At 61.8% G+C, this 43,125-nt stretch carries 37 protein-coding genes and 1 riboswitch; of the genes, 22 read left to right on the top strand and 15 right to left on the bottom strand.

All coding sequences use genetic code 11. The annotated features are described in order from the left end of the window. From NFR87_RS07540 to NFR87_RS07530, 3 genes are all read left to right on the top strand, one after another. Nucleotides 1-639: TRAP transporter small permease (locus NFR87_RS07540; RefSeq protein ID WP_251448594.1), on the top strand; the 639-nt coding region annotated here is incomplete at its 5' end. Nucleotides 640-641: 2 nt separating this feature from the next. Then, nucleotides 642-1,922 carry a TRAP transporter large permease gene (locus NFR87_RS07535; protein WP_251448591.1) on the top strand — a complete coding sequence of 427 codons (1,281 nt, stop codon included), beginning with the start codon at nucleotides 642-644 and terminating at the stop codon, nucleotides 1,920-1,922. Between the two features lie 25 nt (nucleotides 1,923-1,947). Beyond that, nucleotides 1,948-3,147: a mandelate racemase/muconate lactonizing enzyme family protein gene (locus NFR87_RS07530; protein ID WP_251448589.1), complete on the top strand. Its 1,200-nt coding sequence runs from the start codon at nucleotides 1,948-1,950 to the stop codon at nucleotides 3,145-3,147. Nucleotides 3,148-3,221: 74 nt separating this feature from the next. On the opposite strand, the gene NFR87_RS07525 is transcribed toward NFR87_RS07530, so the two are convergent. The 3 genes from NFR87_RS07525 to NFR87_RS07515 form a co-directional block, all read right to left on the bottom strand. Further along, on the bottom strand, nucleotides 3,222-4,316 hold the full coding sequence (locus NFR87_RS07525) for an alanine racemase (RefSeq protein WP_251448586.1): 1,095 nt from the start codon (nucleotides 4,314-4,316) through the stop codon (nucleotides 3,222-3,224). Nucleotides 4,317-4,319: 3 nt separating this feature from the next. Continuing rightward, complete coding sequence (locus NFR87_RS07520) at nucleotides 4,320-5,687, bottom strand: amidohydrolase family protein (RefSeq protein ID WP_251448583.1); 1,368 nt, start codon at nucleotides 5,685-5,687, stop codon at nucleotides 4,320-4,322. Between the two features lie 100 nt (nucleotides 5,688-5,787). Next, entirely contained in the window at nucleotides 5,788-6,801 is a 1,014-nt protein-coding gene (locus tag NFR87_RS07515) for an acyltransferase (protein ID WP_251448580.1), read from the bottom strand. 285 nt (nucleotides 6,802-7,086) lie between these two features. Here NFR87_RS07515 and nrdD point away from each other — a divergent pair, with 285 nt between their 5' ends. From nrdD to nrdG, 3 genes are all read left to right on the top strand, one after another. Beyond that, nucleotides 7,087-9,288, top strand: a complete 2,202-nt coding sequence (gene nrdD, locus NFR87_RS07510) for an anaerobic ribonucleoside-triphosphate reductase (RefSeq protein WP_251448577.1) — start codon at nucleotides 7,087-7,089, stop codon at nucleotides 9,286-9,288. An 81-nt stretch (nucleotides 9,289-9,369) separates the two neighbouring features. Next, on the top strand, nucleotides 9,370-9,951 hold the full coding sequence (locus NFR87_RS07505; RefSeq protein WP_251448574.1) for a hypothetical protein: 582 nt from the start codon (nucleotides 9,370-9,372) through the stop codon (nucleotides 9,949-9,951). Beyond that, a complete protein-coding gene (nrdG, locus tag NFR87_RS07500; RefSeq protein WP_251448571.1) occupies nucleotides 9,948-10,472 on the top strand; it encodes an anaerobic ribonucleoside-triphosphate reductase activating protein in 525 nt (174 codons plus the stop codon). The genes NFR87_RS07505 and nrdG overlap by 4 nt, the downstream gene beginning before the upstream one ends. 41 nt (nucleotides 10,473-10,513) lie before the next feature. On the opposite strand, the gene NFR87_RS07495 is transcribed toward nrdG, so the two are convergent. Then, entirely contained in the window at nucleotides 10,514-11,494 is a 981-nt protein-coding gene (locus tag NFR87_RS07495; RefSeq protein ID WP_251448568.1) for an MBL fold metallo-hydrolase, read from the bottom strand. 161 nt (nucleotides 11,495-11,655) lie between these two features. Here NFR87_RS07495 and NFR87_RS07490 point away from each other — a divergent pair, with 161 nt between their 5' ends. The 3 genes from NFR87_RS07490 (at nucleotide 11,656) to NFR87_RS07480 (ending at nucleotide 15,424) form a co-directional block, all read left to right on the top strand. Further along, the gene (locus tag NFR87_RS07490; RefSeq protein ID WP_251448566.1) at nucleotides 11,656-12,435 is read left to right on the top strand and encodes a TIGR04255 family protein; all 780 of its coding nucleotides are present in this window, start codon (nucleotides 11,656-11,658) and stop codon (nucleotides 12,433-12,435) included. A gap of 104 nt (nucleotides 12,436-12,539) precedes the next feature. Beyond that, the gene (locus NFR87_RS07485) at nucleotides 12,540-13,871 is read left to right on the top strand and encodes an MATE family efflux transporter (RefSeq protein WP_251448562.1); all 1,332 of its coding nucleotides are present in this window, start codon (nucleotides 12,540-12,542) and stop codon (nucleotides 13,869-13,871) included. Between the two features lie 101 nt (nucleotides 13,872-13,972). Then, nucleotides 13,973-15,424 carry a nicotinate phosphoribosyltransferase gene (locus NFR87_RS07480; protein ID WP_251448560.1) on the top strand — a complete coding sequence of 484 codons (1,452 nt, stop codon included), beginning with the start codon at nucleotides 13,973-13,975 and terminating at the stop codon, nucleotides 15,422-15,424. A 127-nt stretch (nucleotides 15,425-15,551) separates the two neighbouring features. On the opposite strand, the gene NFR87_RS07475 is transcribed toward NFR87_RS07480, so the two are convergent. Beyond that, complete coding sequence (locus NFR87_RS07475; protein ID WP_251448557.1) at nucleotides 15,552-16,322, bottom strand: tRNA lysidine(34) synthetase; 771 nt, start codon at nucleotides 16,320-16,322, stop codon at nucleotides 15,552-15,554. Between the two features lie 223 nt (nucleotides 16,323-16,545). On the opposite strand from NFR87_RS07475, the gene rplM reads away from it, so the two are divergent. Then, nucleotides 16,546-16,977, top strand: coding sequence for a 50S ribosomal protein L13 (gene rplM, locus NFR87_RS07470; protein WP_251448555.1), 432 nt, complete (start codon nucleotides 16,546-16,548; stop codon nucleotides 16,975-16,977). A gap of 14 nt (nucleotides 16,978-16,991) precedes the next feature. After that, on the top strand, nucleotides 16,992-17,396 hold the full coding sequence (gene rpsI, locus NFR87_RS07465) for a 30S ribosomal protein S9 (protein WP_251448553.1): 405 nt from the start codon (nucleotides 16,992-16,994) through the stop codon (nucleotides 17,394-17,396). A gap of 80 nt (nucleotides 17,397-17,476) precedes the next feature. Here the strand turns inward: rpsI and NFR87_RS07460 are convergent, their stop codons facing one another. The 5 genes from NFR87_RS07460 to NFR87_RS07440 all read right to left on the bottom strand — a co-directional run bounded on the left by NFR87_RS07460 (nucleotide 17,477) and on the right by NFR87_RS07440 (nucleotide 23,259). Further along, the gene (locus NFR87_RS07460; RefSeq protein ID WP_251448549.1) at nucleotides 17,477-18,664 is read right to left on the bottom strand and encodes a M20 metallopeptidase family protein; all 1,188 of its coding nucleotides are present in this window, start codon (nucleotides 18,662-18,664) and stop codon (nucleotides 17,477-17,479) included. 69 nt (nucleotides 18,665-18,733) lie between these two features. Further along, nucleotides 18,734-19,549: a MetQ/NlpA family ABC transporter substrate-binding protein gene (locus tag NFR87_RS07455; protein WP_251448545.1), complete on the bottom strand. Its 816-nt coding sequence runs from the start codon at nucleotides 19,547-19,549 to the stop codon at nucleotides 18,734-18,736. A 46-nt stretch (nucleotides 19,550-19,595) separates the two neighbouring features. Next, on the bottom strand, nucleotides 19,596-20,276 hold the full coding sequence (locus tag NFR87_RS07450; RefSeq protein ID WP_251448542.1) for a methionine ABC transporter permease: 681 nt from the start codon (nucleotides 20,274-20,276) through the stop codon (nucleotides 19,596-19,598). Beyond that, entirely contained in the window at nucleotides 20,269-21,297 is a 1,029-nt protein-coding gene (locus tag NFR87_RS07445) for a methionine ABC transporter ATP-binding protein (RefSeq protein WP_251448540.1), read from the bottom strand. The genes NFR87_RS07450 and NFR87_RS07445 overlap by 8 nt, the downstream gene beginning before the upstream one ends. Before the next feature lie 303 nt (nucleotides 21,298-21,600). Continuing rightward, nucleotides 21,601-23,259 (bottom strand): copper amine oxidase N-terminal domain-containing protein, encoded by a 1,659-nt coding sequence (locus NFR87_RS07440; RefSeq protein WP_251448538.1) that lies wholly within the window; start codon nucleotides 23,257-23,259, stop codon nucleotides 21,601-21,603. 237 nt (nucleotides 23,260-23,496) lie between these two features. Here NFR87_RS07440 and NFR87_RS07435 point away from each other — a divergent pair, with 237 nt between their 5' ends. From NFR87_RS07435 to NFR87_RS07410, 6 genes are all read left to right on the top strand, one after another. Further along, entirely contained in the window at nucleotides 23,497-24,321 is an 825-nt protein-coding gene (locus tag NFR87_RS07435; protein ID WP_251448536.1) for a purine-nucleoside phosphorylase, read from the top strand. Between the two features lie 26 nt (nucleotides 24,322-24,347). Then, the gene (locus NFR87_RS07430; RefSeq protein ID WP_251448533.1) at nucleotides 24,348-25,649 is read left to right on the top strand and encodes an amidohydrolase family protein; all 1,302 of its coding nucleotides are present in this window, start codon (nucleotides 24,348-24,350) and stop codon (nucleotides 25,647-25,649) included. 41 nt (nucleotides 25,650-25,690) lie between these two features. After that, a complete protein-coding gene (locus tag NFR87_RS07425) occupies nucleotides 25,691-27,358 on the top strand; it encodes a putative polysaccharide biosynthesis protein (RefSeq protein WP_251448530.1) in 1,668 nt (555 codons plus the stop codon). A gap of 109 nt (nucleotides 27,359-27,467) precedes the next feature. Continuing rightward, nucleotides 27,468-28,256 carry a nucleoside triphosphate pyrophosphohydrolase gene (gene mazG / locus NFR87_RS07420; RefSeq protein WP_251448527.1) on the top strand — a complete coding sequence of 263 codons (789 nt, stop codon included), beginning with the start codon at nucleotides 27,468-27,470 and terminating at the stop codon, nucleotides 28,254-28,256. A 61-nt stretch (nucleotides 28,257-28,317) separates the two neighbouring features. After that, on the top strand, nucleotides 28,318-28,593 hold the full coding sequence (locus NFR87_RS07415; RefSeq protein WP_251448525.1) for an HU family DNA-binding protein: 276 nt from the start codon (nucleotides 28,318-28,320) through the stop codon (nucleotides 28,591-28,593). A gap of 83 nt (nucleotides 28,594-28,676) precedes the next feature. Continuing rightward, on the top strand, nucleotides 28,677-28,919 hold the full coding sequence (locus NFR87_RS07410; RefSeq protein WP_251448522.1) for an RNA-binding S4 domain-containing protein: 243 nt from the start codon (nucleotides 28,677-28,679) through the stop codon (nucleotides 28,917-28,919). A gap of 81 nt (nucleotides 28,920-29,000) precedes the next feature. Here the strand turns inward: NFR87_RS07410 and NFR87_RS07405 are convergent, their stop codons facing one another. From NFR87_RS07405 to NFR87_RS07390, 4 genes are all read right to left on the bottom strand, one after another. Further along, entirely contained in the window at nucleotides 29,001-30,917 is a 1,917-nt protein-coding gene (locus tag NFR87_RS07405; protein ID WP_251448519.1) for a flavocytochrome c, read from the bottom strand. Nucleotides 30,918-31,094: 177 nt separating this feature from the next. After that, entirely contained in the window at nucleotides 31,095-32,960 is a 1,866-nt protein-coding gene (locus tag NFR87_RS07400; protein ID WP_251448517.1) for an FAD-dependent oxidoreductase, read from the bottom strand. A 118-nt stretch (nucleotides 32,961-33,078) separates the two neighbouring features. Further along, the gene (gene htpG / locus NFR87_RS07395; RefSeq protein WP_251448514.1) at nucleotides 33,079-34,995 is read right to left on the bottom strand and encodes a molecular chaperone HtpG; all 1,917 of its coding nucleotides are present in this window, start codon (nucleotides 34,993-34,995) and stop codon (nucleotides 33,079-33,081) included. Nucleotides 34,996-35,138: 143 nt separating this feature from the next. Next, nucleotides 35,139-35,699, bottom strand: coding sequence for a YdeI/OmpD-associated family protein (locus tag NFR87_RS07390; protein ID WP_251448511.1), 561 nt, complete (start codon nucleotides 35,697-35,699; stop codon nucleotides 35,139-35,141). A gap of 174 nt (nucleotides 35,700-35,873) precedes the next feature. Here NFR87_RS07390 and NFR87_RS07385 point away from each other — a divergent pair, with 174 nt between their 5' ends. The 4 genes from NFR87_RS07385 (at nucleotide 35,874) to lepB (ending at nucleotide 40,694) form a co-directional block, all read left to right on the top strand. Then, a complete protein-coding gene (locus tag NFR87_RS07385; protein WP_251448509.1) occupies nucleotides 35,874-36,653 on the top strand; it encodes a TIGR00282 family metallophosphoesterase in 780 nt (259 codons plus the stop codon). Between the two features lie 68 nt (nucleotides 36,654-36,721). Then, the gene (locus NFR87_RS07380) at nucleotides 36,722-37,801 is read left to right on the top strand and encodes a metallophosphoesterase family protein (protein WP_251448506.1); all 1,080 of its coding nucleotides are present in this window, start codon (nucleotides 36,722-36,724) and stop codon (nucleotides 37,799-37,801) included. Continuing rightward, nucleotides 37,798-40,020: an ATP-binding protein gene (locus NFR87_RS07375; RefSeq protein ID WP_251448503.1), complete on the top strand. Its 2,223-nt coding sequence runs from the start codon at nucleotides 37,798-37,800 to the stop codon at nucleotides 40,018-40,020. Before NFR87_RS07380 ends, NFR87_RS07375 begins: the two co-directional genes overlap by 4 nt. An 89-nt stretch (nucleotides 40,021-40,109) precedes the next feature. Then, the gene (gene lepB, locus NFR87_RS07370) at nucleotides 40,110-40,694 is read left to right on the top strand and encodes a signal peptidase I (RefSeq protein ID WP_251448500.1); all 585 of its coding nucleotides are present in this window, start codon (nucleotides 40,110-40,112) and stop codon (nucleotides 40,692-40,694) included. Nucleotides 40,695-40,752: 58 nt separating this feature from the next. On the opposite strand, the gene NFR87_RS07365 is transcribed toward lepB, so the two are convergent. After that, nucleotides 40,753-41,307, bottom strand: a complete 555-nt coding sequence (locus tag NFR87_RS07365; protein ID WP_251448498.1) for a phosphoribosyltransferase family protein — start codon at nucleotides 41,305-41,307, stop codon at nucleotides 40,753-40,755. 109 nt (nucleotides 41,308-41,416) lie between these two features. Further along, nucleotides 41,417-41,514: riboswitch (purine riboswitch) on the top strand. Nucleotides 41,515-41,611: 97 nt separating this feature from the next. On the opposite strand from NFR87_RS07365, the gene NFR87_RS07360 reads away from it, so the two are divergent. Further along, nucleotides 41,612-43,033 carry an NCS2 family permease gene (locus NFR87_RS07360; RefSeq protein ID WP_251448495.1) on the top strand — a complete coding sequence of 474 codons (1,422 nt, stop codon included), beginning with the start codon at nucleotides 41,612-41,614 and terminating at the stop codon, nucleotides 43,031-43,033. The last annotated feature ends 92 nt before the right edge of the window (nucleotides 43,034-43,125 follow it).

Raw genomic sequence — 43,125 nt, 5'->3', positions numbered from 1 at the left:
CGGCCGACCTTGGGTCGGCCGCCCGGCACAGAAAGCGAGGGATTTTCCGTGAAGGAGAAAGGCTCCTTTAACCTGAAAAAATTTCTGAATGAGTTTGAGATCTATTTCGGCGCCATCATCTTTATCGCCATGACCGTCCTGCTGTTTATTCAGGTGGTCACCCGGTATTTGCTCCATCGTTCCTTTACCTGGACGGAGGAGATCGCTACCATCTTCTTTGTGTGGATGGTCTATCTGGGCGTGTGTTCCGCCGTTCTGCGCCGGAAGCATCTGCGCATTGACGCCTTTGTGGAGGCCATGCCCTTCAAGGTAAAAAAGGTGTTGCTTATCATCTCCAACATCATTTTCATCGCCTTTTTGATCTACCTGATCTTCCCCCTGATGAAGATGGTGCAGAACTACGCCTCTCGCGGCGCCGCTACGCCTCTGCTCAAGTTCCCCAACGCTGTGGCTTATGGCATGCTGCCCCTCACCTTTGCCCTGACCTGTATCCGGCTGGTTCAGGAGATCATCCGTCTGGCAAAGGAAAAGGAAGAGGATCTGGGCGTGTCCAAGCCCACCATTGATATGGCCGCTCTGGAAAGTGAAGCCGCTGCGCTCCAGGCCCAGAAGGCTAAGAAAGTGGAAGGAGGGAACTGATCATGCCTTATGCCATCATGTTTGGCTCCATGTTCCTGATGCTGCTCATCGGCGTACCCATCGGCATCGCACTGGCCGGCTCCATGATCCTGCTGCTCTTTGTCGACCCTGTCACCAGCATGACCTTTATCACCCAGGCCATGTACACCGGCGTGGGCAACTTTACCCTGCTGGCCCTGCCCTTCTTCATCATTTCCGGTTCCATCATGGAAAAGGGCGGCATTTCCAAGCGTATCGTCAGCTTTGCCAACTCTCTGCTGGGTAACACCACCGGCGGTCTGGGCATGGTGTCCATCCTTGCCTGTATGTTCTTCGGCGCCATCTCCGGCTCCTCCCCCGCCACCGTGGCGGCCATCGGCGGTATCATGATCCCCCAGATGATCCGGGCCGGCTACGATAAGTACTATGCCACCGCCCTGTGCGCGGTGGCCGGCGGCCTGGGCGTCATTGTGCCTCCCAGCTATCCCCTGGTGGTTTACGGCATCACCAATAACGTCTCCATCAGCGACCTGTTCATGGCCGGCTGGGGCCCCGCCATCCTGGTAGGCGCTCTGCTGATGATCGTCAACTACTTCTACTCCAAAAAGCACGGCTACACCGGCACCGACGTAAAGTTCTCCGTGGGCAATGCCCTTAAGGAGCTGTGGAATGCCAAGTGGGCCATGCTGATGCCCGTCATCATCCTGGGCGGCATCTACTCCGGCGTCTTTACCGCCACCGAGGCCGGCGTGGTAGCCACTGTCTACGGCATTGTCATCGGTAAGTTCGTGTACCGGGAGCTGTCCTTTACCGAGCTTTGGAAGATGTACAAGGACAATGTGCCCTTTATCGGCGGCATGATGTTCGTCTTCGCCCCCGCCGCCAGCCTGGGCGCCGTGTTCTCCATGATGGGCGTGACCGCCGCCATCCAGGAGTTCTTCCTGGGCATGTCCAACAGCCTGATCGTGGTCATGATCCCCATTTTCATCCTGCTGTTTATTGTGGGTATGTTCGTTCAGACCACGCCTGCCATTGTCATTTTCGCCCCCATCCTTCTGCCCATCGTCGAGTCTCTGGGCATGGATCCCATCCAGTTCGGTCTGGTCATGGATCTGTCCCTGGCCATCGCCTTTGTCACCCCGCCTGTGGCGGCCAACCTTTTCGTTGCCACCTCTATGACGGGCTTGGGCATGTTGGATATTGTAAAGAAAGCAGTCCCCTTCATCATCATGCTGTTCCTTGCCATGGTTTTGGTGGCCTATGTCCCCGCTATCTCTATGGGCTTCCTGCATCTGTTTAAGTAACGTTAGCAAAGGAGTCGTTTTCCCAATGAAAGTAACAAGTGTCGATATTTTTGAATGTACTACGGGCAATCCCCTTCTCGATCCCATTTTTGTCCGCGTGAACACCGACGAGGGCATCTCCGGCTTCGGCGAGGTGGGCTTTGCCTATGGCAAGAGCAAGTATGGCGGCATCGGCCAAGTCCGGGATCTGGCCAAGCTGATGATCGGCTGGGATCCCATGGACAACGAAGCCCTCTGGGAGATGTACAAGCGCAACACCTTCTGGGGCCAGGGCCGTGACTGCGGCGGCGTGGTGTTCCAGGGCGCGGTCAGCGCGCTGGACATCGCCACCTGGGACATCAAGGGCAAGGCCCTGGGCGTCCCCTGCTACAAGCTGCTGGGCGGCAAGACCAATCCCAAGATCCGGGCCTATGCCAGCCAGCTCCAGTTTGACTGGGGCAAGGAGCACCGCAACATCTCCGACCCCAAGGATTACGCCAAGGCCACGGAAAATGCCCTGGCTGAGGGTTATAGCTGTATCAAGGTGGATCCCATGTGTGTCAAGCCCAACGGCGTCTACGCCCGCGAGCCCCGTCCCGATCCCACCTGGCGTACCCGGGGCTCCCTCTCCCCCGAGGTGCTGCGGGTGGCCTATGACCGGGTAAAGGCCATGCGGGACGTGGATCCCAACCTGGATATCATCATCGAGCTTCACGCCTTCTCCGACATGAACACCTCCATCCAGCTGGGTCAGCGGTTGGAGGAGCTGGGCATCTTCTATCTGGAGGAGGCCACCGATCCCACCAACGTCCAGTGCATGCGGCAGGTTCGGGACAAGCTGAATATGCCCATTGCCACCGGTGAGCGCATGGCCACCCGGTGGGCCTTCCTGCCCTTCCTGGAGGCCGGCGCCGTCCAGGTGGTGCAGCCCGACCTGTGCGTTACCGGCGGCCTGACTGAGGGCAAGAAGATCTGCGACCTGGCCAACATCTACGACGCCGGCGTCCAGATCCATGCCTGCGGCGGGCCGATCTCTACCGCTGCCGCCCTCCAGCTGGAGGCCGCCATTCCCAACTTCGTCATCCACGAAGTCCACGAGGGAGGCCTGAAGCCGGAGATCCGGGCGCTGTGTAAATACGACCATCAGCCCGTCAACGGCAGCTATGACGTGCCCGAGCTTCCCGGCATCGGCAACGAGCTGACCGAGAAGGCCATGAAGGAAGCCGCGGTTATCACCGTCCAGTAAACCACATACTTAACAAAAAGCACCCCCTGAGCTGACCGGATCAGCTCAGGGGGTGCTTTTTCTGTGTGTCTTCTTTATCCGATATACTCCACCGTCACATCGGCGGCAGCGGTGAGAAAGGCCATCTCGCTGTAGGAGATGTCGAACTCCAAAATATCCCCTGCCTGCAATTGCCGCGGGCACTCCTCCACGTCCAGGATGGTCAAGTCGCTGGCGCCGCCCAGATAGGTGATCCCCTCCTCCCGGGGGATGAGCTGGGCAGAGGAACCCATGTCCAGCTTTCCGATCCCGATGAGGGCCCGGCGGCGAACGCCCCGATCCTCATAGGTGGGCCGGCCGCCGAAGGCGTCCACAAAGATCTCTCCCACCGGATAGCTGGGCTTACTTCGGCACTCCACCACCTCCGTCTGGAGGGTGAAGACATGGGAAGAGAGATACTCGATATCGGTGACGCCCCACTCATACTTGAAGTCATAGCACAGCAGGATGCCCTCTCCGACGCGCAGGTGATTTATTTTTTTCGGCATCTCATGCCGATGCACCAGGAGGTAGGAGGTGGTAGCTCCGCCGGAGACGATCTCCAGCTCCCGGCCCACTGCCGTCTCCACCTTCTCCGCCAGCTCGGCCAGCTCCTCCATTTTCTCCACCGTGGGCTTGATGGCCCCGTAGCAGCCCAGGTTGGTGCCGATGCCCGCCAGGATCACATGGGGAAGCTCTTTTTCCACATGGAGGGCCGCCTGCACCAGCTCCTCTTTGTCCCACCAGCCTTCCCGGAGATCCCCCAGGTCGGCCATAAGGATGACCTTATGGGTCTTCCCCTGGCGCTCACAGGCCGCCTCCACCGCGTCCAGCACGGCCCGGTCGCTTTGGAGGCTGTAATCCGCCAGGCGGACGACCCCCTCCACCTCAGAGCGCATGGGCACCCGGATGAGCATGGTGGGAAGGCCCAGGTCGGCAAAGGCCGCCAGCTGGCTCAGCCGGGAGGAGGCCAGCTGGTCGCAGCCGCCACGGGCAAACCGCTCCACCATGGGCCTTTGGCTGTTGATCCCCTTTACCACACCGGCCACCCGGATGCCCTGATCGTGGCAGCGGCGGGTCACCTCATTTGCGTTCCGCTCCAGCAGACCCAGGTCGCAGAGAAGCCTGGGATAGCTCTTTTTCTCTTCCATCGCTTACTCCTTTCGGCTCAGGAACCGGCCGGGCAGGGCCCCGGTGAGGATGCCCTGCTCCACCACCGTCTCGCCGGCAATGAACACGGCGTCGATCCCCCGGTTTGGCAGGGTGATGTCAGTGAATTCCGCCCCGTCGGCGATGGTATCGGGGTCGAAGATGACCAGATCCGCGTCCATGCCCGCTCGGATCTGGCCCTTGGCGGGAAGGCCCACCCGCCCGGCGGCCCGGCGGGTCATCTTGTCCAGAGCCTCCATCAGGGTGAGGGCCTTCTCCTCTCTCACATACTTGCCCAAAATGCGGGGGAAGGTACCGGCGGCTCTGGGATGTCCGGCGCCGTCGGTGATCACGCCGTCGCTGCCCAGCAGGCCCACGGGGTGGGCGACGGCGGCGCGGATGCTCTCCTCGTCCATGGCGAAGGCCACCACCCGGGCCTCCGGGGTCTCCCGGCGCACCTTCTCGTATAGCTCCCTGGTGCACCGCTGGCCGGCGTAGGGGGCGTGGAGCAGGAGAATGATGTCGTAATCCACCCCCCACTTCTCCCGCCAGTCCATATCGAAGACGGCGGTGCCGATGCCGGTGGAAAAGGCGCAGTAGGGATAGGTGTCATAGCCCAGCAGGGGATTTTCCCTGATCTCTTTCTCCAAATATTCCAGGGCCCGGGGCATATTGTGGGCGGTGCCCGCCAGGCTGCTCAGGTGGGACACCTGCACCCGGCACCCCGTGTCCCGGGAGAGCTGCGCCATCTCCCGCAGAGAGTCCATGCAGGCCTCACAGTCGGCCCGGAAGTGGATGGAGACGAAGGGGTCGTACTCCTTCACCGCCTCCACCGCCCGGGTCATCTCCTGGGTGGAGATGCCGGGGCTGTACTCCAGCCCAAAGGACACCCCCCAGGCCCCGTCGGAGAGCTCTCTGTTCAGCTTCTCTAAAATAACGGCCTGCTTGTCCGGCGTGACCGCGTCATACCAGTCCAGGCCCTCCCTCTCCCGGATGGTGTTGTAGCCCGCCAGAAGGATGTAGTTCACCGGCGCGCCGCCGTTGCGCGCCAGGATCGCCTTGAACTGGGCGGTGGAGTGGTTCTGCTGGCCGCAGTTGCCCGCCACGCAGGTGGTGACCCCCTGCCTGGCCATATATTGGGCGATGTCGTAGCTGTGGGAGCCGTCCTTGAACTCCTCCTCGTGCATATGCAGGTCGATGAAGCCGGGGGAGACCACCTTCCCGGCGGCGTCCACGATCTTCCCGGCCTCCGGCCGAGCCCCGGCGGGGAGGACGGCGGCGATCTTCCCGTCCTTCAGGGCGATCTCGGCGCGCTCCAGCTTCCCGGTCTCAAAGTTGGGATAGCGGCCCCCTGCGATCAACGTGTCATACATGTCAATGACCTACCTTTCTTTCAGCGGCCCTGCAGCCGCGCATTTCAATTGTTCCATAGCGCCAGCTCTCCCGCAAAGGCGCAGGCGGCCAGGGCCGGATTCAGCCTCTTTTCAGGGCGCGTCTCCCCGCCCCGAGCAGGCCGTCGATGGCCCAGGCGCACAGGATCGACAGCGGCAGAAGCGCCAGGAAGGTCAGCAGCATGGCCTTCCTGCCGCCGTTAAAGACCCCCACCTTCCGCAGGCACTCCAGCAGAAGTACATGGCAGAAGAAAATAGTCTGGGAACGCTTGGCCAGAAAGGACACCGCCCGGTCGAGCCGCTCCCTCCCCTTCCATCGGTTCCCCAGGCCCAGGCACAGCAGGACGATCAGGGGCGTATAGAAGAAAAGCTGCCACTTCAAAGAGTCCAGAGAGCCGGTCAGGCGGCTTTCATAGGCGTAGACCGCCGCCGACAGCGCCGACAAAACCGCCAGGAAGGGAAGGCTCCTGCCGCACCAGCGGCACAGCTTGGACAGGTTCCACCGGTGCAGCGCCATGCCCAGAACAAAATACCCCACCCAGGTGGGCAGCAGCTCCCAAAGGGGCAGTCCCCCGGGCAAAAAGCCGGTGCCGGCATAAAAGATGTACTGCTGGCAGACCAGGGACACCGCCACCGCCGCCAGAAGGGTCTGGAGGGGCCAGCGGTCTGTCAGGCGGCGGAGCAGAGGATAAAAGAGATAGAACTGAAGGGTGATGATGATAAAATACAGGTGGGCGGAGCTGGTGCCCCACAGAAGGGCGCCGCCCACCCCCTCCCAGCTTTGGAAGCGGTGGTAAAAGCCCCAGTAGAGCAGGCTCCACACCAGATAGGGGGGCAGCAGCTTTACAAACCGGGTCTTCCAGAACCGCCCGCAGCTCCGGACTTCCCCAAAGCCCAGCGCCAGTCCGGAGAGCACCATAAAGGCGGGCACGGCAAAGCGTACGATCTGGTTGAGGAAAAAGGCCAGATTCATCCCGCCCAGGGTGTGGGCCGAGTCCTGGTAGACAAATGCGCCGGTCACATGGATGGCGACCACCCCCAGCATGGCCAGCGCCCGGACATAGTCCAGCTCCGGCATCCGCTCTTTCTTCTCCACCGCGCACCCCTCCCTCAGATATCCCGCCGTTCTTTTTCCGGCTGTCATTTTGATAGTATAGCACAAAAAAGGAAAAATTTCCTCCAAAAAGCGGATTTCGTTTCCATTTTCCGGCCAAAAGGCTAAAATCCCATATCTATGCGGCCTGTCAAAAAATAAACACCATATCTTGTGTTTTTTCTCTTGCATCCCGTTACAATATAGTGTATACTGAATAACGCCGAGCAACAAAAGGGCAATATGGGGCCCTTTGCTACAATATAGAGAGAGGGGACGACAGCACCAATGAAAATCATCAAGCGCAGCGGTCAGGAAGTGACCTTCGATTCCGAGAAGATCTTCAGCGCTATCGCCAAGGCCAACGCCGCCACCACCGGCGCCCGGGAACTGACGCCCAGTCAGATCCGCGCCATCTCCGACCGTATCGAGGCCGTGGCCGTCCAGATCGGGCGGGCTCTGGCCGTGGAGGAGATCCAGGAGCTGGTGGAGACCGAGATCATGAAGGAGGGGGCCTACGAGACCGCCAAGCGGTACATCCGCTACCGGTATACCCGCTCCCTGGCCCGGGCCGCCAACACCACCGACGAGCAGATCCTGACCCTCATCGAGTCCAATAACGAGGAGGTCAAGCAGGAGAACGCCAACAAGGATCCCAAGGTCAACGCCGTCCAGCGGGACTACATGGCCGGCGAGGTGTCCAAGGATCTGACCAAGCGGGTGCTGCTGCCGCCCGATATCGTGGAGGCCCACGAGTCCGGCATCATCCACTTCCACGACATGGACTACTTTGCCCAGCACATGCACAACTGCGACCTGGTGAACCTGGACGACATGCTGCAAAACGGCACCGTCATCTCCGGCACCATGATCGAGAAGCCCCACTCCTTCTCCACCGCCTGCAACATCGCCACCCAGATCATCGCCCAGGTGGCCTCCAACCAGTACGGCGGCCAGTCCATCAGCCTCACCCACCTGGCCCCCTTCGTGGACATCTCCCGGCAGAAGATCCGCCGGGACGTGATCGACGAGTGCAAGATCCTGAACCACGAGGTCAACGAGGAGCAGCTCTCCGAGATCGTAGAGAACCGCCTGCGGGAGGAGATCCGCCGGGGGGTGCAGACCATCCAGTACCAGGTGGTCACCCTCATGACCACCAACGGACAGGCCCCCTTCATCACCGTGTTCATGTACCTGGGCGAGGCCCGCAACGAGCGGGAGAAGAAGGATCTGGCCATGATTATCGAGGAGACTCTGCTCCAGCGCTACAAGGGCGTGAAGAACGAGGTGGGCATCTTCGTCACCCCCGCCTTCCCCAAGCTCATCTACGTGCTGGAGGAGGACAATGTCCGGGCCGGCAGCGAGTACTGGTACCTCACCGAGCTGGCCGCCAAGTGCACCGCCAAGCGGATGGTGCCCGACTACATCTCTGAGAAGATCATGCTCCGGGACAAGGGCGACGTGTACGTGTGCATGGGCTGCCGGAGCTTCCTCACCCCCGACCGGTTCACCGAGGCCGGCGTGGGCAACATCGCCAACGCCAAGAACTACGAGGAGGGCAAGCACAAATATTACGGCCGGTTCAACCAGGGCGTGTGCACCATCAACCTGGTGGATGTGGCCCTCTCCTCCCAGAAGGACATGGACGAGTTCTGGCGCATCTTTAACGAGCGCCTGGAGCTGTGCCACCGGGCCCTTCTGTGCCGCCACGAGCGGCTCAAGGGCACCCTCTCCGACGCCGCCCCCATCCTCTGGCAGGACGGCGCCCTGGCCCGGCTGAAGAAGGGCGAACCCATCGACAAGCTTCTTTTCAACGGCTACTCCACCATCTCCCTGGGCTATGCGGGGCTCTATGAGTGCGTCAAGTATATGACCGGCGTTTCCCACACCGAGCCGGAGGTGGGCACCCCCTTCGCCCTGAAGGTCATGCAGCACATGAACGACGCCTGCAAGAAGTGGAAGGCGGAGAGCAATATCGACTTCTCCCTCTACGGCACCCCCCTGGAGTCCACCACCTACCGCTTTGCCAAGTGCCTGCAAAAGCGCTTCGGCATTATCGAGGGGGTCACCGACAAGGCTTACATCACCAACTCCTACCACATCCACGTCACCGAGGAGATCGACGCCTTCTCCAAGCTGGCTTTTGAGTCCAAGTTCCAGGCCCTCTCCCCCGGCGGCGCCATCAGCTATGTGGAAGTGCCCAATATGCAGGATAACCTGCCCGCGGTGCTCAGCGTGATGCAGTTCATCTATGAAAACATCATGTACGCCGAGCTGAACACCAAGTCGGATTACTGCCAGGTGTGCGGCTTCGACGGCGAGATCTCCATCGTGGAGGACGACGGCAAGCTGGTTTGGGAGTGCCCCCACTGCCACAACCGGGATCAGGATAAGATGAACGTGGCCCGGAGAACCTGCGGCTACATCGGCACCCAGTTCTGGAACCAGGGAAGAACCCAGGAAATTAAGGAGAGAGTTCTCCATCTGTAATGCGGGACAAGCCCAACAGGGGCGGGCAAAACGCCCGCCTCTGTTTTTTGCAAAATGAACTGGCGTGTGAAGGAGGTTCCCATGAAACAAATATTGACCGTTTTTGTCCTGCTTCTCGCTTCTATGGCGGGCACAGCGGAACAACCGCCCGCCGCCGAACCGGCCCCCGTTCCGCAGGTTCTCACCGAGATCGGCAAGCCCCTGGCCACATTGCGGGAAGAGCACTCTAATGGCGTGGTTTTTGTCCGCCCGGACGGCTATCCCGACGCCGCCGCAATCTGCTTTGGCGAGGCGGACGGAGCGGTCGCCTATGTGTTCTTGGGCACCCAGGGGGTGGATTATCTCCCGGCCATGGAGGCCTGCAGCGAGGAACTGCGGTGCTCCGGAGTGCTGACAACGGCGGGGGTGCTGTTTCCCGCCATGCCGGAGTGCATGACCTTTTCCGAATTCTTCTCCCTGATCGGGGTGTCAGAATATGACTACGTCACCGGGGAGGAGGCCATCACTGCGGCGGGCTGGGTGCTGTTTGACTACGACGGAAAGTGGGCGGCGCTGGATACAAATGCCACCGGTCAGACGGTCTGCAGAGACGCCCATATGATCATCACCGCCCCGGAGATCGAGGAAGCAAATCGGAAACTGGCAGAGGAGTTATCATCATGAACTACTGCAACATCAAACCCCGTGACATCGCCGACGGCCCGGGGGTGCGGGTGACTCTCTTCGTCTCCGGCTGCACCCACCACTGTAAAAACTGCTTTCAGCCCGAGACCTGGGCCTTCGATTACGGAGCGCCTTTCACCCCAGCGGTGGAGGACAAGCTCCTGGAGGAGACCGCCCCCTACTTTGTGCAGGGGTTGACCCTTCTGGGGGGCGAACCCATGGAGCCGGAGAACCAGCGGGGGCTGCTCCCCTTCCTGCGCCGCCTGCGCCGGGAACTGCCGGGCAAGGATATCTGGTGCTACTCCGGCTACACCTGGGAGGAGCTGACGGGCCAGACCCCCTCCCGCTGCCGGTGTGAGGTCACCGACGAGCTGCTCTCCCTGCTGGACGTGCTGGTGGACGGGGAGTTTGTGGAGGAGCTTCACGACATCACTCTCCTGTTCCGGGGCTCGGCCAACCAGCGGCTCATCCATGTGCCCCAGACCCTGGCGGCGGGACAGATCGTCCTCTGGGGCGAATAGGTCAAAAACAGGGGGCCGGACGAATGTCCGGCCCCCTCGCTTTACATCGCCTCGTAGCGCCAAAGGCCCTCCCGCTGTTCCCGGCCCACCTTGCCCCGCTTGCGCAGGTAGTCCAGGTGGGACAGGCACTCCCCCACCGCGAACCACTTTTGGATGATAGGGAACTCCTCCCAGCTGTCCGCCCGGATCTTCCAGGTCATTTTTCCGGCGATCTCGTAGGCGGTAAGTCCGGGATTTGTGCGCACCACCTCCAGCGCCTCCGTCAGCCGTTTTTGATGGTGGGCAAGCAGGTAGTCGATGCGCGCCCGGTACTCTCCCTCCGCCCGGTGGCCCGGCAGAGTGCGCCTCACCGGGTAATCCCTCACCCGCTCCAGGCTGTCCAGATAGTCTCCCAGGGCGTCCTCCACCCCGGGCCATTCGGTGATGTTGGGCGTGATGTCAAAGAGGACATGATCTCCGGAGAACATGATCCCCTCCTTTTCGATCCAGAGCATACTGTTGCCGGGGGTGTGGCCGGGCACTATGATAAGCTCCAGCTCGTACTTCCCCACCCGCAGCTTTTCCCCGTCCCGCAGGGGCATAAACGCGTCGGTGATGGCGGACAGCGCCTCCTGCTTGGCGGGGTTGACACGGTCGATCTCCTCCAGAATACCGCGGGGAAAGCCCTCCCGCTCAAAGCGGTCGTTCTTGGGGTCGGAGAAGCGGACTCTGATCCGCTCCGCCAGATAGTCCAAGTCGGGCTGACTCATATAGATGCGCCGCCCCTCCCCCACAAAGAGGTCGGCCATGCCCGAATGGTCTGAGTGAAGGTGGGTCACCAGCACGTCCCGGCGGCAGGGGTCGCTGCCCAGCTCCTCCAGCCCCGCCTCCAGGGCCTCCCGGCAGGCCGCCCGGCGAAAGCCGGTGTCGATGAGCAGGTCGGAGTCCTCACCCCGGATAAAATAACTGTTGAGCTCCCTGAGTGGATTGCCCGGAAGGGGCACTCCGATCCGATAGATATTCTCCTCCAATTTTTCGACCATGATCCGGCCTCCCCGTCCTTTTTACAGCCAATTATACACGTTTCACCCCTCCCCTGCAAGAGCGGGATCGTCCGGCCCGCATTTTCTCCCTCTTTTCTTTGACATTTTGGGAAAATACGGGTATGATAGAGACAACGATCCTTTGGAAAGGAGTTCTCCCCATGTTATTTGCCGACAATACCCGCTATTCTTACGTCAATTCCCCTCTTATCGAGGTCATCTGCCAGCTGCGCTTCCCCACCATTCTGTCCATCGGCTCCACTGAGCCCGCCCAGTTCCAGGAGGCGGTTCGCTCCGACTTCCCCCGGTACGCAGCCCGGCAGGATCAGCAGAGCGTCAGGGTGGTGGACGGCAAGGTGGAGCAGCCCGCCCCCATCACCAACTACAATTTTATCTCCACCGACGGACTGTGGAAGATCAACCTGACCCAGAACTTTGTGGCCCTGTCCACCCTGCGCTACACCCGGTGGGAGGACTTTGCCCAGCGGCTGGACAAGATCCTGGCCCTGTTCATCCAGATCTACCAGCCCTCTTTCTTCGAGCGCATCGGCCTTCGGTATGTCAACGCCTTCTCCCGGGGCCGCCTGGGTCTCCAGGACGAGCTGTGGGACGACCTGATCGAGGCCCCCTTCATCGGCGTCCTGGCCGAGCCCGACGTGGACGAGAAGCTGACCGGAAAGTGCGCGCTGGACGTGGAGATGAGCTTGGAAAACCAGTGCCGCATGAAGCTCCACGCCGGCCCCGGCATGCTGGGGGACGGCAAAAAGGATCCCGAGCCCAAGTTTATCCTGGACGGGGATTTCTCCGTACTGGAAAAGGAGATCGCCGCCGGCAGCATTGCCGGACACCTGAGTGACCTTCATGAATACGCGGTGCGTCTTTTTAACGCCGCCGTCAGCCAGGAGCTGAAAAACGCCATGGGGCCCACCCCCATCGGATAAGGCTTCGGTTCCATTCCCACGCCTATTCTGGGATACGATCTTTCAGCGGGCGTCCTTTGGGGCGCCCGCCTTTTTCCGCGTCGATACTTAGAAAAGGAGTTTTTATGAAAATCCAGCTTTCCGACCACTTTACCTATCCCCGCCTCTTCCGCTTCACCCTGCCCTCCATCATCATGATGATCGTCACCTCCATCTACTCCACAGTGGACGGCCTGTTCGTGTCCAACGTGGTGGGACAGAACGCCCTGGCGGCGGTGAATATCGTCTATCCCCTCACCATGATCGTGGGGGCCTTCGGCTTCATGCTGGGCACCGGCGGCAGCGCCGAGGTGGCCCGGGCCATGGGCATGGGGGAGGGGGAAAAGGCCAGGCAGTATTTTACCACGCTGATCCTCACCATCATCGCCCTGGGCGCGGCCCTGTCCATACTGTGCGTCATCTTTATGGAGCCCCTCGCCCTCCTCTTCGGCGCGGACGAGGCCCTGCTGGACGACTGTGTGGTCTACGGCGTCATTATGATCGCCGGCGCCCCGGCCTTTATGCTCCAGACCTCCTTCCACTCCTTTTTGGTCTGTGCCGAGCGGCCCAAAATGGGACTGTGGCTGTCAGTGGGCTCCGGCGTGACCAACATGGCCCTGGACTACCTCTTCATCGCCGTGCTGGGCTGGGGCGTGGCGGGGGCTGCCGCCGCCACGGTGGCAGGTTATCTGGTGGGCGGGATCATCCCCCTCATCTATTTCCTCCTGCCCAACAAAAGCCCCCTGCGGCTGGTCAAGACCCGGCTGTGGCCCCGGATGCTGGTCAAAAGCTGTGCCAACGGCTCCTCCGAGCTGATGAGCAACGTGTCCGGGTCGCTGGTCACCGCCCTCTATAACCGTATCCTGATGGCTACCGCCGGCGCTGCGGGCGTGGCGGCCTACACGGTAATGATGTATCTCCAGTTCGTCTTTGCCGCCGTATTTATCGGCTTTTCCATGGGCACCGCCTCCATTTTCAGCTACCATTACGGGGCGGGGAACACCAGAGAGCTGAAAAGCCTGTTTCGCAAATGTATGACGGTGATAGCGCTGTGCTCTCTGAGTATGGTGGCCATGGCCCAGCTCCTGGCCCGCCCCCTGAGCGCCATCTTTGTGGGCTATGATCCCCAGCTGCTGGAGATCACCGTGGCGGGAATGCGCATCTTCTGCCTGTCCTTCCTCACCGGGGGCATCAGCGTATTCTGCTCCGGCTTCTTTACCTCTCTGGGGGACGGGCTGGCCTCCGCCGCCATCTCCTTCTCCCGGACACTGCTGTTCCAGGTCGGGTCTATCCTGCTTCTGCCCCGGCTGCTGGGAGTGGAGGGCATCTGGTGGGCCACTCCGACGGCGGAGGCCCTGGCCCTGGTGGTGGCGGCAGGGTTCCTCTGGAGTCGCCGCAGGAAATACCAGTACATGTAAAAACGGGCGGCCCGGCGGAAACGCCGGGCCGCTCTTGACCTTTTCCGAAAAAAGGAGGTATAATACCCATAACTTTCTTACCCAAGGGGGGCGGTTTCCCAATGAAAAACCATCTCAACTACACCATGCTGTGCGACTTCTACGAGCTGACCATGGGCAACGGCTACTTCCAGACCGGTCTTGGCGACCAGATCTGCTACTTCGACGTCTTTTTCCGCAATGTCCCCGATGCTGGCGGCTTCGCCATCGCCGCCGGCCTGGAGCAGGTCATCGACTACATCGAGAACCTGCACTTTGACGACGAAGACATCGCCTACCTGCGCAGCAAGGGCTGCTTCAGCGAGGAGTTCTTGACCTATCTCCGCAACTTCCGGTTCACCGGCGACCTGTGGGCGGTGCCCGAGGGCACTCCCATCTTCCCCCACGAGCCCATCCTCACCGTCCGGGCCAATGCGATCCAGGCCCAGTTTGTGGAGACCTTTATCCTCCTGACCCTGAACCACCAGTCCCTCATCGCCACCAAGACCAACCGCATCGTCCGCGCCGCCCAGGGGCGGCCGGTCAGCGAGTTCGGCTCCCGCCGGGCCCAGGGCCCCGACGCCGCCCTGCTGGGGGCAAGGGCCTCCTACATTGCCGGCTGCTCCGGTACCGCCTGCACTCTGGCCGATGAGCTCTACGGCTCCCCCGCCGGGGGCACCATGGCTCACTCCTGGGTGCAGATGTTCCCCGACGAGCTCACCGCCTTCCGCACCTACTGCAAGCTCTACCCCCACAACGCCACCCTGCTGGTGGATACCTACAATGTGCTCCAGTCCGGCGTGCCCAATGCCATCAAAGCCTTCCAGGAGATCCTGCTCCCCCAGGGCATCACCTCCTGCGGCATCCGCCTGGACTCCGGCGACCTGGCCTATCTCAGCCGCAAGGCCCGGAAGATGCTGGACGAGGCGGGACTGACCGAGTGCAAGATCTTTGCCTCCAACGCGCTGGACGAATATATCATTCGGGATCTCCTTCTCCAGGGGGCCAAGCTGGACGCCTTCGGCGTGGGCGAGCGGCTCATCACCTCCCGTTCCGAGCCGGTGTTCGGCGGCGTATATAAGCTGGCCGCCGTGGAGGACAAGGAGGGGAACATCATCCCCAAGATCAAGATCTCGGAAAATGCCGCCAAGATCACCACCCCCCACTTCAAAAAGGTCTATCGCCTGTTCGATAAGACCGACGGCAAAGCCTTTGCCGACCTCATCACCCTCCACGACGAGACGGTGGACGAGAGCAAGCCCCTGGAGCTGTTTGACCCGGACGTCACCTGGAAGAAAAAGACCTTCACCAACTTCACCGCGGTGGAGCTTTTGAAGCCCATCTTCCTGGGGGGCAATCTGGTCTATGACAAGCCCTCCATCCAGGACATCCGGGCCTACTGCAAAGCGCAGATCGACCTGCAGTGGGATGAGGTCAAGCGGTTTGAAAATCCCCACAACTACTATGTGGATCTCTCCCAAAAGCTCTGGAACATCAAGCAGCGGCTTTTGGAGGAGCAGGGCCACAGGAAATAACGGAACAGACAGAGCTTCCCTCCGGGAAGCTCTGTCTGTCTGAATAGAGCAATTTCCATAGGTGTTTTCTGCAAATCCTTCCCTTTCCCAAGGCGGACGAGGCGAAATTCCGCCCCGTCCGCCTCTTTTATTCCCCTTTCTCCCCCTGCTCGGCATAGGGCCGCCGGCGATGCTCCACCGGCTCCCACTCCGGCAGGGGAAGCCGCTGCATAGAGCCGAAGACCCGCTCCTTCAATCCCGGATAGCTGCGCTCCAGATCCCGGATAAGCTCCTTCACCTCCTGGCGCTTGGTGGCGCCGTCGGCGGGACAGGGGTTGAAGACCACCGGCAGTCCCAGCCGCTTGGCCGCCCCCCGCACCATCCCCTCTCCGCAGTAGAGCAGCGGCCGGATCTGGGTGATGCCCATCCGGGTCAGCTCGGTCACCGGCTGGAAGCAGGAGATGCGCCCTTCGTAAAACAAGGACAGGAAAAAGGTCTCCACCGCGTCGTCGAAGTGGTGGCCCAGGGCGATCTTTTTGATCCCCCGCTCCGCCAGGGCGTTGTGGAGGGCCCCCCGGCGCATCTTGGCGCACATGGAGCAGGGGTTTTTCTCCTTGCGCAGGTCGAAGATGATATGGGCGATCTCGCTGGGAATGAGCGTGAAGGGCACGCCAATGGAGGCGCAGTAGTCCGCCACCGGGCCGAAATCCATTCCCGCGCCCCCGTCCACCGGCCCCATGTCCAACGTCACCGCCTCCACGGTAAAGGGCTTGGGGTAGAACTGGGACAGCTTTTGAAGGGCGGTCAGGGTCACCAGGGAGTCCTTTCCCCCGGAGACCCCCACCGCCACCCGGTCTCCGGCCTGGATCATATCATAGTCCTCCACGCACCGGCGCATCAAAGAGAGGATCTTTTCCATTGTCTGCCTCCGAAAATTTGAAAATTGAAACGGAGCAATCAAGAGGTTTCAAGAGAAAAACAGCGCAAAAATGAGATTTTAGCTTTTCAAATAAAAAAATCCCAAAAATTCGTTGACAGGCCCCGTCAGCCGTATTATAATACAAAACGCTCCGAACGTCCAGATTCGGAGCACTTTCCTTGTGAAAACGCTCATATTTTGAGCATCAAATGGAGGTTAGACCATGTCCACATTTATGGCAAACAAGGGCAACATCGTCCGCAAGTGGTACATCCTTGACGCGGCGAACAAGCCCCTAGGCAAGACCGCTGTCATCGCCGCCGACCTGCTGCGGGGCAAGCGCAAGCCCGAGTACACTCCCCACGCCGACTGCGGCGACTTCGTCATCATCCTCAACGCCGAGCAGGCCGTGCTCACCGGCAAGAAGCTGGAGCAGAAGTATTACCGGCATCACTCCGGCTGGGTGGGCGGCCTGAAAGAGGTCGACTACAAGACCCTGATGCTGAAGAACCCCGAGCTGGCCATGAAGCTGGCTGTGCGGGGCATGATGCCCCGCAACACCATCACCAAGGACTCCCTGAGCCGGCTGCACATCTGCCGCGGCGCTGAGCACAAGTACGCCGCCCAGAAGCCCGAGCCCTGGACGATGGACTAAGGAGGTAACTGACCATGTATAAGAGCAAGAAGCCTTATCTCTACGGCACCGGCCGCCGGAAGTCCTCCGTGGCCCGGGTGCACCTGTTCCCCAACGGCACCGGCGCCATCACCATCAACGGCCGGGACATCGACGACTACTTCGGTCTGGACACTCTGAAGCTCATCGTCCGTCAGCCCCTGGTCACCACCGACCTGCTGGGCAAGGTGGACATCTCCGCCACCGTCACCGGCGGCGGCGTCACCGGCCAGGCCGGCGCCATCCGCCACGGCATCGCCCGGGCTCTGCTGGAAGTCAACCCCGAGTACCGCCCCGCCCTGAAGGCCGCCGGGTTCCTGACCCGCGATCCTCGTATGAAGGAGCGCAAGAAGTACGGCCTCAAGGCCGCCCGCCGCGCGCCCCAGTTCTCCAAGCGCTGATATCTGGCGCCTCCCATCAAAAGACGCAAAAAAGGCCACCCTTTCGGGTGGCCTTTTTCTTTGCTTTACTTAAAATTATGTCAACCAAATTGGCCGGTGAGATAGTCCATGGTGTACTGGGTATGGAGGGCGGCGGCAATAGTCAGGGCCCGCTCATCCAGGTCAAAGCGGTCATTGTGGAGTGCCCGGCAGGTGTCCGGCCTGGCCGGATCGGAGCTGCCCACAAAGGCGTAGACGCCAGGCACCTGGGCCTGGTAGTCGGCAAAGTCGTCTCCCACACAGGACAGCTCCCGGTCGGTGACCAGGGCTGCCGCTCCGAAAAGGCCGGTCACCACACCCGCCGCTTCCCTGCAGATCTCAGGGGGGTTCACCAGAGGGGCGGCAAAGTCCTCCCACTCCACCTCCGCCGTGCCGCCATAGAGCTGGGCGGTGACCTTGCACAGTCTGTCCAGCTCCCCGGTGATCTGCGCCCGGGTCGCGGCGGAGAAGGCCCGAATGGTGCCCTCCAAAACGGCGGATTCCGCCACGATATTATAGGAGGTACCCGCTGTCAGCTTTCCCACGCCGATGACGAGGGGATCCACAGGAGACGTCCGGCGGCTCACCAGAGCCTGGAGGGCGACCACGATCTGGCTGGCGATGTACAGGGCGTCCACCCCCAGGTGGGGAGTGGAGACGTGGGCGGCCTTGCCCTGGAGGCGCACAGTGAAATGATCCACGCTGGCGTTGTTGGGCCCCGGCGTCACCCCCACCTTGCCGCAGGGGATGTCGGGGGCCATGTGCACCCCGAAGACCCGGCCGGAGCCCTCCAGCAGTCCCGCCTTCACAAACTGCTTGGCTCCGTAACCCACCTCCTCGGCGTGCTGGAAAAACAGGCGCACCTCACCCCCAAAGTCGGCCCGGTGGGCGAACAGCAGCCTGGCCGCGCCCAAAAGTCCGGCGGCATGGCCGTCGTGGCCGCAGGCGTGCATGACTCCCGGCTGCCGGGAACAGTAGGGCAGGCCGTCGTTTCCCTCCTGAATGGGCAGGGCGTCGATATCCGCCCGGAGGGCGATGACCCGCTCCCCCTTCCCCGTTCCCCGGAGGACGACGCAGACTCCGGAGCCGTCCACCCGCTTGTGGTCGGTGATGCCGATACTGTCCAGCTCGGCCTCAATGCGCTCCGCCGTCCAAAACTCCTTGCGGCTCACCTCCGGATGCTGGTGGAACTCCCGGCGCAGGCCGGAGACATAGCCCTCCAGCGCCTGAGCTTCCTTCCAAATCTCCATGGGAAAGACCTCCTTTTTGTCAGATGGGAAAAGAGGCGGGCACACGGCCCGCCTCTTTGGAGTGGTATCTCAGTACTCGAAGGCGGGGATGAACCGGCCGCCAAAGAGGTCGTCGATCGCCTGGGCCACCTCAGCAGTCTGGTAAGCGGCGGCCACCTTCTGGTAGGTCTCGTTCTCCAGGTCGGCGGTGCGGCAGGCAATGATGTTGATGTAGGGGTTATCGCTGCCGGCCTCCACCGTCTCGGTGTACACCGCGTCGGCCACATTCAGGCCGTTATCCTCGGCGTGCTGGCCGTTGACGAAGGCGATGGCCACATCGGGAATGGAACTGGCGGTGTAGGCGGCCTCCATCTCCACAAACTCCAGGTTCAGGGGGTTGGAGGTGATGTCCTTGCGCTCAGGGGTGTAGCCGGCAGCGGGATCCACCTCAAGGACGCCGGCGGACTCCAGGATCTTAAAGCAGCGGCCCTCGTTGGTGGGATCGCTGGGCACCGCCACCTTGTCCCCATCCTTCAGCTCGTTCAGGTCGGTGATCTTATCGGAGTAGATGCTCAGCGGGGCGATGTAGGTATTGCACAGGGTGGTGACCTCATAGCCGTTTTTCTCCACCTCGCCGTTGAGATAGGCCTTGTGCTGGAAGGCATTGAGATCCACCTCCCCGCTGTTCAGCGCCTCGTTGGGCAGGGCGTAGGCGGAGAATTCCACCAGCTCGCACTTGATATTCTCCTTCTCCAGCAGCTCATTGACCTTGTCCCACTGGTTGTTGTTGGAGCCCACCACGCCGACCTTGACCACGGTCACATCGGCGGAGCCGCCGCCGCAGGCGCACAGAGACAGGGCCAGCAGGCCGGCAAGGGACAGAGCGATCACATTCTTCTTTTTCATTTTTTATTTCCTCCTAAAAATCAAATTCAGAATTGGGATGATTTGCTTAATGAGTGGCCTTTCGGGCGATGGAGCTGCCGATGGCCTGGATGAGACTGACCATGATCAAAACGACCAGCACCACCACATAGGCGATGTCCATTTGAAGCCGGTTTCCGCCGTAGGAAATGGCGAAGTTGCCCAGACCGCCGGCACCCACCGCCCCCGCCATGGCGGTAAAGCCGATGAGGGAGACCAGGGTGATGGTGGTGCCCCGGACGATGCCCGGAATAGATTCCCGCAGGCTGACCCGCCAGAGGATCTCCCAGGGGGAGCAGCCCATGGACTGTGCCGCCTCCACAAGGCCGGCGGGCACCTCGGCCATGGCGGTCTCCACCTGCCGGGCGAAGAAGGGCACCGTGCCGAACAGCAGGGGAACGATGGCGCCCTTGACGCCGATGTAAGTCCCCATCACGCTGCGGGTAAAGTCCCGAAGCATGATCATCAGCAGGATGAAGGGGATGGAACGAAAGAGATCTATGATCTTTCCAACGATAAAGTACAGCCAGCGGTTTTCCATCACCCCGCCCGGACGGGTGGCGATAAGGGTCACCCCCAGCGCCAGGCCGATGACAAAGGCGATGCTGCCCGCGATGCTCACCATCTGGAGGGTCTCCACAAGGGACTGCCAGAGCATCTCCGGCTTTTCCATCAGATTGGGCAGAAGTTGATTCAGCAGCTCAGCCACGCTTCAACACCTCCACAACGACATCCTTTTCACTCAAGTAGGCGATGGCCTCACTGACCCGCTCTCCGCTGATGGTAGCCACCAGACCGCCCAGAGACTGGCCGGCGATGATCTCCACGTTACTGAACAGGATGCTCACATCCACATCGAACCGGCGGGAGATCTCGGAGATGGTGGCCTCGGCCACGTTGCCCTGTCCGTAGTTGAGCCGGGCAATGACCTGGCTGGGCTTCAGCGCCACCATGGGGTCATCCGCGGCAATGAGCTCCTCGATCTTGCCCAGGTTGGAGGTGGTAGCGATGAAAGACCGGGTCACCGGCTGCCGGGGATTGGAAAACACGTCGAAGACGCTCCCCTCTTCCACCACATAGCCCCCGTCCATGACCGCCACCCGCTGGCAGATCTCCTTGACCACCGCCATCTCGTGGGTGATGACCACCACGGTGATGCCCGTCTTCTGGTTGATGTCCCGAATGAGGCGGAGGATGGACTGGGTGGTCTGGGGATCCAGGGCGGAGGTGGCCTCGTCACACAGGAGCACCTTGGGATTGCTGGCCAGGGCCCGGGCGATGGCCACCCGCTGCTTCTGCCCGCCGGAGAGCTGGGAGGGATAGGCCGCCGCCTTGTCCGGCAGTCCCACCAGCTCCAGAAGCTCTCTGACCTTGACGGCAATATCCTCCTTGGAAAGGCCGCTGCCTTTCAGGGGAAAGGCCACATTCTGCGCTACGGTGCGGGAGGGCATCAGGTTGAACTGCTGGAAGATCATGCTGATCTTCTTCCTGGCCTGACGCAGCTCCCGCTGGGGAATTCGCGTCAGCTCCTGTCCATCCACCGTCACCGTCCCGGCGGTGGGACGCTCCAGCAGATTGATGCACCGGACCAGGGTGGACTTGCCCGCCCCGGAGTAGCCGATAATGCCGAAGATCTCGCCCGGGGCAATATGTAAGGTCACGTCCCGTACCGCGTGAACTCCATCGGTCTCACTGCCGAAGGTCTTGCTGATGTGGTCTAATTGGATCACGTTCATTCCCTCTTTCTCAAAGTGGGCTTATATACAGGCAGGCCGTTGGGTACCTCGGCCTTCTTCGCAAAATAAAAGCGGGAAGCGCCTACGCGCTTCCCGCTTTCTGAAACCGGCCCAACGGCCGTGATCTCTCAGAACATCTGTGCGGAGGCGCGCAAAAACGTGGGCATCGGCATCATCGCCATGTCCATCCCCCGCATCATCATGCCATAACCGTAAGTCATGATAGGCGCGCCTCCTTCCAAGTTGATTTTCTGTTATCTTACCATTTCATTTCCAGGCTGTCAATAGGAAATTTTCTCAGCGGGGGGAGCACACCCCGCAGGCGGAATACCCCCAACTCCTTGCTTCCTGAACCGTATCAAACCAGATCTCATTCTCCAACTTGATTTTCTTCGCATAACGGCAGCCGGGATAGTGGTACTTATCAGACTCCAAACTTCCTACATAGGTCCCGCTCTTCTTGACTGTGGGATCGGGTTCAGGTACAACTATCTGGGTGGGGCCGTCGGCGCCGCCGATGACGCCCAGGTCGGTGCCCATCTGGGCCTCCAGCAGCTCCAGATAATCGATCACATTGGCCCCGGCGGGAGGCTCGGTGGCGGGAGCAGTCTTTCCGGGAGCGTAGCCGCCGGCCATGTTCAGCTCCATGGCCATCAGCCCCGCCATGTCCATCTTCACCTCGGCCAGCATCTGGTCGTTCTCATCCACGGCGATGTTCATGTCCATGGTCACGGTCACGCCATCCTCCTCCGCCGTCATACCCATGCCGACAACATAGGCGGTGACGGCGTCATCCTTCATGGTCATGACGAACACCACCGTGACGGTGACGCCATTCTCCTCCAGATCAAGAATGGCGGTGTACTGGTCGCCCTCCTTCACAAAGCCCTCGTCGCTCAGCGCGGCCAGAACGGTCTCCACCGTGGTCTTCACCTGCTCATAGGCGGCGGTAGAGTCGGTGACGGTCACAGAGCTGAGAGAGGACTTCACCAGCGCGACGTAGTCCACAGACTTGGAGGTCTCCATCAGCTCCACCCAATCCACACCGGACTGCTCCATCATGACCGCCATGTCCAGCTTATACCAGTCGTCGGCGCTCATGCCGGCGTCGGCCAGCAGCTCGCTGTCCACATTCATATAAAGGGCGCCCAGGCCCAGATCGCCCCGCATGGACAGGTCGACGCCCTTCTCCTTCATGACGGCAAGCATGGCCAGATCCTCTTCGCTCAGCTCGGTCTGGCCCATGGCGCTCACCAGAGAGGCCAGGTTGGTCATATCCATCTTCATGTTCATGTCCATCTCCAGCTTCTCGCCGTCGGCCATGACGCCCTTGACCGCGGCGGCGAGGGGCATCTCCGCCCCCAGCAGGGACATACTGCCGTCCACGGTCATATCCACGTCCCAGACGCCCTCATTGTACTTCTCGCTATAGGCCGCCAGCTTCTCCAGATAGGTGAAGTTCTTGCCCTCCATGGCCTCGTCCAGCAGCTTGGCGCTGTCCACCAGGATGGCGGTGGCCCTCTCCTGATCCCAGCCCACCACACAGTCAAAGGCCTGGGCGGCAAAGCGGACGGGCACGTAAGTGCGCCACACGCCGTTTTCATCGGCGGCGGCGTAGGGGGCAACATCCATCTGGATGGCGGTGACCACACCGCCATCCTCCACTGACGCGTCAGTGGAGCCGGGGAGCATGGTGACGGTCTTGCCGTCCCGGACGGCGGAGATGGCGCCGGTCTCGGCGTTCCAGTCCACCTGGGCGCCCAGGGCCTCGAAGACGGCCCGGAAGGGCAGGAAGGTGCGCTCGTTTTGCACCTGGGGCACAGCGTCGGTGAAGGTCAGTGCCTGACCGTCCAGCTGGACGGCAATGCCGCTGTCCTCGGCGGCCAGCGCGCTGCCGCAGCCCAACAGGGCCACAGACAGGCCCACTGCGGTAAGCAGACGGGTAAACTTGTTCACAATAGTTCCTCCTTTTTGTACCTGAAAGGTATTTTTTATTATATCTCCCTCCTCCTGTGATTGCAAGGGGTCGTACTTATTTTCAGGAGAAATCGTCCTTTTTCACCAAAAAGGACGACCCGCCCCCGGGGGCGGAGGCCCGCCGGGCTTCAATATGGATTGCAATTTCTCCCAAAACGGTGTAAAATAACCTATCTCGACCATAAAATAACGAACTGTGAGAAAGGACGGTCTATTATGAGCTTTCCCTTTTCCTTCTACCAGGAGAGCGCCGCGCTGATCCAGAGCAAGCTGGGCTCCTTCCAGCCCGAGGTGGCCATGGTGCTGGGCTCCGGTCTGGGCTTCCTGGGCGATATCGTAGAAAACCCCATCATCATCCCCTACGGCGACATTCCCCATTTTAAGGTCTCCACCGCCCCCGGCCACGCTGGGCGGCTGGTGTGCGGCACCCTCTCGGGTAAGAAGGTGGCCGTGATGCAGGGCCGGATGCACCACTACGAGGGCTACTCCTACGAGGAGGTGGCCTACGCCGTGCGGGTGCTGAAGCTGGTGGGCTGCACCAAGCTGATGCTCACCAACGCCGCCGGCTGTGTCAACAAGGACTGGACGGTGGGCGACATCATGCTCATCACCGACCACATCAAGTTCTTCATGGAGTCCCCCCTGCGGGGTGAAAACCTGGCCGAGTTCGGCCCCCGGTTCCCCGATGTGTCCCACATCTACACCCCCCGGTTCCAGGATGTGGCCCGCCAGAGCGCCCGGGAGCTGGGCCTCACCCTCCGGGAGGGAGTCTACTGCTACTTCCCCGGCCCTCAGTTCGAGACCCCTGCCGAGGTTCGGGCCGCCCGGGTATTGGGCGGCGACGCCTGCGGCATGTCCACCGCCCCCGAGGCCATTGCCGCCGCCCACGCCGGTATGGAGGTGCTGGGCTTCTCCATGCTCACCAACATGTGCGCCGGCATCCTGGATCAGCCCCTCAGCGGCGAGGAGGTCAACGAGACCGCCGAGGCCCGGAAGGGCCCCTTCTCGGAGCTGGTGCTCAAGTGCCTGGAGAAGATGTAATTATGTAAACCTGAAAGGAGCCATCCATGTCTATCCTCTTTCAGAATGTCACCGCCGTGCTCATGGACGCCGGCCGCACCGTTCTCCCCAACGCCTTTGTGGCGGTGGAGGACGGCAAGATCGCCTCGGTGGGCGCCAAAAAGCCCGCCGGAACCTTTGCGCGGGTCATTGACGGCAAGGGGGGCATCCTCATGCCCGGTCTGGTCAACGCCCACACCCATGTGCCCATGACCGCCATGCGGGGCTATGGCGACGGCCATGAGCTCCACGACTGGCTCAACAACTTCATTTTTCCCGTGGAGGCCAAGTGGGACGACCGGGCCATTCGCGCCTGCACCGACCTGGGTCTCATGGAGATGATCGCCTCGGGCACCACCTGCCTGTGCGACATGTACATGCACACCCTCACCGTGGCCCAGGCCGTGGCCGATGCGGGGGTCTCCGCCAACCTGGGGCTGGGGGCGGTGTTCTTTGGGGAGACCTTCTCCCCCGACGTCTGCTCCGACTGCGCCAAGACCCAGGAGCTCTACAGCGCCTGGCACGGCTTTGACAGCGGCCGTATCCTGGTGGACGGCTCCATCCACGCCGAGTACACCTCCCAGCCCGGGCTCTGGGAGTGGGTGGCCGACTTTGCCAAGGCCCACGGCCTGGGGGTCAACGTCCACATCTCCGAGACCCGGCACGAGCACGAGGAGTGTAAGGCCCGCCACGGCGGTCTGACCCCCATCCGGGTCATGGAGAAGTACGGCGTGCTGGACGTGCGCTGTACCGCCGCCCACTGCGTCTGGACGGAGCCTCAGGATTGGGCCATCATGGCCCAAAAGGGCGTCACCGCCGTCCACAATCCCGTCTCCAACCTGAAGCTGGGCTCCGGCGTGGCCCCCATCCCCGACATGCGCAAGGCGGGGGTCAACATCGCCCTGGGCACCGATGGCGTCTCCTCCAACAACACCACCGATATGTTCGAGGACATGAAGCTGGCCGCCATCTTGCAAAACGGCGTGCGCTGCGACCCCCTGGCTCTCACCGCCTGGGACGCGGTGGAGATGGCCACCCTGGGCGGGGCCAGAGCCCTGGGCCGGGACACCGGCGCCATCCTCCCCGGCCTTTGGGCCGATCTCATTTTGCTGGACGGCCAGGCCCTGAACCTGCTGCCCTGCCACGACGCCGCCAACAACATTGCCTACGCCGCCCACGGTGCCAATGTAACGCTGAATATGTGCCGGGGCAAGGTCATATATGAAAATGGGACGTTCCTCACCATCGACGCGGAGAAGACCCGGCGGGAGGTGCTGGATTACGCCGTACCCATGCTGTTTGGAGCGTAAGGGGCTATCGGCAAATCACCCCGGAAAGGCTGTGGCAAATCTTGTCTGAATCGCAAAAAAAGAGTACCTTCTTTGGCGGCGCGGCCATTTTGGCGGTGGGTTCCATCATCGTCAAGCTCATCGGCGCCGTCTATAAGATCCCCCTGGGCCGGATCCTCTCGGAGGAGGCCTATGTAGACTTCAACACCTCTTATAATATCTATAACTTTTTCCTCACCATCTCCACGGCGGGTCTGCCCGTGGCCCTCTCCAAGACCATCTCCGAGGCCAACACCCTGGGCCGCCAGAACCAGGTGCGCCGGGTGTTCTCCGTGGCCCTGCGCACCTTCCTGCTGCTGGGCCTTGTCAGCTTCCTGGCCATGTCCGTCTTCGGGCAGCCCCTGGCCAACTTCATGGAGGATGAGTCCGCCGTCTACTGCGTCCGGGCCCTCAGCCCCTCGGTGCTGTGCGTGTGCGTCATGGCCGCCTTCCGGGGCTACTACCAGGGCCATTCCAACATGGTGCCCACCGCCGTGAGCCAGATCATCGAGGCCACCTGCAAGATGGTCTTCGGCCTGGCCCTGGCCTACGCCGTGCTCATGCTCCTGCCCGGCGAGCCCAGCTACCGGCAGCGCATGTCCGCCACCGGCGCCATCGCCGGCGTCTCCATCGGCAGCGTCATCGCCCTTTTGTATATGCTCGTCCATTTTCTCAAAGACCGGGGCGCCCGCGGCGCCAAGGGCGCCGACACCCCCGATGGCGACGGCGCCATCCTATCCCGGCTTTTGAAGCTGGCCATCCCCATCACCCTGGGCTCCGCCGCCATCTCCATCGTCACCATCATCGACAGCAAGGTCGTCCTGTCCCTGCTCAAGCAGATGTACACCGATATGCCGGAGCTTATCACCCCCGAGGCTGTGGCCCAGCAGCTGGACAAGGGCGGCGTGGAGCCTGTGCTCTACATGGCCCAGGGCCTCAAGGGCATCTACGACAAGTGCATGGCCATCTACAACCTGCCCTCCCAGCTCATGGTGGCCATCACCGCCAGCGTCATCCCCGCCGTGTCCGCCTGCCTTGCCCGGCGGGATAAGCCGGGGGCCAGCCGGATCAGCGAGTCCGCCCTGCGCATCGGCGCGCTCCTCTTCCTGCCCATGGGCTTCGGCCTGTTCGCTCTGGGCGGCCCCATCGTCCAGATGCTCTTCAAGCTGGATCCCGTCTCCGCCGGGCCCATTATGAGCGAGCTGGGCCTGGCCTCCATCTTCGTGTGCCTCATGCTCATCTGCAACTCCATCCTCCAGGCCCACGGGCTGGTGAACCTGCCTATGCTCACCGTGGTGGTGGGCGGCGTCATCAAGATCTTGGTCAACTATGTTTTGGTGGGCAATTATGACATCAATATCAAGGGCGCGCCCATCGGCACCCTGGTCTGCTTCGCCGCGGCCTCGGCCATGGATCTGTTCTTCATCTACCGGGCGATCCCCCACCCTCCCAAGTACAGCCGGGTCTTTTTGAAGCCTTTGGCCGCCTCCGCCCTGATGGGACTGGCCGCCTGGGGCTGCCACGGACTGGTCTCCCGCTTCCTGGGCAACTCCATCGGCACTCTGGCGGGCATCCTGGCCGGCATGGTGGTCTATGTCATCCTCATTTTGGCCCTGCGGGCCATTTCCCCCGACGATCTGGCTCTCATGCCCAAGGGAGATAAGATCGCCAGGCTCCTTCATATTCAGTAATTGTTCTCTTCAAGGGCGACATAACCCCCAAAGTTATGGAAACAACAGGAAAAAATTCAGTGATTTCAAGCGTTTTTTGCGAAAAACCTCTTGCAGTGGGAGGCAAAATATGATAGATTTTGTTAGGAAAGAAACCTATGGCCTCAAGGACTTGGAAGACATCGTCTCCATCCTCCGCGCGCCGGGGGGCTGCCCCTGGGACGGCGAACAGACCCATGAATCTCTCCGCCGCGGTCTGATGGAGGAGAGCTGCGAGGTCGTCGAGGCCATTAACGAGCAAGACCCCGAGCATTTGAAGGAAGAGCTGGGGGATGTGCTGCTCCAGGTGGTCTTCCACGCCGACATCGAGCGCGAAGCCGGCCGGTTCGATTTGGACGCCGTGGCGGATGGCATTTGTAAAAAGCTCATCTTCCGCCACCCCCACGTCTTTGGGGAGGTGTCCGTCTCCGGCAGCGACGAGGTGTTGGTGAACTGGGACGAGCTCAAACGAGAGGAAAAGCACCAGGAGACCTACACCGATACCCTCACCTCCGTGGCCAAGTCCCTGCCCGCCCTGTGGCGGGCGGAGAAGGTGCAGAAGAAGGCCAGGAAGGCCGGCTTCGACTGGGACGACTGTTCCGGCGCGGTGGACAAGCTCTCCGAGGAGCTGGGTGAGCTCCGGGAGGCCATCGACCTGGGCACCAACGTCACCGAGGAGCTGGGGGATCTGATGTTCGCCGCGGTGAACGTCTCCCGCTTCGTGGACGCCGACCCCGAGGTGTGTCTCAACGCAGCCACGGAAAAATTCATCTCCCGCTTCGCTAAGGTAGAGGCGCTCTCCCGGGCTCAGGGGAAGGATATGAAGGAGATGACCCTCACGGAGCTGGACAAGCTCTGGGAGGAGGCAAAACGGACTTAACGGCTTCGGCCTTAAGTATACAGACGCATAAAGCGTCAAGAAAAAACAGGAGGAAACCATCATGAATAAAGCTGAACTCATCAATGCCGCCGCCGAGAAGGCCGGTCTGTCCAAGAAGGACACCGAGGCCGCCGTCAACGCCACCATCGAGGCCATTGCCGCTTGCCTGGCTTCCGGCGACAAGGTCCAGCTCGTCGGCTTCGGTGCCTTCGAGGTGAAGTCCCGCGCCGCCCGCATTGGCCGCAACCCCAAGACCAAGGAGACCATCCAGATCCCCGCCTCCAAGGTTCCCGTCTTCAAGCCCGGCAAGGCTCTGAAGGACGCTGTGGCGAAATAATTCCGCTCTCTGTCTGACGAAAAACAAAACGGCTCCGGGTTTCCCGGGGCCGTTTTTGCCATCCTGTATTTGAGGTGAATCCCATGCGACTGGATAAATGGCTGAAAAATTCCCGGCTCATCAAACGGCGGACGGTGGCCAACGAGGCCTGCGACGCCGGCCGGGTCACCGTGGGCGGCCGGGCGGTAAAGGCGTCCTACGAGGTGAAGCCCGGCGACGTACTGGAACTGAAGTTCGGCGAGCGCGTCACAAAGGTGAAGGTGCTCTCAGTCCAGGAGATCGTAGGAAAGGCCGACGCCGCGGGGATGTACGAAGAAGTGCGGTGACCTCTCCCGGCCGAAAAAACGTCCTTCCACCGCGCAAAAAGCCCCTGTCCAAACTGGACAGGGGCTTTTCTTGTGCTTTCCTTATTTCGCCGCCGCGTTCTCGCCGGCGATCTTGCCGAAGGTCAGCGCGTCGGGCACGGCGTTGCCGCCCACCCGGTTGGTGCCGTGGATGCCGCCGGTGACCTCACCGGCCGCGTACAGGCCCTCGATGACGGCTCCGTCGGCGCTGAGCACCTCAGCGTTGCCGTTGATCTCCAGGCCGCCCATGGTGTGGTGGACGCAGGGAGAGAAGGCCACCGCGTAGAAGGGGCCCTCCTCAATGGTGCCTTCCCAAGTTCTCCGGCCAAACTCGTCGGGCTTGCCGGCCTTCACCAGGTCATTGAACTCGGCGATGGTCTGCTCCAGAGCCTCGGCGGGCACGCCGATGGTCTCAGCCAGCTCGGCCAGGGTCTCGCCCCGGGAGATCATGCCATACTGCACCTGACCGTCCAGAGCCTCCTGGGCCATGCGGAGAGTGGCCTCCTTGTTGTCACAGATGCCGAAGAACATCTGGTCAGTCTGGGCCAGGGCGCCCTCGGCCAGCACGTCACGGCGCTGATCCTCGGCCACGAAGCGCTTGCCCTCCTTGTTGACGAAGGCGGTGCTGTTCACATAGCCGGAGATGCCGCCGCCGGAGATGGAGTTCAGAGCCATCAGCTGGATCCAGCCCATGCCCACCAGGTTGGCGTCCACGTCCAGACCCATGGTGATGCCGTCGCCGGTGGCGCCGGGGGTGTTGTTGGTGGAGAGCTTCTCAATGTTCTCCCACTTGGAGCCCTCCTGGTTATACTCCTTGAGCATGTCCGGGTTGGCGCCGAAGCCGCCGGTGGCCAGGATCACACCCTTGGTGGCCTTCACGGTGACGGTCTCGCCGTTGGCGTTGGTGAGAACGGCGCCGGTGACCTTGCCGCCCTCGCTGACCAGGCTCTCAGCCTTGGTGTCCAGATAGATCTGCACGCCCTCATCCCGGGCGGCGTTCTCCAGCGCGGCCACGATCTCAGCACCGCTGGGATCGGGCAGGGTCTGGTGGGAGCGGTTCCACAGAGCGCCCACCACGGTGCTCACCTCATCGCTCCAGTTCACGCCGTTATCGGAGAGCCAGTGGAGGGTGTCCAGGCTGTTGGAGGTCAGGGTGCGGATCTGAGAGATGTTACCCAGATAGTCGCCCGCGTCCAGAGTCTGGAGGGCGTGCCACTCGGGGGAGTCAAAGAGGTTGGTTCGGCCGGAGGCCTTGTACTCGTCCCACTGCTCCTGTACCTCGGCCTTCAGCGCGGCGTGCTCTTCACTCACGTCCTCGTGGGCCAGCAGGCCCTCCACAGTGGAGGCCAGCGCCTCGTCCATGGGGTTGTTGGCCTGGCCCTCAGGGTCATAGGTGTTGAAGGCGCCGCCGCAGCGCAGGGTGTTGCCGCCCAAGGCGGACAGCTTCTCCACTACGATGACGCTGGCCCCGTTCTGGGCCGCGGAGAGGGCCGCGGAGAGGCCGGCGCCGCCGCCGCCCACCACCAGCACGTCAACGGTGGTATCCTGGAGGGTCTCGACCTTCGGGCCCTCTCCGACGGGAACGGCCTTCAGGGCGTCCACATCGCCGCCGGCCTGCTTGACGCAGTCAGCCACGGCCGCCAGAATGGCATCGGAGGTGATGGTGGCGCCGGATACGGCCTCCACACCCAGGCTCTGATAGTCCACAATGGCGGCGGGGATGTCGGAGATGGCGGGATCCGCGATCCCGCCGGTCTCGGTGTGCTCGGTGATCTCCACCTTTTCGATGGCGTCGGCGGAGAAGGTGACGGACACCTTCACCGGGCCGTTTCTGCCATCGGCGCTGGCCTCGTACGTACCCGCTTTGTAAGTCCCCTCCTGGGGGGCGGCCGAGACAGTCGCCTTCTCGGCGGGGGTTCCGCAGCTGGACAGGAGCAGGGCCGCGCACAGAGACAGAGCCGCAAGTTTTGTTCCTTTCATTGTATACTCCTTTCAAATTTTGGCATGAGACAATTTATTTCCTATACGCAACACAGTATAGCAAGTTGTTAAAAAATTGCAATCCATCTCTGGAAATTTTTTTCATAATTTTCAAAAAAAGAAAAGCTCTTCCCCATTCCAGGAACGGGGAAGAGCTTTTCGGCCCGGACAGTCTCTTTACTTCTGCTGCGCGGCATAGGCGGCGGCCTGGGCGCCCGCCTGCTTGCCAAAGACCATACAGCCGGTATTCTGGATACCGCCGAAGGTTGTGTGGCCGCAGATATTTGCGTTACCCACCATCTCGCCGGCCTGATAAAGGCCGGGAATGGGCTCGCCCGCCTCGTTGAGAAGCTGGCACTTGTCGTTCATCCAAGCTCCGCCCGAGGTGATCATCACGTAGGGGATCGTACGCACGATGTAGTAGGGGCCGGTCTCGAACTTCTTCATCTCCCGGATCCGGCCGAAGTCGGCGTCCTCCCCGGCGTCCACAAAGCCGTTATAGCGCGCAATGGTGGCCTCCAGCCCGGCCTCATCGATGCCCGCCAGCTTGGCGGCCTCCGCCACGGTGTCGGCCTTAAAGATCTCCTGGCCCTTCTCCACAGCGGTATCCCACTTGCTCCAATCCTTATCGCCAGAGAAGATGGGCATCTCCCGCTCGCGGAGCTCGTCCACCATGGCCTGGTCAAACATGATGTAAACGGTGTTGTCCCCCTTCTTCCACCAGGAGGTGATCTCATCGTAGTCCGAGCCGTCCTCAGCGCCCAGCTCGTCCACGAAGCGCTCGCCGTCTTTGTTAACGAAGATCATGTAGGGGAAGTCCTTGACCCGGATGCTCATGGTCTTGACAAAGTTGTCCCCGTCCCGAACGCCGCCGGCGTAAGTGGAGCAGTAGTCCATGTTCTTCAGCACACCGCCGGCCTGCATGGCGAAGCGGAAGCCGTCGCCGGTACAGAACTCAGGGCTGGTGGTCAGGCAGTTCTGGAAATTGTACTGGTGGAGCAGCTCCTCGCTGTGGCCGTAGCCGCCGGCGCACATGACGGTGGCGGGGGCGCGGAACTCTACCTCAGCGCCGTCCTCGGTCTGGGCCTTCACGCCCACAACGGCGCTTCCGTCCATGATGAGCTCAGTGGCCGGGGTGTTGTAGAGAATAGCCACCTTGCCGGCCTCCACCTGCTCAGTGAGCAGCTTGCCCACGGCATCGATGTAGGTGGAGATCTTGCCGGAGCTATAGACACGGGCCACATTCATCGGCTCGTAGAGGCTGGGCATCCGGGGTACCCGGTCACCCAGATCCGCCCCGAGGCTGTCCAGCCAGTCCACCGCCTCGCCGGAGTGGCGGGCATAGTACCAGGTGAGCTCCTCGTTATAGTTCTCTTTGCCTCCGTTGTCGGCGTTGCGCTTCTCGATCTCTTCCACCAGCAGCTCGGGGGTATCCTCGATCCCCGCCTCTTTCTGCATCTTGGTGCCCGCGCCGGAAAGGGTAGAGCCGCCCACGTTGGCGGAGCCGCCCCATTTACCGGTCTTCTCCAGCACCAGCACATTGGCTCCCGCCTCCGCGGCGCTCAGCGCGGTGTTCATCCCGGCAAAGCCACAGCCGATGACGATGACATCAGGGCTCTCGAAGGGGAGCTCCACGCTGGCCGTGTTCGTCTCCTCCACAGGCTCGGCTTCGCCTCTGGCCACCGCCAGGGCGCCGGCCACGGCCTCCTTGATCGCCTCGGAGGTCAGGGTCGCGCCGGCCACAGCCTCTACCTCGGGAGAGTTCGCCTCCATAATAGCGGCGGGGATCTGTTCCATAGCAGGGTCGGAGATACCAGGCGTCTCGGCATGCTTGACAACGTTGACGGCAGTGATGGCGTTTTCATCCACCGTCACTTCCACCTTCACTTTGCCTCCCATGCCCTTTTCCGAAATTCCAACATAGGTTCCGGGCGTGTAGATCCCTTTGGCCTCGGGGGTCTCCTTCCCCGCTCCGCTCCCGCAAGCGCCCAAGCTCAGGCACAACGCCCCAGCCAGGACCAGAGACAAAACTTTCTTTTTCATTCGATCCCCTCCTTTTTATATTTTTGGAACAAATGGCGTCTACAAAAGCATCATATCATTTCTTAAAATATTATGCAAGCTTTTTCGCCCTTGATCTCTCCCTTTTGAGACATCCATATTATACCATCAGGGAACAGACCAGCTCGGTATATTTCGCCGTGTCCTCCACGGGGAGGCCGGCGATGATGAGGGCCTGGTCATAGAGGAGCTGGGCGTATTTCTTCGCCTTCTCCGGCTCCTGGGCCACCGCCTGGCTCAGCGCCGCGTAGACCGGGCTGTCGGCGTTGAGCTCCAGCACCCGCTGGGCCTTCATCATCCCCATGCCCTCGTCGCCCATCTTCTGGAAGTACTTTTCCATCTCCAGGCTCAGCGGGCCGTCGGCGGTCATGCACACCGCCCCGGACTTCAGGACTTTAGAAAGGCGCACGTCGCTGACCTTGTCCCCCAGGGCCTCCTTCACGAAATCCAGCACCGGTCGGTTGGCCTCCGCCCGCTTCTCGGCGGCCTGCTTCTCCTCCTCCGTCTCCGGAAGGGCGTCGGCGTCGGCGGCGTTTTTGAAGGACTTGTCGGCATAGCGCATCAGGGTCTGGGCCACGAACTCGTCCACCTCGTCGGTGAAGTAAAGGATCTCATAGCCCTTGTCCAGCACCCGCTCGGCCTGGGGCAGGGCCCGGGCCAGCTCCACGCTCTCGGCGCACAGGTAGAAGATGCTCTCCTGCCCCTCCTTCATCCGCTCCACATACTCGGCCAGAGTGGTCAGCGCCTCGCCGTCCGAGGTGTGGAACAACAGCAGATCCTGCAAGACCTCCTTCTTGGCCCCGTACCCGTTCACCGTGCCGTACTTGAGCTGGCGGCCGAATCCCTTCCAGAACTGCAGGTACTTCTCCCGCTCCTCCTTCTGGAGTTTGAGCAGCTCCGCCTTCACCTTCTTCTCCACATTGGTCTCCATGATGTGGAGGGCCCGAGTGTGCTGCAAGGTCTCCCGGGAGATGTTCAGAGGCAGATCCTGGGAGTCCACCACCCCTTTGACAAAGGAGAAGTGGTCGGGAACCACCTCCCCGCACTTGTCCATGATGAGCACCCCGGAGGAGTAGAGCTGCAGGCCCTTCTCGTAGTCCTTGGAGTAGTAATCGAAGGGAGCGTGGGCGGGGATGAAGAGCAGGGCCTTGTACTCCATCTGGCCCTCGGCGGCGATGTGGATGGTGCACAGCGGCTCCTCCCAATCCCCAAACTTCTCCCGGTAGAACTGGTCGTATTCCTCCTTCTTCACCCGGCTCCTCTGCCTCTGCCACAGGGGCACCATGGAATTGAGGGTCTCGATCTCCGTGTGGGTCTCGTACTCCGGCTGGTAGTCCTCCCCGGCGTCCTCCGGGCGGGGCTTCATGTGGGTGTGGCTCACCTCCATGCGGATGGGGGTGTGGACGTAATCGGAGTACTTCTTCACCAGCTCCTGGAGCCGGCCGGCCTCCAGATATTCGCTGTACTTTTCCTCTTCAGTGTCCGGCTTCAGGTGAAGAATGACCTGGGTGCCCACGCCCTCCTTCCTGCAGCTCTCCACCGTGTAGCCGTCGGCTCCGTCGCTTTTCCACTCCCAGGCTTCCTCCGCCCCATAGGCCCGGGAGCGGACAGTGACCGTATCGGCCACCATGAAGGCGGAGTAAAAGCCCACGCCGAACTGGCCGATGATGTCCACCTTCTTCCCCGCCGCGGCCTTGTCCATCTCCTGCCTGAACTGGTGGGAGCCGCTGCGGGCGATGGTGCCCAGGTTCTTCTCCAGCTCCTCCTTCGTCATGCCGATGCCGTTGTCGGTGATGGTGATGGTGCGCGCCTGCTTGTCGGTCTCCAGGGTGATCTGGAAGTCCTTGCGCTTGACGCCCACCTTGTCGTCGGTGAGGGCCTTGTAGGCCAGCTTGTCCACCGCGTCGCTGGCGTTGGAGATCAGCTCCCGGAGGAAGATCTCCTTGTGGGTGTAGATGGAGTTGATCATCAGATCGAGCAGCCGCTTGGATTCCGCTTTGAATTGCTTCTTTGCCATGATTTTTTGCCTCCATATATGATAATTTTATCAAAAACGAATATTAGCACTCCAGGAATTGGAGTGCTAATATATGATAGTCCTTCGTATGCGATTTTTCAAGGGAGTTCAAGGAAAATTTACAAATTTGGTCTCTATGGCCCTCACATAGGCTTCAGATTCCGGTTGAGCCTGTCCACCATCCAGGCAAGCCGTTTTTCCCGACCAGCCTGCGTCTTGGCGTCCAGGTATGCCTTGGTATAGGTCTTCTTTACCGAGGGGGGCATGGCCTGAAAATTGGTACAGGCAGGCGCATAGTCTGCCAAAAGCGCAGACAGGGCCTCGATCTGCTCCGGCGTAACAGCCGCAGGCTTGGGGGCCTGCCACTGGCCGTTTTTCTGCGCCTGCTCGATCTTCTTCCTGCCAAACTCAGTCATAAGCCCCCGCGCCTCCAGGTCTTTGACCAGGGCTTTATTTTTCTCCGACCACTTGCTCTTGGCCCGCCGCTGGGAAAAATACTTCCGGTAGGTCTTCTCATCCAGCCGCTCCATCTGTCCGTCGATCCACCCAAAGCAGAGCGCCTCCTCCAGCGCTGCCGCGGCTGTGATCGTCTTCGGCCCGCCCGGCTTGCCGAACAGGAGCCAAACCCCGTCCTCAGACAGGCAGTTCTCCGCAAGCCAGCTCCGAAACTCCTCCCTGTCCGCAAATTGCAACATATCGTCCATACCGCGTCCTCCCTCTTCACGCCCGGCTTATGAATGGCCCGTCAATTCGTACAGCCTGATTTTACCACAGTTCTTTTGGGGATTCAATGGACAGTGGAGACCTTGGTGGTAGCAATTGCGCTTTGGGGAAAGATGACGTATAATATAAGTTAATACCGCAAGGAGGCAATGCCCATGATCCTGCATCTTTTGGCCGTAGGCGACGTGGTGGGCCAGTCCGGCCTGGACTATCTCACCGACCACCTGCGCAGCGTGAAAAAACTCAAGGCGGTGGACTTCACCGTGGTCAACGGGGAGAACGCCTCCGGGGTGGGGATCACCCCCCAGCAGGCCCATGTCATCTTCGACGCCGGGTGCGACGTGATCACCCTGGGCAACCACACCTGGAACCGCCTTCAGATCGCCGATTTTTTGGAGGAGAATCCCTATATCCTCCGCCCCGGCAACTACACCAGCCGTGTCCCCGGCCGGGGCTGGGGCGTTTTCGACGGCCCCAGGGGCCTGCGCATCGGGGTGATGAACCTCATCGGCCGCACCGAGATGGACGCCAACTTCGACAACCCCTTCACCGTGGCCGATAAGGCCCTGAAGGAGATGGAGGCCGACATCGTGGTGGTGGACTTCCATGCCGAGGCCACCAGCGAGAAGGGGGCCATGGGCTGGTACCTGGACGGCCGGGTACAGGCGGTGTGGGGCACCCACACCCATGTGCCCACCGCCGACGGGCATATTTTGCCCCAGGGCACCGGCTTTGTCACCGACTTGGGCATGACCGGCCCGGCCCAGTCGGTGCTGGGCATCAAACCCGAGCAGGCCGTCAACCGCTTCCTGGGCGGCCTTCCCCGGCGGTACGAGGAGGCCCCCGGCCCCCGGAAGCTGGAGAGCGTTCTGTTCACCATCGACACCGCCGCCAGGAAGTGCATGGCGGTGGAGCGGGTGGATCTGGGGGATTGACCCGGCGCCCAGGCCCCTATCTCCCGCAAAACCACCCCATTTTCCTCTCCATGAAAGGAGCGTGCTCCATGCTTCATATCCTTCACGCCGCCGACCTCCACCTGGACGCCCCCTTCGCCGCCCTGACAGCGGAGCAGGCCCGCCAGCGCCGCTCCGAGCAGCGGCTTTTTCTGGACGCCCTGGCGGATACCGCCATTGAGAAGGGGGCCGATCTGGTGCTCCTCTCCGGCGACCTTTTAGATTCGGAGCAGACCTACCGGGAGACCGCCCAGGCCCTGGCCGCCGCCCTGGGACGTATCCCCGCCCCGGTGGCCATTGCCCCCGGCAACCACGACTTCTATCACCCCGCCTGCCTCTACGCCGCCGACTTCTGGCCCAAAAACGTGATCCTCTTCCGGGAACCCGCCCCCCAGCGGGTGGAGCTGCCTGGCCTCGACCTTTACGGCTGCGCCTTTACCGGCCAGTTCCGGGACAACTCCCCCCTGGCCGGCTTTCAGGCCGCCGGCGGGGACAAGCCCGCGGTGATGGTGTGCCACGGGGATGTGGACGGCACGGGCCGGTACGGCTCCATCTCCCGCCAGGAGATCGCCCAGAGCGGCCTTACCTACCTGGCCCTGGGCCATGTCCACAGCTGCTCCGGCCTCCAGCGGGAGGGCGGTACATATTGGGCCTACCCGGGCTGCGCCGAGGGCCGGGGCTTTGACGAGTTGGGCGACAAGGGCGCTTTGTGGATCACCCTGGACGGCGCACAGGTCACCGCCCAGTTCCTCCCCCTGTGCCGCCGCCGGTATGAGATCCTGGAGTGCGACCTGACGGGCAAAGAGCCCGCCCAGGCCGTGACCGCCGCCCTGGCCCTGGGAAGGGGCGAGGACATCTGCCGCCTCATCCTCACTGGGGAGGCCGGGGCTCTGGACGTCAGCGCCCTCCTGGCCGCCGCCAGGCCCTACCGCTGGGCTCTGACCGTCCGCGACCATACCCGGGTGCCCCAGGATCTGTGGGCCCGGGAGAAGGAGGACAGCCTCACGGGCCTCTTCCTCCGGGACATGCGCCGGCGCATGTCCGCCGCCCAGGGAGAGGAGCTGGCCACCCTGGAGCGGGCGGTGCGCTACGGCCTTGCCGCCTTGGAAAATGGGGAGGATACGCCATGAAAATACGGAAAATGACCGCCTCCTTCGGTGCGCTGGAAAAGGCCGTCCTGATCCCCGGCGACGGCCTCACCCTCATCCAGGCCCAAAACGAGGCCGGCAAGTCCACCTGGTGCGCCTTTCTCCGGGCCATGCTCTACGGCTTCCCCACCCGCGACCGGGACAGGGCGGGCTACCTGGCGGAGAAAAACCGCTACCAGCCCTGGTCGGGGGCGGCCATGGAGGGCACCATCGAGCTGGAATGGAAGGGCCGGGAGGTCACCCTTTACCGCGGCCCCAAGGGAACAGCGGCCTGGGGGGCCTTCTCCGCCGTCTATACCGCCACCGGCGAGGCCGTCCCCGGCCTGACGGCGGAGAACTGCGGCGAGACCCTGCTGGGGATCTCCCGGGAGGTCTTTGAGCGCACCGCCTTTGTGGGCCAGGGGGAGATCTCCCTCTCCCCCAGTGGGGATCTGGAAAAGCGGGTGGCCACCCTGGCTACCTCGGGGGAGGAGGACGTGTCCTTCTCCCAGGTGGAGCGGCGGCTGAAGGACTGGCTCAACCGGCGGAAGGTAAACAGCCGGGTGGGCCTCATCCCCGAGCTGGAACACCAGCTGGAGCAGGTAGAGACCGCCGCCGCCCGTCAGGGAGAGCTTCTCCGCCAGGCCCAGGCCGCCCTCCAGGAGCAGGAGGCCCTCCAGGCCCAGAAGGCCCAGCTCCAGACCCGGCTCCAGGCCCACGCCGCCGCCAGCGCCGCCCAACAGGGCCAGCGGCGGCAGCAGGCTCAGGCGGACTACGACGCCGCTTTGGACGCCCTGCAGACCGCCCAGGCTGCCGCAGGGTACCTTCCCTCCACCGAAGAGCTGCGCCGGGCCCAGGGAGACCTGGCATATCTGAATACCTTAGAGGCCAACCTGCGCATGGCAGAGAAGGCCATCCCAGAGGCCAGAGAGGCGGCGGAGGAGGCCCGGAAAGCTGCCCAGTCAGACCCCTGTTTCTCCGGCTGGGACGCCGCCCAAGCCGCCGCCAAGGCCCAGGCCGACCACGACCAGGCCGTGGCCCTGCAAAAGAAGGGGGCTTCCCTCCTGTCCCTTTTGGGCGCGCCGGTGGGCTGCATTTTGGGCTTTGCGCTCGGCCGCACCGCCCAGGGCCGCCCCTATTCCCTGCCCATGCTCATCCTGGGCGCTATTCTGGGCTGGGCCGTCGTGGCCCTGCCCATGTTCCTCATGGGCAGGGGAAAGAAAAAACGGCTTTCCACGCTTATGGAGCGTTATCAGGCCCAGACGCCGGAGGACATTCTGACCCGTGGGACAGAGTACAGCCGGAAGATGACCGCCCTTCAGGAGGCGGAGCGGCAGCTTCAGGCCACCCAGACCGAGCGGGACAAGCTCGCCGGGCAGAAAGAGGAGCTCACCGGACAGCTTCTAAACTTTGTCCGCCCCTTCGCCCCTCAAGTCTCCGATCCCTTCGGGGTCTCCGCCGCCCTCTCCCGGGCTCTGCAGCAGGGGGAAACCTACCGGCTGGCTCAGGCCAGGCTGGAGGCGGCGGAGCGGCTGCTCACCGCTCTCCCCTCCCCCCAGGGAACTGCGGCGGCGGTCTCCGCCGTCCCTGTCCAGGGGGACGCCGGGGAACTGGCCGCCCGGCTTCAGACCGTAAACGGTGCGCTGGAGCGGGCCGCCGCCAGCGCCGCCCGGCTCCAGGGAGAGCTCTCCTCCCAGGGCGACCCGGCGGAGCTGGAGGAGCGCCGGGGCCAGCTTATGGAGGCGCTGGAACAGCGCCGGAGGGAGTATGACGCCATCGCCGCCGCCCTGGAGAGCCTGAAAAACGCCGACTCCCTTCTGCGGGAGCGGTTCTCCCCCGCCGTCAACGCCAAGGCCGGCGCTTTTCTCTCCGCCCTCACCGGCGGAAAGTATGACAAAGCCGCCCTCACCCGCCAGTTCCAGGCTCTGGCCCAGGAGCGGGACGGCGCGGCCCACCGGCAGGATCTCTCCCTCTCCGTGGGCGCGGCGGAACAGCTCTACCTGGCCATGCGCCTCGCCATGTGCGAGCTGGTGCTCCCCGCCGGGGAACCCTGCCCCATTCTGCTGGACGACGCCCTGGACGCCTTTGACGATACCCGGGCCGCTTACGCCCTGGACTGCCTTCTGGACTTGGCCGAAAAGCGGCAGGTGCTCCTGTTCACCTGCCACAGCCGGGAGGCCGGGCTGCTCAGGGGCCGGGATGTGAGCCTGGCCTCGCTGTGAGAAGGTTGCATTTTCCCTTTGATTGGGTTATAATAATTGTTCCATATGAGTCCGCGGGGATTTCCCCCCACAGAAAAGGAGCTGATCTCATGACTGACGAGGCTTTGAATCCCAGTGAAAAACCCGAGGAGGAAAAGGGCTCCTTTAAGCTGGATCTTTTCTACTGGACGCAGACCCTGGTCACCGTCCTCATCTTCCTCATCCTGGTTTTTGCCCTGGTGGGGCGGGTCATTGAGGTGAAGGGCTCTTCCATGGTGCCCACCCTTCACGAGGGGGATCTGATGCTCCTCCAGTCCCTGGGCTACTCCCCCAGGCAGGGGGATGTGGTGGTGCTTCGCAAGAACACCTTTATGAACGACCCCATCGTCAAGCGGGTCATCGCCACCGGCGGCCAGCACGTGACGGTGGACTATACCGCGGGCAAGGTCTATGTGGACGGCGCGGCTTTGGACGAGCCCTATATCAACGAGATCATGGTCTACCCCGCAAGCCCTGAAATGTCTATCTCCGACGTGGTGGTGCCCGAGGGCTCTATCTTCGTCATGGGTGACAACCGCAACCACTCCTCCGACTCCCGCCATGAGCTGCTGGGCACAGTGGACGAACGGTACGTCCTGGGCAAGGCGCTCTGGGTGGTCTTCCCCTTCCACGGGGACTTTGGGCCCATCGAATAAAGATATAACAAGGCCCCGTTTCCATTTTGGAAACGGGGCCTTGTTTCACGATAGCGCCTCAGCCCAGGGGTTCCCCCCTGCTGTTGAACAGGGGAAGCTTCTCCAGAAAGAGGATGTCCTGCCGCCTGGCGGCGTCCCCTTCGGCCAGGATGGCCATGCGGCCCACCACATTGCCGCCGGCCTGCTCCACCAGATTCTCCACTGCGGCCAGAGAGCCGCCGGTGGAGATCACGTCGTCCAGGATAAGGATGCGCTTACCCTTCATTTTGGCGGCGTCCGCCCCATCCATGTAGAGCTTCTGCTCCCCCTCGGTGGTGATGGACTTATCCACCGCCTCAAACACGCCGTTCATATAGGCCTTCTTCTTTTTCCGCACCAGAAAGTACTCGTTGCGGCCGCTCTGGCGGGCCATCTCGTGGATCAGAGGGATGGCCTTGGCCTCGGGCGCCACCATGTAGTCAAACTCCGGCGCCTTCTTCAAAAGTTCCCGGGCGCAGGCGCAGGTCAGCTCCACATCGCCGAAGATCACAAACGCGCCGATCATCAGCGTATCGTTCAGAGGACACAGGGGCAGCTCCCGCCTCAGGCCCGCCACGGACAACTCATAGGTCATACTATCAGCTCCTTGCCTTTTGTCTATTTTGAATTATACTCCCCAGTTTTCCTGTTGTCAATTTGCAGAAAAAATCAGTAGTATTTTGCCGATTTCTATGGTAGCATACTTCTATCAACTTCATATTTTCGGTATAATCGAGACGAGTTGGGTCTCGAGTCTCTACTGGCGGCCTATCCGACAACTACCGGAATTGCATAGAGCGGAACTAACGATATAGTTCTGCTTATTTTGTTTTTCCCTTTTTTGCCGTTCGCCTCCCTTATCCCGAAAAAAATCCCGGAAGTTGAGGAGAGGGAGCGTAATGGAAAAATTGTTCAAGCTCAAGGAAAACGGCACCACCCTGCGCACGGAGCTCGTCGCGGGCCTGACCACCTTCATGACCATGGCCTACATCATCGCGCTGAACCCCAACCTGCTCACCGGCTTCGACGTGGGCTCCCCGCTTTGGAACGGCGTATTTTTGGCCACCTGCATCGCCTCGGCCATCGCTATGTTCGTCATGGCCTTCGCCGCCAATAAGCCCTTTGCCCTGGCGCCCGGCATGGGTCTTAACAGCTTCTTCGCCGTGGTGGTGGCCAATATCGTCGGCCTCACCGGCATGAGCTATCTGGCCTCCTTCCAGACCGCTTTGGTCATCATTCTCATTGAGGGCATCATCTTCCTCATCCTGTCCCTGCTCAACATCCGGGAAAAAATCGTCGACGCCATCCCTCTGGGCGTTCGGCTGGGCATCGCCCCCGCCATCGGCCTGATGCTCATGAACATCGGCTTCGGCTCCAACGCCGGGGTCTACTCCGAAACCGGCGGCCCCTTCTTCGTGATGCGTGATTTCTTCGGCGCCCTGACCCCCGCGGTGGCCCAGAGCACCATGGGCTCCGGCTATAACGCCATGGTACTCAGCGTGGCCACCATGTTCATCGGCCTGTTCGTCATCGTCATCCTGGCCAAGAAGGGCGTCAAGGGCGCGGTGCTGCTGGGCATGCTGGTGGCCTCGGTGGTCTACTGGATCGGCTCCTATGCCGTTTTGCAGGTCAACCCCTTCGCCTCCCTGTCCAGCGCCTCCTTCCTGCCCCCCTTCCAGGATATGGTGGACACCACCCTCTTTAAGTTCAACTTCCAGGGCTTCATGGAGATCGGCGCCTTCACCGCCGTCACCCTCATTATCACCTTCTGCATGATCGATATGTTCGACACCATCGGCACCCTGGTGGGCACCGCCTCCCGGGCGGGCATGGTGGATGAGCACGGCAATATGCCCCACATGAAGCAGGCCCTGCTGGCCGACGCAGTGGGCACCGTGGCCGGCGCCTGCACCGGCACCTCCACTGTCACCACCTTCGTGGAGTCCGCCTCCGGTGTGGAGGCCGGCGGCCGCACGGGCCTGACCGCCCTCACCACCGGCGTTCTGTTCCTGGCCTGCATCTTCATCGCCCCCATCGCCGCCATCATCCCCGCCGCCGCCACCTCCTCCGCTCTCATCTACGTGGGCGTACTGATGGTCATGGGCCTGAAGAACGTGAACTTTGACGATATGGATCAGATGGTTCCCGTGGCCCTCATGCTCATCGCCATGCCCGTGTCCAGCTCCATCGGCCACGCCATCGGTCTGGGCCTCATCTCCTACACGGTCATCAAAGTGTTCACCGGCAAGGCCAGGGAGGTCTCCGCCCTGACCTACGTCATCTCCGCCCTGTTCCTCGTCAAGTTCTTCCTCGTCGCCTGAGTTCTTTCCATAGAAAAAACCGGCCGCCACTTCCAGCTGGGCGCCGTCGGCCCAGTAGACCTTATAGCCGTTATACTCCTTGGGGTTGTGGC

Origin of the sequence: Vermiculatibacterium agrestimuris (genome assembly GCF_943193085.1) — a bacterium.
GTDB lineage: Bacteria > Bacillota > Clostridia > Oscillospirales > Oscillospiraceae > Vermiculatibacterium > Vermiculatibacterium agrestimuris.
The sequence above is the reverse complement of the archived record's forward strand: the minus strand, read 5'-3'. Positions and strand labels throughout refer to the sequence as shown.

What these genes read in the sequence shown, in the direction of transcription:
- NFR87_RS07415 (WP_251448525.1), top strand. Translation starts at nt 28,318, where the DNA reads ATGAATAAAGCTGAACTCATCAATGCCGCCGCCGAGAAGGCCGGTCTG.
- NFR87_RS07475 (WP_251448557.1), bottom strand. Translation starts at nt 16,322, where the DNA reads ATGGAAAAGATCCTCTCTTTGATGCGCCGGTGCGTGGAGGACTATGAT.
- rplM (WP_251448555.1), top strand. Translation starts at nt 16,546, where the DNA reads ATGTCCACATTTATGGCAAACAAGGGCAACATCGTCCGCAAGTGGTAC.
- NFR87_RS07535 (WP_251448591.1), top strand. Translation starts at nt 642, where the DNA reads ATGCCTTATGCCATCATGTTTGGCTCCATGTTCCTGATGCTGCTCATC.
- NFR87_RS07435 (WP_251448536.1), top strand. Translation starts at nt 23,497, where the DNA reads ATGAGCTTTCCCTTTTCCTTCTACCAGGAGAGCGCCGCGCTGATCCAG.
- NFR87_RS07390 (WP_251448511.1), bottom strand. Translation starts at nt 35,699, where the DNA reads ATGGACGATATGTTGCAATTTGCGGACAGGGAGGAGTTTCGGAGCTGG.
- NFR87_RS07360 (WP_251448495.1), top strand. Translation starts at nt 41,612, where the DNA reads ATGGAAAAATTGTTCAAGCTCAAGGAAAACGGCACCACCCTGCGCACG.
- NFR87_RS07480 (WP_251448560.1), top strand. Translation starts at nt 13,973, where the DNA reads ATGAAAAACCATCTCAACTACACCATGCTGTGCGACTTCTACGAGCTG.
- NFR87_RS07530 (WP_251448589.1), top strand. Translation starts at nt 1,948, where the DNA reads ATGAAAGTAACAAGTGTCGATATTTTTGAATGTACTACGGGCAATCCC.
- NFR87_RS07460 (WP_251448549.1), bottom strand. Translation starts at nt 18,664, where the DNA reads ATGGAGATTTGGAAGGAAGCTCAGGCGCTGGAGGGCTATGTCTCCGGC.
- NFR87_RS07400 (WP_251448517.1), bottom strand. Translation starts at nt 32,960, where the DNA reads ATGAAAAAGAAAGTTTTGTCTCTGGTCCTGGCTGGGGCGTTGTGCCTG.
- htpG (WP_251448514.1), bottom strand. Translation starts at nt 34,995, where the DNA reads ATGGCAAAGAAGCAATTCAAAGCGGAATCCAAGCGGCTGCTCGATCTG.
- NFR87_RS07505 (WP_251448574.1), top strand. Translation starts at nt 9,370, where the DNA reads ATGAAACAAATATTGACCGTTTTTGTCCTGCTTCTCGCTTCTATGGCG.
- NFR87_RS07405 (WP_251448519.1), bottom strand. Translation starts at nt 30,917, where the DNA reads ATGAAAGGAACAAAACTTGCGGCTCTGTCTCTGTGCGCGGCCCTGCTC.
- NFR87_RS07410 (WP_251448522.1), top strand. Translation starts at nt 28,677, where the DNA reads ATGCGACTGGATAAATGGCTGAAAAATTCCCGGCTCATCAAACGGCGG.
- NFR87_RS07490 (WP_251448566.1), top strand. Translation starts at nt 11,656, where the DNA reads ATGTTATTTGCCGACAATACCCGCTATTCTTACGTCAATTCCCCTCTT.
- NFR87_RS07495 (WP_251448568.1), bottom strand. Translation starts at nt 11,494, where the DNA reads ATGGTCGAAAAATTGGAGGAGAATATCTATCGGATCGGAGTGCCCCTT.
- nrdG (WP_251448571.1), top strand. Translation starts at nt 9,948, where the DNA reads ATGAACTACTGCAACATCAAACCCCGTGACATCGCCGACGGCCCGGGG.
- NFR87_RS07375 (WP_251448503.1), top strand. Translation starts at nt 37,798, where the DNA reads ATGAAAATACGGAAAATGACCGCCTCCTTCGGTGCGCTGGAAAAGGCC.
- NFR87_RS07385 (WP_251448509.1), top strand. Translation starts at nt 35,874, where the DNA reads ATGATCCTGCATCTTTTGGCCGTAGGCGACGTGGTGGGCCAGTCCGGC.
- mazG (WP_251448527.1), top strand. Translation starts at nt 27,468, where the DNA reads ATGATAGATTTTGTTAGGAAAGAAACCTATGGCCTCAAGGACTTGGAA.
- NFR87_RS07380 (WP_251448506.1), top strand. Translation starts at nt 36,722, where the DNA reads ATGCTTCATATCCTTCACGCCGCCGACCTCCACCTGGACGCCCCCTTC.
- NFR87_RS07455 (WP_251448545.1), bottom strand. Translation starts at nt 19,549, where the DNA reads ATGAAAAAGAAGAATGTGATCGCTCTGTCCCTTGCCGGCCTGCTGGCC.
- NFR87_RS07485 (WP_251448562.1), top strand. Translation starts at nt 12,540, where the DNA reads ATGAAAATCCAGCTTTCCGACCACTTTACCTATCCCCGCCTCTTCCGC.
- NFR87_RS07365 (WP_251448498.1), bottom strand. Translation starts at nt 41,307, where the DNA reads ATGACCTATGAGTTGTCCGTGGCGGGCCTGAGGCGGGAGCTGCCCCTG.
- NFR87_RS07520 (WP_251448583.1), bottom strand. Translation starts at nt 5,687, where the DNA reads ATGTATGACACGTTGATCGCAGGGGGCCGCTATCCCAACTTTGAGACC.
- rpsI (WP_251448553.1), top strand. Translation starts at nt 16,992, where the DNA reads ATGTATAAGAGCAAGAAGCCTTATCTCTACGGCACCGGCCGCCGGAAG.
- NFR87_RS07525 (WP_251448586.1), bottom strand. Translation starts at nt 4,316, where the DNA reads ATGGAAGAGAAAAAGAGCTATCCCAGGCTTCTCTGCGACCTGGGTCTG.
- lepB (WP_251448500.1), top strand. Translation starts at nt 40,110, where the DNA reads ATGACTGACGAGGCTTTGAATCCCAGTGAAAAACCCGAGGAGGAAAAG.
- nrdD (WP_251448577.1), top strand. Translation starts at nt 7,087, where the DNA reads ATGAAAATCATCAAGCGCAGCGGTCAGGAAGTGACCTTCGATTCCGAG.
- NFR87_RS07430 (WP_251448533.1), top strand. Translation starts at nt 24,348, where the DNA reads ATGTCTATCCTCTTTCAGAATGTCACCGCCGTGCTCATGGACGCCGGC.